At 44.5% G+C, this 48,191-nt stretch carries 39 protein-coding genes (2 of these 39 only partly in view); 17 read left to right on the top strand and 22 right to left on the bottom strand.

Features of this window, described 5'->3' with window-relative positions; genetic code table 11:
• Positions 1-288, top strand: the end of a protein-coding gene (locus tag ACE1CD_RS16300; protein ID WP_374801332.1) for an NF041680 family putative transposase. The gene continues 1,017 nt to the left of window position 1, outside the view; only the last 288 of its 1,305 coding nucleotides appear in the window; its start codon lies off the left edge, out of view; the stop codon is at positions 286-288.
• A 278-nt stretch (positions 289-566) separates the two neighbouring features.
• Here ACE1CD_RS16300 and ACE1CD_RS16295 read toward each other — a convergent pair whose 3' ends face one another.
• Both ACE1CD_RS16295 and ACE1CD_RS16290 read right to left on the bottom strand, forming a co-directional pair.
• The gene (locus ACE1CD_RS16295; RefSeq protein ID WP_374825515.1) at positions 567-761 is read right to left on the bottom strand and encodes a hypothetical protein; all 195 of its coding nucleotides are present in this window, start codon (positions 759-761) and stop codon (positions 567-569) included.
• Positions 752-973, bottom strand: coding sequence for a hypothetical protein (locus ACE1CD_RS16290; RefSeq protein WP_374825513.1), 222 nt, complete (start codon positions 971-973; stop codon positions 752-754). The genes ACE1CD_RS16295 and ACE1CD_RS16290 overlap by 10 nt, the downstream gene beginning before the upstream one ends.
• A gap of 752 nt (positions 974-1,725) precedes the next feature.
• On the opposite strand from ACE1CD_RS16290, the gene ACE1CD_RS16285 reads away from it, so the two are divergent.
• The 10 genes from ACE1CD_RS16285 (at position 1,726) to ACE1CD_RS16240 (ending at position 15,789) form a co-directional block, all read left to right on the top strand.
• The gene (locus ACE1CD_RS16285) at positions 1,726-3,060 is read left to right on the top strand and encodes a DUF3326 domain-containing protein (protein WP_374801328.1); all 1,335 of its coding nucleotides are present in this window, start codon (positions 1,726-1,728) and stop codon (positions 3,058-3,060) included.
• Positions 3,050-4,273 carry an aminotransferase class I/II-fold pyridoxal phosphate-dependent enzyme gene (locus ACE1CD_RS16280; RefSeq protein WP_374801326.1) on the top strand — a complete coding sequence of 408 codons (1,224 nt, stop codon included), beginning with the start codon at positions 3,050-3,052 and terminating at the stop codon, positions 4,271-4,273. The genes ACE1CD_RS16285 and ACE1CD_RS16280 overlap by 11 nt, the downstream gene beginning before the upstream one ends.
• Positions 4,252-4,377, top strand: a complete 126-nt coding sequence (locus tag ACE1CD_RS16275; RefSeq protein WP_374801324.1) for a hypothetical protein — start codon at positions 4,252-4,254, stop codon at positions 4,375-4,377. Before ACE1CD_RS16280 ends, ACE1CD_RS16275 begins: the two co-directional genes overlap by 22 nt.
• Positions 4,378-4,410: 33 nt before the next feature.
• Positions 4,411-5,940: a radical SAM protein gene (locus ACE1CD_RS16270; RefSeq protein ID WP_374801322.1), complete on the top strand. Its 1,530-nt coding sequence runs from the start codon at positions 4,411-4,413 to the stop codon at positions 5,938-5,940.
• Between the two features lie 76 nt (positions 5,941-6,016).
• A complete protein-coding gene (locus tag ACE1CD_RS16265; RefSeq protein WP_374801320.1) occupies positions 6,017-7,546 on the top strand; it encodes a radical SAM protein in 1,530 nt (509 codons plus the stop codon).
• Between the two features lie 70 nt (positions 7,547-7,616).
• Positions 7,617-9,167, top strand: coding sequence for a radical SAM protein (locus ACE1CD_RS16260; protein ID WP_374825511.1), 1,551 nt, complete (start codon positions 7,617-7,619; stop codon positions 9,165-9,167).
• A gap of 84 nt (positions 9,168-9,251) precedes the next feature.
• Positions 9,252-10,784 carry a radical SAM protein gene (locus ACE1CD_RS16255; protein WP_374801316.1) on the top strand — a complete coding sequence of 511 codons (1,533 nt, stop codon included), beginning with the start codon at positions 9,252-9,254 and terminating at the stop codon, positions 10,782-10,784.
• 77 nt (positions 10,785-10,861) lie between these two features.
• Positions 10,862-12,412 (top strand): radical SAM protein, encoded by a 1,551-nt coding sequence (locus tag ACE1CD_RS16250; RefSeq protein WP_374801314.1) that lies wholly within the window; start codon positions 10,862-10,864, stop codon positions 12,410-12,412.
• 143 nt (positions 12,413-12,555) lie between these two features.
• Positions 12,556-14,154 carry a radical SAM protein gene (locus tag ACE1CD_RS16245; protein ID WP_374801312.1) on the top strand — a complete coding sequence of 533 codons (1,599 nt, stop codon included), beginning with the start codon at positions 12,556-12,558 and terminating at the stop codon, positions 14,152-14,154.
• 81 nt (positions 14,155-14,235) lie between these two features.
• Positions 14,236-15,789: an FAD-dependent oxidoreductase gene (locus tag ACE1CD_RS16240; protein WP_374825509.1), complete on the top strand. Its 1,554-nt coding sequence runs from the start codon at positions 14,236-14,238 to the stop codon at positions 15,787-15,789.
• A gap of 14 nt (positions 15,790-15,803) precedes the next feature.
• Here ACE1CD_RS16240 and proX read toward each other — a convergent pair whose 3' ends face one another.
• Positions 15,804-16,874, bottom strand: a complete 1,071-nt coding sequence (gene proX, locus ACE1CD_RS16235) for a glycine betaine/L-proline ABC transporter substrate-binding protein ProX (RefSeq protein ID WP_374801308.1) — start codon at positions 16,872-16,874, stop codon at positions 15,804-15,806.
• A 570-nt stretch (positions 16,875-17,444) separates the two neighbouring features.
• On the opposite strand from proX, the gene ACE1CD_RS16230 reads away from it, so the two are divergent.
• Positions 17,445-18,644, top strand: coding sequence for an SGNH/GDSL hydrolase family protein (locus tag ACE1CD_RS16230; RefSeq protein WP_374825507.1), 1,200 nt, complete (start codon positions 17,445-17,447; stop codon positions 18,642-18,644).
• A 15-nt stretch (positions 18,645-18,659) separates the two neighbouring features.
• Here ACE1CD_RS16230 and ACE1CD_RS16225 read toward each other — a convergent pair whose 3' ends face one another.
• The 11 genes from ACE1CD_RS16225 to ACE1CD_RS16175 form a co-directional block, all read right to left on the bottom strand.
• Positions 18,660-19,691, bottom strand: coding sequence for a methyltransferase (locus ACE1CD_RS16225; RefSeq protein WP_374825505.1), 1,032 nt, complete (start codon positions 19,689-19,691; stop codon positions 18,660-18,662).
• Positions 19,692-19,816: 125 nt separating this feature from the next.
• Positions 19,817-20,593 (bottom strand): SDR family NAD(P)-dependent oxidoreductase, encoded by a 777-nt coding sequence (locus ACE1CD_RS16220; RefSeq protein ID WP_374825503.1) that lies wholly within the window; start codon positions 20,591-20,593, stop codon positions 19,817-19,819.
• A gap of 116 nt (positions 20,594-20,709) precedes the next feature.
• Positions 20,710-21,717, bottom strand: a complete 1,008-nt coding sequence (locus ACE1CD_RS16215) for a methyltransferase domain-containing protein (RefSeq protein ID WP_374825501.1) — start codon at positions 21,715-21,717, stop codon at positions 20,710-20,712.
• A gap of 136 nt (positions 21,718-21,853) precedes the next feature.
• Positions 21,854-23,272, bottom strand: coding sequence for a hypothetical protein (locus ACE1CD_RS16210; RefSeq protein ID WP_374825499.1), 1,419 nt, complete (start codon positions 23,270-23,272; stop codon positions 21,854-21,856).
• A gap of 71 nt (positions 23,273-23,343) precedes the next feature.
• Positions 23,344-24,864 (bottom strand): hypothetical protein, encoded by a 1,521-nt coding sequence (locus ACE1CD_RS16205; protein WP_374825497.1) that lies wholly within the window; start codon positions 24,862-24,864, stop codon positions 23,344-23,346.
• Positions 24,839-24,964 (bottom strand): hypothetical protein, encoded by a 126-nt coding sequence (locus ACE1CD_RS16200; RefSeq protein WP_374794357.1) that lies wholly within the window; start codon positions 24,962-24,964, stop codon positions 24,839-24,841. Before ACE1CD_RS16200 ends, ACE1CD_RS16205 begins: the two co-directional genes overlap by 26 nt.
• Before the next feature lie 397 nt (positions 24,965-25,361).
• Positions 25,362-26,735 carry a guanitoxin biosynthesis MATE family efflux transporter GntT gene (gntT, locus tag ACE1CD_RS16195; protein ID WP_374794356.1) on the bottom strand — a complete coding sequence of 458 codons (1,374 nt, stop codon included), beginning with the start codon at positions 26,733-26,735 and terminating at the stop codon, positions 25,362-25,364.
• Between the two features lie 250 nt (positions 26,736-26,985).
• Positions 26,986-28,353, bottom strand: a complete 1,368-nt coding sequence (locus ACE1CD_RS16190) for an SGNH/GDSL hydrolase family protein (protein ID WP_374794355.1) — start codon at positions 28,351-28,353, stop codon at positions 26,986-26,988.
• Between the two features lie 56 nt (positions 28,354-28,409).
• Positions 28,410-28,574, bottom strand: coding sequence for a DUF5989 family protein (locus ACE1CD_RS16185; protein WP_255512226.1), 165 nt, complete (start codon positions 28,572-28,574; stop codon positions 28,410-28,412).
• Positions 28,574-28,978: an SxtJ family membrane protein gene (locus ACE1CD_RS16180; protein WP_374794354.1), complete on the bottom strand. Its 405-nt coding sequence runs from the start codon at positions 28,976-28,978 to the stop codon at positions 28,574-28,576. The genes ACE1CD_RS16185 and ACE1CD_RS16180 overlap by 1 nt, the downstream gene beginning before the upstream one ends.
• Before the next feature lie 12 nt (positions 28,979-28,990).
• Positions 28,991-30,829 (bottom strand): carbamoyltransferase, encoded by a 1,839-nt coding sequence (locus ACE1CD_RS16175; RefSeq protein ID WP_374794353.1) that lies wholly within the window; start codon positions 30,827-30,829, stop codon positions 28,991-28,993.
• A gap of 331 nt (positions 30,830-31,160) precedes the next feature.
• Between ACE1CD_RS16175 and ACE1CD_RS16170 the strand changes: the two genes are divergently transcribed.
• The 3 genes from ACE1CD_RS16170 (at position 31,161) to ACE1CD_RS16160 (ending at position 34,713) form a co-directional block, all read left to right on the top strand.
• Positions 31,161-32,588: a hypothetical protein gene (locus tag ACE1CD_RS16170; protein WP_374825495.1), complete on the top strand. Its 1,428-nt coding sequence runs from the start codon at positions 31,161-31,163 to the stop codon at positions 32,586-32,588.
• Between the two features lie 265 nt (positions 32,589-32,853).
• Positions 32,854-33,318 carry a nuclear transport factor 2 family protein gene (locus tag ACE1CD_RS16165; RefSeq protein ID WP_374825493.1) on the top strand — a complete coding sequence of 155 codons (465 nt, stop codon included), beginning with the start codon at positions 32,854-32,856 and terminating at the stop codon, positions 33,316-33,318.
• Positions 33,319-33,696: 378 nt separating this feature from the next.
• On the top strand, positions 33,697-34,713 hold the full coding sequence (locus ACE1CD_RS16160; RefSeq protein WP_374825491.1) for an alpha/beta hydrolase: 1,017 nt from the start codon (positions 33,697-33,699) through the stop codon (positions 34,711-34,713).
• 92 nt (positions 34,714-34,805) lie between these two features.
• Here the strand turns inward: ACE1CD_RS16160 and ACE1CD_RS16155 are convergent, their stop codons facing one another.
• The 8 genes from ACE1CD_RS16155 to ACE1CD_RS16120 all read right to left on the bottom strand — a co-directional run bounded on the left by ACE1CD_RS16155 (position 34,806) and on the right by ACE1CD_RS16120 (position 44,698).
• The gene (locus ACE1CD_RS16155) at positions 34,806-35,810 is read right to left on the bottom strand and encodes an ABC transporter permease (protein ID WP_374794349.1); all 1,005 of its coding nucleotides are present in this window, start codon (positions 35,808-35,810) and stop codon (positions 34,806-34,808) included.
• A gap of 91 nt (positions 35,811-35,901) precedes the next feature.
• Positions 35,902-37,098 carry a glycine betaine/L-proline ABC transporter ATP-binding protein gene (locus tag ACE1CD_RS16150; RefSeq protein WP_374825489.1) on the bottom strand — a complete coding sequence of 399 codons (1,197 nt, stop codon included), beginning with the start codon at positions 37,096-37,098 and terminating at the stop codon, positions 35,902-35,904.
• 216 nt (positions 37,099-37,314) lie between these two features.
• On the bottom strand, positions 37,315-38,061 hold the full coding sequence (locus ACE1CD_RS16145; RefSeq protein ID WP_374825487.1) for a CmcI family methyltransferase: 747 nt from the start codon (positions 38,059-38,061) through the stop codon (positions 37,315-37,317).
• 27 nt (positions 38,062-38,088) lie between these two features.
• The gene (locus ACE1CD_RS16140) at positions 38,089-39,183 is read right to left on the bottom strand and encodes a TauD/TfdA family dioxygenase (RefSeq protein ID WP_374825485.1); all 1,095 of its coding nucleotides are present in this window, start codon (positions 39,181-39,183) and stop codon (positions 38,089-38,091) included.
• Positions 39,184-39,264: 81 nt separating this feature from the next.
• Positions 39,265-41,061, bottom strand: coding sequence for a thiamine pyrophosphate-binding protein (locus ACE1CD_RS16135; RefSeq protein WP_374825483.1), 1,797 nt, complete (start codon positions 41,059-41,061; stop codon positions 39,265-39,267).
• Between the two features lie 13 nt (positions 41,062-41,074).
• Complete coding sequence (locus tag ACE1CD_RS16130) at positions 41,075-42,076, bottom strand: Rieske 2Fe-2S domain-containing protein (RefSeq protein ID WP_374794344.1); 1,002 nt, start codon at positions 42,074-42,076, stop codon at positions 41,075-41,077.
• 69 nt (positions 42,077-42,145) lie between these two features.
• A complete protein-coding gene (locus ACE1CD_RS16125) occupies positions 42,146-43,144 on the bottom strand; it encodes a Rieske 2Fe-2S domain-containing protein (protein WP_374825481.1) in 999 nt (332 codons plus the stop codon).
• A 168-nt stretch (positions 43,145-43,312) separates the two neighbouring features.
• Positions 43,313-44,698: a methyltransferase domain-containing protein gene (locus ACE1CD_RS16120; RefSeq protein WP_374825479.1), complete on the bottom strand. Its 1,386-nt coding sequence runs from the start codon at positions 44,696-44,698 to the stop codon at positions 43,313-43,315.
• Between the two features lie 424 nt (positions 44,699-45,122).
• On the opposite strand from ACE1CD_RS16120, the gene ACE1CD_RS16115 reads away from it, so the two are divergent.
• Positions 45,123-46,862, top strand: coding sequence for a choline/carnitine O-acyltransferase (locus ACE1CD_RS16115; RefSeq protein WP_374794341.1), 1,740 nt, complete (start codon positions 45,123-45,125; stop codon positions 46,860-46,862).
• Between the two features lie 102 nt (positions 46,863-46,964).
• On the top strand, positions 46,965-48,191 hold the 5' portion of the coding sequence (locus tag ACE1CD_RS16110) for a class I adenylate-forming enzyme family protein (RefSeq protein WP_374825477.1). 306 nt of this gene lie beyond the right edge of the window; the window shows 1,227 of its 1,533 coding nt (coding positions 1-1,227); its start codon is at positions 46,965-46,967; its stop codon lies beyond the right edge, outside the window.

Below are 48,191 nucleotides of genomic sequence, written 5' to 3'. Positions count from 1 at the left end.
GAGCGGTGGAGTGATTTGATGCCGATGATTACTTGGGAACTTTGGTTAGCACGCGAAATAGTCAAAGATAGACCCTTACCTTGGCAAAAATGCCTGAGTAAATTAACTCCTGGTCGAGTTGCACAAGCTATGGCAGGAGTTTTAGCCGTGATTGGTACACCTGCTGATTCTCCTAAACCCCGTGGAAAGTCTCCCGGCTGGCCCACTGGACAACAAAGGTCACCTCGTACTCGTTATCCTCTGGTCAAAAAAGGTGCTTCTCGAACCAAAAAGAACTCAAAAATTTAACTTTTTTTACTTTTAAATCCTAATTTAATCACTCTTTTTTACTCAGCTTCTAGCTGAGCTATTTTTGATTGCTAGGAGTTTAGACTAACCGCGCCCTAAAGCGCGGTTAGTCTAAACTCCAGTCAGTAAAACTAACCCAAATAATCGCTGACCATCTACATAGTTTCTTCTAAATTATATCCACCACTTTTAAAATATCGAAACATTTCTTCAATGCCAAACCGTTTTTGATAAGCTGATAAGGCTATCTGCAAATCTGGAAGATTTGTCAAGATAAATCAAGCTTCGTCGGCTGACCATCCCCGATACTTCCGTTTCCACTTACACGCAATATTACCGCCGATAAATCCCTTGCTTTTGGTAACTTTTACCCCTTCTAGATATAAAGAAACTCCAGGAGATAGCCTCAAAGCCTTTAATTGAACGCAAATATCAGCAGCAATTTCAATATATTCATTACGTCTTAGACGCAAGCAGAAATACATCCGGTTCCGCCAACAAGCCATGTTGCTAAATCAACTGAGCAAAACTCTCTGTCTCCTAACACGACAATTGTGTAATTTTGTAATAAAGGTAAAGCCAGCGCCAGTACCTCTTTTTGTTGAGCTAGATTACAACAGCCTAACTTAGGTAAAAGTTCAAAGTAGAACGGAATAGCCCGTCGCTGATAAATCAAGCTAATCATCAACAAATTAACATTTCTCCATTGGGTTCTATCAATGGCTATTAGATAAAACTTCTGTAGAGTCAAATGTTTGGTTTAACCAATACGTGAAAATTGGCCACCAAATTTTAGCAATTGTCAGTTGAGGAATAGATAAAAATCTTTGCAGTTTTCGTCGCCTACTCTCAAATAGGATGTTTTGAGGAAATTTTGATGCCAACTCTTCGAGTCTTACCCATCTGTAGCTTTGTCACAAGTTGAGCAGAATAGATAAAATTAAATATTCGGAGCGTTTGAGTTGAAGAAAGCAAGTGAATTTGGTAAAATTGGGGTAAATTCATATTTTCATTAAACTAGGTCTTCTTGAGAATAGACGACCTATTTTTTTTGACAACTATCCGTCAACACTGCACGTAGTAAGGTGTTGACGGATAGTTGTCACCCCGTCAGATGGAGGCAAAGCGGTAATTAGAGGCTGAAAAGCACATAGCATCAGGATTTTAGCCCAGTTTACCTTTCGTTACATAGTTTCGTTTATTTATGTCTGCCTAATCACCACAAAACGAGACACTTAATAGGTATTAATACTTATTACATAAGATGTCACCTAATTGGATTACAACCATTTCTAAGGAAAGGGCGCTCAGTCTTAACTTGAGTAAATAAATTCTCAAAATAATTGTAAAAACGGGTATTTTGCGTATACAATGCCAGAAACCAAGCATTTTAACCCAAATTATGAAGATTAAAAGTTATACCACGGGAGGAAATTTGTGTCAATAGTCTTTACAAAAGATTTTCAAGTAAAATGTCCTTCGGATCGGCGTACATGGCGTCAAATTGCTTGTCAAATAGGAGATCTGTCATTACCGGGTATACCTATAAGAATTGTTTTAACTTCTGTTCAAGAGGAAGAATTAACGTTTGAATGTAGCTTTATTCAAACAAAAAAAACCCCCGTCTGGCCTTCTTTGTTGGATATAAACATTCGTCAAGCTGCTTCTGCAAAACCTTTTGTTGCTGTCAGTATTATTCCTACAGGAGTCCGGGCTGAAATAGGCGGATTTGCAGGAGATGCAACTCCTAGTACTAATCTGTTATCTACAGCCTGCGACTACTTAATTACCAACCCGAATGCAGTTACTGCCTCCGACCTTTACTATGCAAATGATAATGTTCTCTACCTGGAAGGTAACTTAATTTGTCACTTGTTGTTAGGACATATTGGGCTAGTGCCAGAAAAACGTAAAAATATTGGTGTAATTATTGAAAATCATGAAAATGAACTCATCATCAACAATGTACTAAATGCTTTGAATGCTTTGCGATCGGTAGGAGGAATTAATATCGATCCAGTAATTATAAGTGGCGGAAGAATAGAAACCGAATGTACTTATTCTTCCTACGGTCATGCCTCTGGCAAATTTAGCGGTATTGATGAACTGATGCGGGCGCTGGATATTATTGAGACAACCGAAACTAGCGCAGTGGGCGTTGTCACTACGCTGTTAGTTGATGATGCAATCAGACAGCAATATTATCGAGGAGATGCAATTCCCAATCCTTGGGGAGGCGCAGAAGCAATTCTGACTCATATGACCACCAATTTTTATCCTTTTACTGCCGCTCATGCCCCATTGTTAATCGAATGGAAGCATAGTATGTTTGGCACGCTCGGAGATGTTCGCGATGGAGCGGAATTGATTTCTAGCGCTTATGTTTGTTCGCCCTTAAAAGGATTAATCAATTCGCCGCGTCCGGTGAGAATAGATACTCCTTTGCCAGAAGGAAGCCAAAGGATTTCCGTGGAAAACATATCCGCAGTTGTAATGCCAGAAACAACAGTTGGTAACATTCCGTTTTTAGCTAGTTTAGATCAAAACATTCCCGTAATTCTAGTTCGCGGTAATCCTACTCAATGTAAAATCACTCCAGCCTTGCTCCAAATTAACGAGAAGGAAAGAAAAATCTATTACGCGAACACCTATACAGAAGCAGCAGGGTTGTTGCTTGCTTTGCGTCATGGAATCGTTCCCGAAACAACCACACGCCCTTTAGCTCCTATCAAACCACTCTTGTTAGATAACAGCAACTTCTATGAATACTAAACCCTCTGCCTATAACATTGTAGAATCTCATGCTTCCGACATTAAAGTGCGGTTGTATACACCAGCTCATCAGGGAGTATCTGGACAATTTAAATATCTCACGGATCGCATCTATGAGTATGATGTACCCTTTGTCACCCGCAGCAAACTTATTGAGGTCGAAAAGTATTTTTCTGAGTTGTACAATACCAAACACACTTTCTTTTTAACTGGGGGCGCGACCCAAGGAGTTTTGGCTGCGATTGCATTACTGGGGATGAAGCATCGGAAGATTGCCATTGGATTGAATAGCCACATCGCTGTGATTCACGGAATTGTGCTTACTGGCTTGGAGCTATTTTTTATTCCATCAAAGTTACTGATGCCAACTGCTGAAGAAGTAATTTCAGCACTGGAAACAGAGGGTCAGGAAGTTGATGCCGTTTTCTTAACTCATCCAAGTTATGAGGGTACGCTAGCAGACATACAATCTATCGCACGGTACTGCCGAGATAGAAACATAGACTTGATTATCGACGAAGCTCATGGCAGTCATTTCCCTTTTATGGAAGAAAATTTAAAATCAGCGATTGAAGAAGGTGGAGATATTGTCATTCACAGTCTCCATAAATATGTAGGAAGCTTAGTACAAACAGCTTTGCTACATATACCTAAAAATTCGAGGATTACCCAGGAACAAGTGATGACAGGTCTAGCATTGTTTGAAAATACTACGCGCAGTAATTTGCTGATATTAAGTATTGAAGATGCTATTCAATCAGCGTTTGATTTACAAGGAAAGTCTCTGTTTGTTAATGCGTCTGCCCAATGCAATCAATTGAGGAATTTACTCGATAGCTTTGGCAAAATTTTAACTTATGATGCCAATGTTTGCGATCCTTTGAAAATATTTCTATGCAGCGACTATGCCACAGGGGATGAAATAGCAGAACTGCTTGTCGAACGCGGTGTTGATAGTGAATACTCTAATGAACGGGGAGTTTTGTTAATTTTTTCTTTCCAGCATAGGGAAAAAGACTTTTTTTACGTAGCAAGGGTTTTAGAAGAAATATATTTAACAATTTTACAGCAACGAGAACAAAGAAACGTAAAAGATGAAAAATCTTTTACCCGTCAACCTATCATGCGCGTTCTCCCAAGGGAGGCTTTTTTTGCTGAAAAAAAAAAATTAAATTGGGACAAGCCAAAGGAATGGTTAGCTGTAGCAGCTTAAAGAAAATTCCGCCAGGAATTGCTATTCTTATACCCGGAGAAGAAATAACGGAATGGCATCTGGAAAGATTCGATCGCGAAACGCTCGTTGAGGTAATGGCATAAAACTGCAAAACCAAAACACAAGATTAACATAATATGCAAAGCGTAATCTCTTTAGCAACTCAAAAGAAAGCTCCTCGCATCGGATTGGTGGAATTACCAGTACTGAAGCTGGTAGACCCCAATGGCATAAACAGAAATCTCAGCGAACAATACGAACCTCTGCTTTCCAAGCAAGTTTTGCTGGCACACTTGCAAGCTGGTGGGTTCGATGCTCAACTGGTGAATCTTAGAGCAGGCGATTACGAAGAAGAATATGGCAGCGTAACTTGGAAAGGCATTAATCTGTCTAAAAGGTATCTGGGGACCAACATTACTTCCCTAGATCCGCAAGCCTACGACGCTTGGGGCATTACCAATAACTATATGCAGTACCGCGAACTGGCCTTCAAAACGATCCGCCATTTAGTTCGCGGTGGGAAGCCAGTAGTAGTGGGAGGTTCCGATCCGATCGCCGAACCTCAAGTGTATCTGGAAGCAGGTGCAACTGCCGTAGTAATAGACAAATCCGGTGCAGCGAACTGGCCAATTTTTGACTACGTACTGAAACAACCGATGCGGGAACCTCTGTCTGGGGTAATTTTATCAGACGGCACCCGCTATCCTCTGCGGTTGCCACCGATGAGCCCGGAAGATTGGCCGCTACCGTCATTGGAGGTAGTTAAGCAGTGCTTTGGGCTGGAATTCTGGTCGAAGGAAGATAATTGGTTATTGCCAATAGGTTCGGTATTTCCCGATTTGGGATGCGATCGCAAATGTGACTTTTGCCAAACCCCAACCTACGGCACAGGCTACAGAAGAATGTCGCCTTCCAGAGCGCTGAAATGGTTCGAGCTTCAGAAAGAAGCAGGTGCGAAATCCGTGATCTGTCACTCAGATCAATTCCTGGGGCGCGTGTTGTTTAAAGACGGAAGGCAAGAAGTACTCGACATCATGAAAGGAGTCCGAGAAATGGAACTCCCGATCATCTGGGGTAATGGTTTGGAATTGAAGAAAGCCACCCTTGGACGGGGTTACGAACGCACCAGCGAAGATTTGATTCCCGATTACGAACTGATAGAAGCGCTCTGGGGATGGGATGGCAAAGCAGGCTGCTATTATGCCTTCATTCCAGCAGAACGTCCAGTTTTTGGCCGGGAAGGTTATGCCAAACTGTTACCCTGGCAACAGCACCGCGAGATGATGCGAGCGATCGTGCGTGCAGGCGTACCGAAGATTGTTTACGGATTGGTGCTAGGACTGCCAGATGACAGTAATGAAAGTATGCTCCGCCTTGAGGAAGCCCTCACAGAACTTTGTCAGGAACTCAAAACAATTAATCCGGCACTGAGTTTTTGGATATTAACCAGTTCAATTGCGCCTATACCCGGAACTCCTCAAGGGCAAAACATTCGTAATTCAGGTCTTTTACGTTTTGAAGATCCGACCATATTCGGAACGATGGGAATGGCTTGTGCTGATACTCAGTATATGAGTTATGAGGAAGTTGCCGATTGGCAATTTCGCCTCAAACGAGCAGGAGACGGGTTTTGGGTCAAGAATTTGGTATCTCTTGAGAAGAGTTAAGAAAACCTCAACTGAAAAACAGACTCCCACCGCAAGTCCCTACTTTAACCATATATAGGTGTAGAGGATTGACAAAATGCAGAATTTGATGTCAATGGCAACTAAAAAGGCTCCCAGAATTGGACTGGTGGAACTACCATTGCTGAAGCTGATTGACCCAGAGGGAAAAAATTGGAATCCATCGGGCAAAAAGATAGTTCTGAGCAGTAAACAGATTTTACTGGCTAACCTGCGAGCGGGCGGCTTTGATGCCCAACTGGTTGACCTGAGAGCAGATGACTACGAAGAAGAATTCGGAGAGGTGACTTGGAGAGGGATACACCTCTCCAAAAGGTATTCAGGCACAAGAATATCCTCGCTTGACCCAGAATCATTTGACGCTTGGGGCGTAACGAATAACTTCACGCTAAATCGCACGATCGCGTTAATGGTGATTCGGCATCTAGCGAGTGGCACTAAGCCAGTGGTAGTCGGGGGTAGCGATGCGATCGCAGAACCACACCTGTATCTGCAAGCAGGGGCAGCAGCAGTAGTAACTGATAAATCGGGTGCTGCCAACTGGCCGATTTTTGACTACTTGCTGAAAAGACCGATGCGCGAGTCGCTTTCAGGCGCGATCTTGGCTGACGGCACTAAATATCCCCTGAGCCTTCATCCCATGACTCCAGAAGAGTGGCCTTTACCATCATTAGATATAGTCAAGCAATGTTTCGGTTACAGAAACCCAAACATATTTGACCCTCGGATGAATCCAATTGGCTCAGTGATTCCCGATATGGGATGCGATCGCAAATGCGACTTTTGTCAGACGCCAACTTACGGCACAGGCTATAAAAGAATGTCACCCCAAAGAGCCCTCGAATGGTACGCTCTTCAGAAAGAGGCTGGTGCTAGTCTAGTTAGCTCTTTATCAGACCAATTCCTGGGTCGGGTCCTGTTTAAAGGCGGCAAGCAAGAAATTCTGGATATTATGAAAGGAATCCGGGATTTGGGACTAGCGATTAGCTGGCTTAACGGTCTGGAATTGAGGAAGGCAACAAAAGGACGAGGATACGATCGCAACAGCGACGATCTGACTCCCGATCTGGAATTGGTAGAAGCAGTTTGGGGCTGGGACGGCAAAGTAGGCACTTATGAAGTTTACATTCCCGCAGAACGTCCAGTTTTTGGGCGGGAATCCTATGCCAAACTGCTGCCCTGGAAACAGCATCGGGAAATGGTGCGAGCGATCGTACTCTCAGGCGTACCGAGGATTTTGTACGGTGTCATCGTGGGGCTACCAGACGACAACCATGAAAGTATGCTCCGCCTAGAAGAAGCTTTATCGGAAATCTATCAAGAAGTGAAAACAATTAATCCGTCGGTGTCATTTGACATCGATATCTACGCTATTTCTCCCTTACCGGGAACGCCACAGGGATGTTCGATCGGTCAGTCAGGTCTATTACGCTTTGAAGATCCCGAAATTAGGGGAGGGTTTATGACAGCTTGCGCCGATACTCATCATATGTCATATGAAGAGGTTTCCGATTGGCAATTCCGTTTGGAATCGATCGGAAATTGGGAGATAACTCAACCGTTTGTAAACGTTAAATCTACAAAATAAACGCGCTGGCACCCACGACAAAGGTGGTTTTTTGTAAAGGTTACGAAAAATTAGCGATGGGAAAAGAGCAATGACATTAACAAACCACAAAACGAGCAGCATAGGTCTGGTGGAATTACCCGTACAGAGCCTAATTGACTCAGAAGGAGGAGATTGGGCTTTACCTAGTTGCTACCCCTTGAGCAGCAAGCAGGTTTTAATGGCTAGCCTGCAAGCAGGGGGGTTTGATGCCCAACTGGTTGACCTGAGAGTTGGTGACTATGTAGAAGAGTACGGCACGGTCACCTGGAGAGGCGAGAAGCTAACCAAAAGATACGAGGGCACCAAAATTTCCTCCCTCGATCCGCAAGTTTATGATGCTTGGGGCGTGACCAGCAACTATATGCAATACCGCCCACAGGCTTTGGAGGCAATTCGGCATCTATCCAGTGCTGGTAAACCAGTAGTGGTGGGAGGGTCAGATGCCTTCGCCTTACCGCAACTGTATCTGGAAGCAGGGGCAAGTGCAATTGTCACCGACAAAACGGGTGGTGCAAATTGGGCGATATTCGATTATGTACTCAATAGACCAATACGGGAAAAGCTGACGGGTGTCATATTGGCAGACGGCAGTCAATTTCCCCAACGGCTTCCTCCCATGACTCCCCAAGATTGGCCTTTACCTAGTGTAGATGTAGCCAGACAGTGCTTGGGTGTGGACTTGTTCAAGCACGCTCAATCGGAAACGGAAAAACGAGTAGGCTCGGTTATTTTTGATATTGGTTGCGATCGCAAATGCGACTTCTGTCAAACACCAACCTATAAAATGGGTTACGGTAGGATGACACCCGCAAGAGCGCGTCAATGGTTAGCTATTCAGAAAGAAGCGGGTGCCGAATCATTTCAGTGTTACTCAGACCAATTCCTAGCGCGGCTGCTATTTAAAGATGGTAGGCAAGAAGTCCTAGACATTATGCAAGCAGTCCGGGACGTAGGAGTAAACGTATCCTGGATCAACGGTTTGGAACTGAAGAAAGCAACAAAAGGACGCGGCTACGAACGCGAAAGCGAAGATTTGATTCCAGATGAGGAATTGGTACAAGCCCTCTGGGGTTGGGACGGCAAAGTTGGCTGTAACTGGGCTTATATTCCCGCAGAACGTCCGGTTTTCGGACGAGAATCCTATGCCAAACTGCTGCCCTGGCAACAACATCGCGAAATGATGCGGGCTATAGTTCGTACTGGCATTCCTCGCATTGAATACGGCTTTATCATTGGGCTGGCAGAAGATAGCCACGAAACAATGCTTCGTCTTGAAGAAGCATTCACAGAACTTTATCAAGACCTCAAGAGTATTAATCCATCATTGATTATGCTAACTTTGCCCCTGGCAATTTCTCCCATACCTGGAACGCCACAGGATGAACTCATTCGCAAATCAGGGTTGTTAAAATTTGACGATCCAGAGATTATCGGAGGATTCTGGACAGTTTGCGCCGATACTTACCATATGAGCTATGAGGAGGTTGCTGATTGGCAATTGCGTTTGATGCGGATTGGGGACATCATCCCCATCTTTGAACAATTACCGGCATTACGCTTATCTCGAAAAATAGCTAAGGCAGGAAATTTCAGATTTTAGAGTTCAGATTTCAGATTTAATTAAATTTGAAATTTGAACTCTAAAATTTGAAATAAATTTAAGTTTAGGGAGGATTTAATTAAGATGACGGAAACAGCAAAAAGTCCCCGGATTGGACTGGTGGAATTACCAGCCCTAAAGCTAATTGACCCAAATGGCATCCAGCGGAATCAATGCAACCAGTACGAACCTTTGCTTTCCAAACTGGTTTTGCTGGCAAGTATGCAAGGGGGAGGCTTCGATGCCCAACTGGTGAACCTGCGCGATGGCAACTACGAAGAAGAATACGGTACGGTGATGTGGAAAGGGATGCGCCTTTCCAAAAGATATGTGGGCAAGCAGATTTCTGCTCTCGACCCACAATCATACGACGCCTGGGGCGTGACGAATAACTATATGCAGTACCGCGACCTCGCGTTCATGGTAATTCGCCATCTAGTCAGTGGTGGAAAACCTGTAGTGGTGGGGGGAAGCGATGCCATTGCAGATCCGGAGCTGTATCTGCAAGCGGGAGCGACTGCCATAGTCACAGACAAATCCGGTGGGGCAAATTGGCCGATATTCGAGTACGTGCTGGGCTTGCCGATGCGAGAGGGTCTCTCAGGAGTCATCTTAGCAGACGGGACTCGCTACCAGTTGCGCTTGCCGCCAATGCACCCGCAAGATTGGCCGCTACCGTCATTGGATGTAGTCAAGCAATGTTTGGGGAAAGAATACTGGGCACCAGAGAGCGAAATACCTATTTTCCCAATGGGTTCGGTATTTGTGGATTTAGGATGCGATCGCAAATGCGACTTCTGTCAGACACCCACCTACGGCACAGGCTACAGAAGAATGTCCACGGAAAGAGCGCTCAAATGGTTTGAGCTTCAAAAAGAAGCAGGTGCCAAATCGGTAATGTCTTACTCAGACCAATTCCTGGGGCGGGTACTGTTTAATGAGGGAAGACAAGAAGTTCTAGACATCACCAAGGGAGTTCGCGAACTGGGACTGCCGATACTCTGGCCTAATGGTCTGGAAATCAGGAAGGCAACGCTAGGAAGGGGTTACGATCGCCACAGCGAGGATCTGACACCAGATTACGAACTGGTAGAAGCTCTCTGGGGATGGGATGGCAAAGTAGGCTGTTATGAAGCTTTTATTCCCGCAGAACGTCCGATTTTTGGCCGGGAATCCTACGCGAAGCTGCTCCCTTGGCAACAGCACTGCGAAATGCTGCGAGCGATTGTGCGTGCAGGTGTTCCTCGGATCTACTACGGTGTGATCCTGGGCTTACCAGAAGACAGCCAAGAAACTATGTTACGTCTGGAAGAAGTTTTCTGGGAACTCTCCGAAGAACTCAAGACAATTAATCCATCAGTGAGTTTCCATATTGCTCCGACGACAATAAGGCCCATACCAGGAACACCGCAGGGGCAAAACATCCGGAGTTCGGGTCTTTTACGCTTTGATGACCCGGCAATCGTGGGCGAGTTTATGACAGCTTGCGCCGATACTCACTATATGACCTATGAGGAAGTTTCCGATTGGCAATACCGTCTAGCTTGTATCGGCGATACCCGTATGACTGGGGTAGGTCGGATGGTAAACGCTGTTCGCGAAAAGGCAGCGGTTTAGGGTCAAGGGTCGTGGGTAAATGCTTACGGTCGGTGATTGCAGGGTAGTGGCATCGGATTTAACGAGGATTTACATAAATGATGCAGACGACGGTAAAATTACAAACCAAAAAGACTCCCCGGATTGGATTGGTAGAATTGCCAGCCCTGAAGCTAATTGACCCAAATGGCATCCAACGCAATGAATGCAGTCAGTACGGACCGCTGCTTTCTAAGCAGATTTTACTGGCGAGTCTGCAAGCAGGAGGGTTTGATGCCCAACTGGTGAATCTTCGCTCCGGCAACTACGAAGAAGAATACGGCACGGTGATGTGGAATGGGATGCTCATCTCAAAAAGGTATTTGGGCAAGCCGATTTCCTCTATTGACCCGCAATCGTTTGATGCCTGGGGCGTGACAAATAACTATATGCAGTACCGCGACCTCGCGTTCATGGTAATTCGCCATCTAGCCAGTGGTGGAAAACCAGTAGTGGTGGGGGGAAGCGATGCTATTGCAGATCCAAAGCTGTATCTGCAAGCGGGAGCAACTGCAATAGTAGTGGACAAATCCGGTGGGGCAAATTGGTCAATATTTGACTACGTGCTAGGGCTTCAGATGCGCGAGCCTATTTCAGGAGTTATCCTCGCAGACGGCACTCGCTACGAGTTGCGCTTGCCGCCGATGCACCCGCAAGATTGGCCGCTACCGTCATTGGATGTAGTCAAGCAATGTTTGGGGAGAGAATACTGGGCACCGGAGGGGGAAATTTCCATATTACCGATGGGTTCGGTGTTTGTGGATCTAGGATGCGATCGCAAGTGTGACTTCTGTCAAACGCCTACCTACGGCACAGGTTACAGAAGAATGTCCACGGAAAGAACCCTGGAATGGTTAGCCCTTCAAAAAGAAGCGGGTGCGAAGTCTGTCATATCTTACTCAGACCAATTCCTGGGGCGGGTGCTGTTTAACGGCGGAAGGCAAGAAATACTCGACATTATGAAGGGAGTTCGGGAAATGGAACTCCCCATCCTCTGGGCTAATGGTCTGGAAATCAGAAAGGCAACTCTGGGACGGGGTTACGATCGCCACAGCGAGGATCTGACACCAGATTACGAACTGGTAGAAGCTCTCTGGGGATGGGATGGCAAAGTAGGCTGTTATGAAGCTTACATTCCGGCAGAACGTCCGATTTTTGGCCGGGAATCCTACGCAAAGCTACTACCCTGGCAACAGCACTGCGAAATGCTGCGAGCGATCGTGCGTGCAGGCGTTCCGAATATTTACTATGGTGTCATCTTGGGGCTACCAGAAGACAGCCAGGAAACTATGTTGCGTCTGGAAGAGGCTTTCTGGGAACTTTCCGAAGAACTCAGGACAATTAATCCGGCAACGAATTTTTGTCTTTCTCCCTTTTCAATTCGCCCTATACCAGGAACGCCACAAGGACAAAATATCCGGAGTTCGGGTCTTTTACGCTTTGATGACCCGGCAATCGTGGGTGAATTTATGACAGCTTGCGCCGATACTCACTATATGACCTATGAGGAGGTTGCGGATTGGCAATTCCGTCTAGCTTGCATCGGTAACAAAAATCTGACTGGGGTAGGTCAGATGGCAAAAGGTGTTCGGGAAAAGGCAGCGGTTTAAAGGCATTGTTTGGAAAATGGTGACGACGGGAAAATTACACTCCGAAAAAGCTCCCAGGATTCGGACTGGTAGAATTACCAGCGCTGAAGCTCATTGACCCAAATGGCAATTCTACTTTTTCTTTATAAATGGAGGATTTAACAGTGGTGACCTTAGAAGGTAAAAAAGCTCCCAGCATTGGATTGGTAGAATTACCAGGGCGGAAGCTAATTGACCCTGAAGGAAAAAATTGGACTGATAACTTCAAATACACGCCTCTACCCAGCAAGCAGATTTTGCTGGCTCACTTGCAAGCGCTGGGGTTCGATGCCCAATTAGTTGACCTCAGAGATGGCGATTGCGAAGAAGAATACGGAGAAGTGATTTGGAGGGGAATGCGGCTCTCCAAACGGTACGATGGCAAACGGATTACCTCCCTCGACCCGCACTCCTTTGATGCTTGGGGCGTAACTAATAACTTCGTAGGCAACCGCCAACTGGCTTTGATGACAATTCAACATCTATCCCGTGGTGGCAGACCAGTGGTGGTGGGGGGTAGTGATGCCATTGCCGAACCGCACATTTATCTACAAGCAGGGGCAACAGCAATTGTCCTAGATAAAACAGGTGGGGCAAACAAGGCGATTTACGACTATGTGTTGGGCAGACCGATGGAGGAAAAGCTGTCGGGTGTGCTTTTGGCTGACGGCACTCAATATCCCTCACGTTTGCCCCCTATGAGTCCGGAAGATTGGCCTTTGCCCAGTGTGGAGGTGGCCAAGCAATGCTTGAGTCGGATGTATTACAAACCCGGAGTACTGGGTTTTCCCCCTAGCGGTTCGGTAATGCCGGATTTGGGATGCGATCGCAAATGCGATTTCTGCCAAACTCCCACCTACCAAATCGGTTACCGCAGAATGACGCCCGAAAGAGCGTTGCAATGGTTCAGCCGTCAGAAGGAAGCAGGTGCTAATTCGGTCATTTGTTTGTCGGATCAATTCCTGGGTCGGGTGCTGTTTAAGGAGGGCAAGCAAGAAGTTCTGGAAATCATGCAGGGAGTGCGAGATTTGGGACTTGCTCTCAACTGGTGTAATGGTTTGGAAATAAAGAAGGCAACCAAAGGACGCGGTTATGAACGGAGTCCGGAGGATTTGATTCCGGACGAGGAACTTATACAAGCTCTCTGGGGTTGGGATGGTAAAATTGGTTGTTACGAGGCTTTCATTCCGGCAGAACGTCCTGTAGTCGGGCGGGAATCTTATGCTAAGTTGCTGCCCTGGAAACAGCACTGCGATATGCTAAGAGCGATCGTCAATGCAGGTGTCGCTCGACTGCAATACGGGGTGGTGATCGGGTTGCCAGAAGATAGCCACGAAACTATGCTTCGTCTGGAAGAAGCAATCTCGGAACTCTATCAAGACCTCAAGAGTATTAATCCGGCTTTACAATTTTGGGTCGGTACTTATGCTATATCTCCTATTCCAGGAACTCCTCAAGGACATAGCATCCGTGGGTCGGGTCTTGTGCGATTTACAGACCCAGAAATTCTCGGAGGCTTTATGACAGCCTGCGCCGATACTCACCATATGAGCTATGAGGAAGTTTCTGATTGGGAGCTGCGCTTAGTTAGCACTGGAGATGGAGGGCTTGACTGGTTCTTTGGCAACTCAAACAAGCCTGCAAATCAAAAAGAAAATGGTTCGGCAACCAACAATCAGAATGCTTTGAATACAAATTTAAATCTCCCAGTTGCAGTCAGTTAGCGAAATTTCAGATGGCAGATTTCAGATGTCAAATTTGGATAAATCTGCCATCTAAAATCTCAAATTATCAAGTGTTTTTTGATGAACGATCGTTCAAAATTTAATCCGTTTCGTCATACACAGCAGTTCGATCGCCCTTTCTCTTTTGAAGCCCTATATAGCCACCCAGGTGACTTGAGTATTCGCGATCGCGGTGGCGATCGAAAGCGGATTGGCATTATCGGTGGTGGTATTGCTGGGCTAACAAGTGCCTACGAACTCAGTCAGTTGGGTCACGAAGTCACAATTTTGGAAGCTGGCGATCGTCTGGGCGGACGCATTCGCACTCATTACTTCAGTGATGGAACTTACGGAGAATTAGGGGCGATGCGTATTCCCAATAATCATCGCTGTGCGATGTATTATTTGGAAAAATTCAATTTGCCCACGCGACCTTTTGTTAGCTATAACCCGGCTGGGTTCTATTATCTTCGCGGCAAAAAGGCTCGAATTGAGGCGGTTAGCGAACTTTTTGCAGTTTTCAATCTGCTGCCACAAGAGCTTGTTGACCCAGCTATTTTGTACGATGACCTGTTGCGGGAGTTGACAGAAACTCTCTCTTGTGCTGAAAAGTGGGAGATGTTCTGCCCGTCGTTTTCAAGTACGCTGCTGAAGAAGTACGATTCGATATCTTTTGCACAGTACTTTCGCGATCGCCTTTCTCAGGAAGCTTTTGAAATGGTCGGTCACACTACGGGTATGAGTCATTATGAGAGAGTATCGCTCCTAGAAGGCTCGATCGACTTCTTTAGTTGGTATCGAGTTGAACAATATCAGCTAATTGGTGGGATGGAAACTCTGGTGAATGCCTTTGCTAAACGAGTGCAAGGGAAGATAGAGTTGAACGCAAAAGTGACAGCTATTGAAATTACCGATAGGGAAGCGATCGTCCGGGGGAAAAATTTGGATAGCAGCTTCGCCAAAGAGTTCGATTATATCATTTGCACGGTTCCTGCTACAGCTTTGGCAACGATCGAGTTCGATCCGGATATTCCAGCCAAGAAAAAGCAAGCCAATCGCAGCCTTACCTACGGCAGTGCGGCCAAAACTTTATTTCATTGTACCGCTCGTCCTTGGGAACTCCACGATCGAATCTATGGCGGTGCCAGCTTTACAGATTTACCGATCCAACAGATTTGGTATCCTTCAGATAATGCGAAACTAGCGACTTTGACGAAAGACGATCGAACTGACTATCGCTGGATTCCTCGCGACCCGGAAGTTTCGCATCACCCGTCTGTTTTCACCGCAGGTTACCGTTGGGAAGATAATTCACGGAAGTTCTTAACCCTTAACCAGAGAGATCGCACCGATACGACCTTGCATCAAGTCAAACAACTCCATCCGCAAATCGATCGATACGTTGACGAGATTGTACATTGGTCTTGGGATGAACAAATCAAACCCGGATCTGGAGCTTATGCTTATTTTACTCCTGGCGACCACGAAGAATATCAGGAAGTTTTGTGCCAGCCCTACCCTTTAGATAACCCTCGCGTCTTTTTTGCAGGCGAACACCTCGCGATCAACCATGCCTCAATTCAAGGAGCGATCCAGACAGCACTCTCTGCAACGATCGATGTTTTAGAAATGTGAAAAAATAGCAGAAATCAGCCTGAATTCTGACCAGCTTTTCTCGCTTCTTCCAACCAACTATCAAATAATTTTTGATTCTTTTTTACCCATTCTTCAGCACGCTGACGAATTTGTTCTGGACTGCGTTTACCTTCGTGAAATAGCCACATTTCAGCGTTGATATCTTCAAGGGGAATCTGCACTAATTCAAACCAGCGTTTGGCGGCTGGGTTAGCTGCCAAAAATTTTTTGGTAGCCACCACACGCAGCCCCTCTTTAGGAAAACCGATATTTTTACCATCTACTGAAGTGTCTTTTTCTGTATAGACTCCCAAGCTTTTTGGCATAGAGGTAAAAGGAACTTCTAACCAAATCACATCTTTATTTGGCTTTAAATCCTGCTGAGACTGCCATGAAGGTATGAAGTTATATAAGAGAACAGGTTTTCCTTGCCTGTAACGAGCAATCACATCTACAATTAAGCTGGCAATATCTCCCTGGTTGTGTTCAACTGTAGCCCGCAGCCCATAGACATCTAAGTGATGGTTGATAATCTCATCTGCACCCCAACCTGCCTGGGCACCTGATAAATCAGCTTTTCCATCGCCATCTGAGTCAAAAAGTTTAGCAATTTTGGGGTCTTTGAGTTGCCCCAGATTAGTGATTTTGTATTGGTCGGCGGTTTTTTTATCGATCTGATAACCTTGCAAGAAATTATCGCTTATTTTACCAACCTGCTCTAATTTTACGTCTCCACCACTATTTTGATAAAATTTGGCATAAGACTTCTCGGAGTGGGTAGGAGTGAAATCGATGTCGTCACTGGCGAGTGCAGCGTAGAGAAGGGCGGCGGAACTAATTTGTTTTAGTTCTGGAACGTCGTAACCTAGCTTTTCCAGCCCAATATCCACTACTTCCGCAATCAATCTGAACGGTGGTATATCGAAGCCAGGACGTACCCGCACACCTTTTCCTGGCATCGCTTTTTCCGACCCTGTAGATCCCGCCGATACTGTCGTCGCTTTAGGAGTTGGTTGGCAAGCGATTAAACCCACTACCAAGGCAGTCACTGTAGCTAAAGTAAGTGTCTTTGTTTCTCTTTTCATCCTCAAAGCCTGACCTAGTTTGATCTAAATTTAGATCAAAAGTATATTTTTTTAATAAGATATTTGTAAAGAATTTTTAAGTTAGAGGACTTATCTATAAATCGGGTTTTTCAGCGCTAATCTACCCAGCCAAAATCATCCTCCTCAAAGGTTGACTTGGGGCTGGTAACTGCGATTATCTCCTACTTAACGCACTGAAGAGCGGGATTTTATGTAACAAGCTACAAGCCTTATTGGACAAGGCTTTCAGTTTCATAAGATTAATTTTGCGATCGAGATCTCGATCGGATTCGCCTTTGACCGTAACTATATTTCAGGTTTGTTAGGGAAATAAGGCGGTGAAAGCAATAGACATCTCCAAAAATTCTGGTGGGGTAGGCAGGATGCCTGCCCTTTAAGATTCTTTTGGCGGAGATGTCTATTGTACTCGTACTATTTTTTCACAAAAATTGCTACAATACCTCAAGAATTGATTGAAATAAATGGGATAGAACTAGATACTGCTGTTGACCTGACAGTTCAAAAGCAGAGCGTTCGCAGAAACAACTCAGGTGAGAGGAAAATGAGAGTATGAAAGATAAAATTAGTTTAGTTTTTATTAATTTGTTGACAGTTGCTTTTTTTTTGGCAGTTATAAATTTTTTTAGCAATAAAATTGTCGATATATATTTTGTCAAAACTGCGGACACAGGAGGCGATCGCTCTTACTTAATTAATTACGCTGATGACAAAGATTTCGCAAAAATTCACTTTAAAGAATTGAGTGAAGGAAGTACACTTCAATACAGTCCGACTGTTGGTTGGAGTAGAATCCCCGTTGAATACAAAACATTTCATGTCGATACTAATGGATATCGTATAGATCCCACACCTGTTGATTATCAGCCTAATAGTAAGTCTTTTTACTTTTTTGGCGGCTCGACTATGTGGGGTTATGGTGTGCGGGACAATGAAACTATTCCGGCTCTGTTCAGTTCAATTTCAGGCATACATTCTTACAACAGAGGTGAAATTGGCTATACGAGCCGTCAATTAATCGATCAATTTATTAATGTTTTAGTTGCCGGAGATAAAATTGATGCGGCGGTATTTTATGATGGGGTAAATGATATATATGTCTCTTGCGATTCCCATTTTAAAATTGGTGACAATTTAAAGACAAATAGCATAAGATCGGCAGCAATACTTGCTAAAAGAACTGATGTTTTAGTATTAAATTTAATCAATCGAATTTTTTTTGATGGTAGCAGAAAATTGGCCGGAGAAATTCTCCGTCCTCTATCCGATCCTAAAATTGAGTCAGGCAAAACAAAATCCACTGATGGCTACTATGTGTGCGATAACTTACCAGAACGCGCTCAAAAAGTTGCAGAAAGACTTATAAAAGATTGGGAAATAGCACATGATATAGCCGAAGCAGAAGGCATAAAATTTCTGGCGGTATTGCAGCCAGTAGCTTCCATTGGCAACCCAAAGTTAGACCATCTAAATTTCCCGGAACTCGATCGAGAATTATTATTACAGTACAAATTCGTATATCCGCTCATTAAAGATATTATTCAAGAGCGCGGTTACGATTGGATACTAGATTATACAGACATTTTTTCACGTGACGAATACATCTATACTGATTTTGCTCATGTTTCTAAAAACGGCAATTTAATAGTTGCAAAACAACTATTCAATGATATTTTGAAACTCCCCGCCGGAGAGTGGGGGAGTGGGGTAGCGGGGGAGCGGGAAAACGAGATAGTGGAAAGAAATTCCTAATTTTGACTTTTGACTCTATTGTTTGACAGCAACTACCAGAGTTAAATCTGAACCAAGGTCAGACACTTCGATTCCAGTAAAGCCGACAGAGTGCAGCCAACGCGAGTAATCCGCAGCGGTATGCGCGTTGCCTTCCTCTTTGTGGAGCAAGGTTCCGAGCGCAAAGATGAGAGGTGTCATCGGACCAGTGCGATCGTGATTTGGCATCCAGTCAGTGACAGCAATTCGTCCTCCAAACTTGAGAGCAACCCAGATTCTGCGGAAGAGATTTTGTGCCTCCTGCTCACCCAAATCGTGGATATAGCGTGCGATAATCGCTAAATCGTAGACATTCTGCCCGAATTCCATCTCTCTCTGGTCACCCGGCAGAAAATCATACTGGTTCTCGACGCCATCCTGTTTGAGAAACTCGCGTGCAATCTCAAGAACAGGTGGCAAGTCCATTGCGGTGACACTTGTGTCCCGACCCGTTGCTTGGGCAACAGCGATCGACCAAACCGCAGAGCCACAGGCTACATCAATCACACGTAACTCAGGCTGTAAAACACCTTGGTTCAACAAAACCTGCGCGGCGCGACGCGCAGGCTCACGGTTAACAAAATGTAGTAAAGGAATATAAGCGCGGAAAAACTTCTGAGCTATCCCTGTGTGTACACCATCAGCTTGTCTGAGAGGCTTTCCGGTGCGAACGACTTCCCGCAGATGACTCCAACTTTCCCACATCCACTCTTCCTCGAGCAAAAGACCCATATAGTTAGCCTTGTCTCGAACCAGGAATTCCGAGGAAATTGGTGTAAGACCGTACTCTTCACCCGACTTTGTAAGATACTGGAGACCGACGAGTGCATCCAGCAACATCCGGACACCGCGATCGGAAGCTTCTGCGGCGCGTGCGATCTCTGTCACAGTCCTTTTGCCATCGGCAATATGAGTGAAAACTGCAAGTTGTACCCCAACACAGAGTGCCCGCGACGCAGCTATAAACAAACCCATCTTTTCGATAGGAGGGAACTTATTTTCATTTGAAATCAAATCCGGCTCAATCATCTCTTTTTTCGTGTTATCTCCAAGTCTGTTATGTATAGCTCATTAGACATCTCCAAAAATTCTTGTGGGGTAGGCATCCTGCCTGCCCTTTGAGATTCTTTTGGAGAAGATATGTAATATCCTGACTAAGATGCGCCTGCGGATAAAGTGATATCTTGCATGGTAATCCCAAACGCTTCCTCACGGCACAAAAACAGAGCTAGTGCTGCAATTTCTTCAGGCTGTATAATTCTCTTTTGGGGATTGTTTTGTTTGAATTCCTCAATGTATTCAGCTAAGCTTCGACCTTGGTTTTTTGCCACTTCTGCTAAAAAATTCTTGCTACCGGGAGTTTCTACAAAGCCAGGACTAATCGTATTGCAAGATACACCATGAGCCGCTCCCTCCAAAGCTACACAGCGGCTTAGCCCCACCACTGCGGCTTTAGAAGCACAATAAGCAACATAACTAGAATCGGCTACACTAGATATAGAAGCAATATTAATAATTCGACCCCATCGGCGCTCAATCATCCCCGGTAAACAAACTTTGATAGTACGATAGACACCGTTGAGGTTAACTTCCATAGTTTCTTGCCAAAGTTCGTCAGAATGGTTGCACATTGTCTGCGATACAACAGTTCCGGCAGCATTAACGAGAATATCTACTTTGCCAAAAGTTTTTACCACCGCACCATAAAAAGTTTGTACGGAGTCGGTGGAAGAGACATCCAAATTAACAACCAGAGCTTTAACTCCCTTGGCCTCAATTTCAGCTTTGGACTGAGTTGTAGCAGCAGAACGGGAACCTACAGCTACATCAGATCCTGCTTCAGCTAAAGCTATAGCTATAGCTTTGCCTATTCCAGAAGTTCCTCCCGTTACAATAGCTACACGCTCTTTCAAGAATTTTTCTGGTTTCATCACTCTTGTTCTAAGAAGTAATCGGTTTAATTATACATAGTCAGGATTGTGCGCGTCGCACTACGAGCTTAGCGACGCACACTAACCTAAATCTTCACCTCAGAATTTTTCAGTTTCTAACCCTCCTTTTTGCCAATCATAATAAAAAATCCTCCTTCCTTACTGTTTGTAAAAATCATTGATGATTCAACTAAAAAACGTTCCAAAGCATTTCCAGGCGACTGGGCAACAAATAGCTTCTCATCAGGAGTAAATTTTTTACCGACGCTAGATTTAGGAATACTATTCACAAATGAAAACCCATTTTCTGCAAACCAACCCATTACTTCACCGATCGTATGCTTGTACTCATTGGGATTTTTATACTGATCCATGAACCATGTATGTCGCTTACGTTCGTTGAGATTTACATCTACTATTCTTGGATCTAGGAACTTGAATTTATCTCCTGTTAAGTTGAAAATTAAGCGTCGCACATCTGTCCAGATTCTTCCATACTTGTGGTAAAGTCCTATAATAATGTATCCCCCTGGTTTTACCAGCCTAGCAATGGATGAGAATGCCAATTTAGGATTATGTGTGTGGTGCAACACACCATTAGAGATGACTACATGAAAACTCTCAGGCTTAAAGATAGGCTGAAAAATATTCATTTGGAGAAAATTCACTCTTTGTAATTCGTACTTTTCTTTGAAAGCCTGACCTAGTTTTAATGAATTAAGACACATATCAACGCCAAACACACTGCGATTAGCGATCGACAAGAAAATACTTAACTGTCCAGTACCGCATCCACATTCTAATACCTTAATTCCAAAAGGCAATTGCTCATCTAATACCTTAGCAAATATACCTTCTTTTGCTTTTTGCATTAAACTGCCAACACTGTCTAAATCATTATAGTTAGGAAAGGGATTTTCTTCATAAAATGCCTTCACAGCGTCAGTAATTTTTCCTGATGTGTCCTCAATATTTTCAGGCCAAAACAACAGAGGAATATTGTTGTTAATCTCGTATTGTTGTTGGCAATTTTGGCAGCATATTACATCATTATCAAAATCCAGCGACTCATTTTTGCATCTAGGACAAATCAGTTCGGTTAGTGTGCTTTGAATATATTTCATAGTTCGGCAACTGTTTATCTTTTTCTGAGGTAGATACTGTTGTTATCATCAAGCTAAAATTCTTTTTTCAAGAATCATCCAACTGCCAAGGAGTTTCCTGATTTTGTCAAAATTTAAGGAAACTCCATCCTCAAAGTTACATTGCTGATGGCAACTGAGGATGAGAGTTTTTTTCCGAATTTACAGCACCTTCATATCCTGAAATAAGTGTGCTGTAAAACTTATCTATTTGCTTTAGTTTCTCCTGGTCATCCTCTACCGCTATGGTAACCATGAGATCGAACATTTCATCTGTTGTGTTCATTCCCCAAGTCACCCTTTTGGGCGGATAGTTCGGGTTATGAGGATTATCGCTAGAATTATCAAAGTAGGCTATCATTTCCAGATTTGTACCTTTGGGCAAATTAAGCGGCTCTTTGTACTGGTATTCCATTTGCCAGTTAAAGTCCCAGTCTTTAATCCAGATCATCGGTTTGACCGTACCATCTGGAAGAGTTGCTGTCACTTTCATCTCCCGACCGAGAAAGTGCATATGGGGCATAACATCAATTATTTGCAAATCGACGGGAATTGTCGTGGTAAGAGTGATTTTATGGCGCTTTTCCCCAGCAGGGATATCCAGTTTGTATTGTGCGAATGGAAGTTCAACAGCCAGCTTCTGGGGTTTCCTTTTGGCTAGGTATATCGCCACACTGGATCGATCGGTCATCTCGTTTGCAGCTGCGGGGTAATGGTTTTCCAGAATCAGATCTGAGCCTTTCGGGATTACTCTAGCAACTCCATTAGGTAAGTATTCAGGAGACATTCCCGGTGTCCAAGTGTAAAGACCGTGCCCCCCTTGGTGACTTTTAGGTGCGTCAAAGCACTGATACCCTACATCCAGGTCTTGTGCATCCAATTTAACTGCCTCATCACTTGCAGTTTGAAACAATACAGCATGGTGAACAGCCTTGGAGTTGCCTGGCTTGACATCTATTGCCCTAACGTACAGGTCATTTGGTAGATTTAGCGGCAGTACAAAACATTGATATCGATCGCTCTCTATGGCTTCAACTTTGTAGGGTTGTGGCATTTTGAGGATCAGGTCAGGCTTCCCTAGTTGCCAGTCTCCATCCGGGAATTTTGGTGTGGGTGGCAAATCGGCGGGGTTCCCTTCCGGTGTCCCCTCACTCAACCATCGCTCAATCAGCGCAATCTGTTGCTCATTCAACTGTCGCGGATTTTTGAACTCTCCATAGCCCGGTGCGGCTTTCCACGGTGGCATATAGCGCGATGACGTCGCCCAGGCTATTTCCATTGCATGAGTTGCCGCATCTTGGTAAGTTAACAAAGAAAAGGGGGCAATCTGACCGGGGCGATGGCAGGTGGCGCAATTCTTATTCAGGATAGGCGCAATATCTTTGGTGTAAGTTACCTCACTTGGCTCGTTGCCAGCTTCACTTTTTGTGGTAATAGAGTCATTCGCTAAACTCACAGGTATGCCAATCAGGAACGCAGCTGCGAGCATAACTACCAAAATGAGAATAATCCGATAAATATTGTGCCCTGGTTTCATTTCTCTATAACATTAGCTGAAAAGCAGCATACACTTGTCAAATCAAGAATTTATTATAGGTGCAAAGCGACCTAAGAGGCTGTCCTAAACTGGAGAGAGTTACCCTCATACCGAGCTTCCGAACTGGACGTGAGAGTCTGCTGCGATCGTACTTTGGCAGCCCCAAAGGTAGGATCGCCGCTATGAGGTGCGTGCAACCTACGAGCTCGCGCACGCATAGCGGCCTCATATTCAGAAAGGACTTGGCTGTAAAATTCATTTACCTGCTTTAGTTCCTCCTGGTTATTTCCCACCATTAGGGTGATGATGAAATCACACATTTCATCCATTGCACTCATTCCCCAAGTCACTCTTTTGGGCGGATAGTTCGGGTTACGTGGATTATCGCTGGAATTATCAAAGTAGGCTATCATTTCCAGATTTGTACCTTTGGGCAAATTGAGCGGCTCTTTATACTGGTATTCCATTTGCCAGTTGCGATCCCAGTCTTTAATCCAGATCATCGGTTTGACCGTACCATCTGGAAGAGTTGCTGTCACTTTCATCTCCCGACCCAGAAGGTGCATATGGGGCATGATATCGAGTATTTGCAAATCCATCGGAATTGTCATCGCAGCAGTAACTTTATAGCGCGGCTCTCCAGGGGGAATATTCAAGTTGGGCTGTCCGAATGGTATTTCAATGGCCAGCTTCTGCGGTTCCGTCTTGGCCAAGTATATTGCCACAGTCGATCGATCTGTTATCTCGTTTGCAGTTGGCGGGTAATGGTTTTCCAGAATAATATCTGAGCCTTTTGGGATTAATCTCACAACTCCATCAGGTAAGTAATCGGGAGAGGTTCCCGGTGTCCAAGTGTAAAGACCGTATCCCCCCTCGTGACTTTTAGGCACCTCAAGACACGGATACCCCACATCAGGATATTGTGCATCCCATCTACGTGCCTCATCACTTGCCGCTTGATAAACAACAGCATGGTGAACAGCCTTGGAGTTGCCCGGTTTGATTTCTATTGCCCTAATGTACAGGTCATTTGGTAGATTTAGCGGCAGTACAAAACATTGATATTGGTCAGTCCCTGTAGCTTTAACCGTATAGGGTTCTGGTACTTTTAGGATCAGGTCAGGCTTCCCTAGTTGCCAGTCTCCATCCGGGAATTTTGGTGTTGGTGGTAAATCGGCGGGATTCCCTTCTGGTGTCCCCTCACTCAACCATCGCTGAATCAGAGCAATCTCTTGCTCATTCAACTGTCGCGGATTTTTGAATTCTCCATAGCCCGGTGCGGCTTTCCACGGTGGCATATAGCGCGATGACGTCGCCCAGGCTATTTCCATCGCGTGAGTTGCCGCATCTTGGTAAGTTAACAAAGAAAAGGGGGCAATCTGACCGGGACGATGGCAGGTGGCGCAATTCTTATTCAGGATAGGCGCAATATCTTTGGTGTAAGTTACCTCACTTGGCTCGTTACTTCCTGTTTGACGAAATGTTGAAATAGAGTCAGTCGCCCAGCTTACAGGTATACCAACTCCGAAGGTAGCTGTGACGATAATTACCAAAACTATAATAACTCTAATAATCTTCAGTGCTGGTTTCATCTGTGTGTCGTTCTTCAGCCATATAGATTTGCTTATCAAACAAGTACCAATCTTGAGAGCCTTGCAAAAAATTCACAACCAACTGAAAAATCCCTTGCATAATTTACTCATACCAAATCTTGATTCCCTCGTCTAGTTCAGGAGTCTGGAATTTCTCACTTTGTTCGTATTTTTATGGCAGTGCTTCACGAGGCCAAAAAAGGGTAAGAGGAAGTGGATTTATTATGACTTCTAAATTCTGGTTAGGAAAGCGTTTTAGGATAACGCTTCCCCAATAAAAAAATGGAGGAGAGGAAGCAGATTTGGTATAATCTTAAATTTTGGTAAAATTTTGGGGAACTGCTTCCGTTTAGAGCTTTTAGTTGACGGCAATATCAAGCCATAGTAAAAACTACAATTCGTCTATCCGCATCGAGAATCCGAACATCTCCTCAGATACTGCCAGATAACCGGCAGAACTCAAAAAACTTAGCTTATAGCTCCCCAAACTCGGTAAGTTAATTCAATCCTGTAACTTGAGATTCTGTTTTCAGAGTCACTTCCGCTGCATCACTCCTAAACGTCCTGGGTAGCTGTACTCCATACATTATTGCTTTTACGAGCATAAACATCGACAGACCGAACCATAACAGATGGTTACTGTGAAAATATACAGCGCCTAAAGCCACAGGCAGAAATCCCGCAGCCATAGCGACTAAGGTAACGTTGCGAACCGTATGCCCTTCTGTTAAAGCCAAGAAGTAGCCATCAAATATGTAAGCAATCGAGCAAATTCCCATAACGGGTAATAACCACCGCACATAGATATCAATATTTTCAGTTACTTCGGTATGGTCGGTTAACAGCCCAAATACATTTTCAGGGAAGAACACAGTCAGAAGAGATATGCTAACTCCCAACAGTAGACTGGTTGCTACAGAGACTCCCACCACAGGCATTAACTGCTCGTTGGCTTTTTTGCCTACAAATTGTCCGCTGAGGCTTTCTGTGGCCAATGACACTGCCTCTATCAAGTAGAAGTTTAAGTTAACCAACTGCATCATCAAGGTATTTTGAGCAAAGATAATCGTCCCCATATTGGAACTTAGGTCTTGGAAAATGTTGAAGCAGAAGATGGTAAGTATCATGGCGACAAATAAGTTTCCACTAAGAGTAAAGGCAGATTTAAAACCTGACTTTTGAAAAACTTTTACTGCCGCCGTTTTTAATTCTTGCCACTGGATTTGTAGGCATAAAAAAATCAATCCTACCAATAACACTAGATACTGGGTAATACCTTGGGAAAGTCCAGCCCCCGTACTTCCCCAGTCCCACCGGACAATAAACAAGTAGTTCAGTACCACATTGCTGGTGTTGCCAACAAAGGACATCAGCAACACCTTGCCACTCATCTCTTGAGCCAGCAACCAACCAAACAGGACGAAGTTGATCATCACAGCAGGGGCTGCCCAAATCCTGGCGTTGAAATAATCAAAAGCTGAAGCTTTGGCTTCTGGAGTACCACCTAGTAGCACAAACCCTAGTTCTCGTAACGGATACTGCAAAACCAAGATGAGTAAACCTATCCCTACAGCAATTAAAACATTACGCAGTCCTGTCAGCAGAACTTCCTCTCGATCGTTTCGGCCTACAGCTTGAGCGGTTATGCCAGTAGTACTCATCCGTACAAAAGACAAAATAGCGTAAATGCCGTTAAACAGGACTGTAGCCAGAGCCACCCCAACTAACTGATTAATATCTGATAAGTGACCTAAAAAAGCCACACTGATTAAACCAGCCAATGGCTCCATGATGTATGAAACTGTGTTAGCAAGAGCCAGTCGGAAGAAGCGACCGAGAAAATTGTATTGATTTGAAATGGTCAAATTCATCGATTAATTCGAGTAAGTTACAGGCCAAACAGAGCGACTCTAGGTACAGGCTAGTGCAAGAAGGCAGACGGCTGACGGCAGAAGGGATATTGCTTGTCAAGTCAGCTAGTCAACTTTTTTCAACTGGTGGTTTATTTCTGCCGTGCTGCACTAATCCAAATTTAATCTTAGTTTACATTACTTTTCGCCAACCATCTGGAATCGGCTCTAGCCTGCTTTGGCCGACAGGGTAATGTGAGGAAATCTCACGTTATAAAATTTGCACAACTTCCCCTATAGCCGTAGTTGCCCTCAAAGCTGCTGTTGAAATTAATTGGTGGCTATGGGTACTTAGATGTGCTAGATCCCAATACAAATATTGGTCTGGGTTAACCCCTGGTGGTAGTGTAAAATTGGCTACTTCCGGGCTACCACCAGCGCCCGGTACTACATTGCCGAGGTTAGTGATTCCGTAATTCTGGGGATTGGCCCGCACTTGCCTGAGAAACCCAGTAAAATCTACAGGAATAATGTTAATATTCAGGTTTTTTTCTAGATTTGGTATAGTTGCTGCCAAAATGCTGGCGTGCTGGTCAACTAATTGTGTGTATGATTGTTGAAACTCAGGACTTTGACTAACCGAGAAAGGAGAGCCTGATGGGTTTGGTAAGTTCGGCATCATAAAGTTTTTCCCACCAATAGCGGCCAGTTTTGTTACCGCTGTAGCGAGATTATTAATTGTCGGCCCCGCTTCTGTTGCTCCGCCAACAAGATAATCATTACCTCCGGCATATACTACATAAAGTGCTTTCGGGTCGGCTACCGGATGAGTGGCGACAAAATTATCAACTTGCTTCTGCAATGGTGGCGCGGGAGGTGCGCCCTCAAAGCTAATCACATCCTCATTTCCCGTTTGAGCGCCGCCAATGGCAAAGTTATTGGCAGGATCGACTGGTAATCCCAGTTCCGGTGCCAGATATTCCGTCCATACCGGGCCATTGCTGAAACGTCCGCCAAAATAAGGCGGGCTTGGTGGCAAAAAGCCTCCCAGTATAGCATATAAATTCCCATCGTCGGATTGACTGTCGCCAAAGACGTATATCTTATCGAACATCTGGCGGGGAATGCGACCTTCTTTGCTACCAAACGCGATGAAGTGTTCTGTCGCTCCAATTGTGCCTTGTTTTACTGCATTAGCTACGTCTGTATTCCGGCCCAGGTAAAAGTTGGTATCGACAAAGGAGCTAGGGGCGCGGCCTTCACGGTCACCGAACTCGATGAAATGTTGTATGCCTGTGAGTATATCTGTGTTAACAGCAGCAGCCACATCCTGGTACTGTTGCAGATAATATTTAGTATCGAACAGCTGGTTGGGGTTGCGCTCTTCACTTTGACCGAAGTTGATGAAGTGTGTAAACGCTGTGGTCTTTCTTGCGTTTACTTCACTAGCTACATCCTGATATTTTTGCAGATAATAGCTGGTATCGAAATAGGCGCTGGGGTTGCGTTGTTCAAATTGACCGAATTGGTTGTAGTGGGCAAAACCGGTGCTGAACTCGCCCTTCGATACGGCTACTGCTACATCTGAGTTGCTATTTAGATAATAGGCTTCGTCGAATAGTTCGTTGGCAGTCAACATAATTATTTAGCCTGTGCCTGGTGTTAATTTCTTGGTTTTACCCAAGTATTCGTTTCTTAAAATATGGTATAGATAAATGGTGCCACCGCAGAACTCTGAGCAAATGTAATCAAAATACCGAGAATCACTAAAGTCATTATCAGTGGAGCAAGCCAGTATTTTTTCTGCTCCTTCATGAATTTCCAGAGGTCTTTAAACAGGTCAAGTGTCGTCTCAAACATTAGAAAGGTTTCTCCATACTTGCTATTGTGATTTCCTGGCTCGGTCGGCAATAAGTTTTTCTACTAGCATCAAACTTTCGAGCCATTGGGTCTTGATTCAACAAGCGCATAGTCGCGCCCATCGGCATTATTAAGGCAAAGAAAATAGTTCCCAGGATGATGCGAGTGTTGACCCAACCAAGCACAAGTCCAATTCGCATCCAGACTTGATAAACTGGTTGGAGTACCATCGGCACCAGGACAGCCAAAACCCAAAGAACTCCAGCCATAATCCATGCCCAAAGCGGTATGGTATGACCCCGGAGCCAGGGTAATAATAGGCCAAACAAAACCGCTACTATTGTACCAGCGATTAGTCCAAAATCTCGCAGTTCTTTTTTGTTAAGTTGTGGAATTTCTTCCATGATGCTGTTCCTCTAATCCAACACAAATTCTTTTTTCCAAGCATCATCCTGTTCCAACTGCCCTTGTTGAGACTTAGCTAACAAGAAATTCTCCAGCACTAGATAGTCCATCTCAGTACGCATAAAGCACCGATAGGCGTCCTCTGGAGTACAGACAATTGGCTCACCGCGAACATTAAAGGAAGTATTCACCAACACTGCTGCGCCAGTTTTCTGTTCAAAGTGACGGATGAGTTCATAATATCGGGGATTGGTTTCTTGATGAACTGTCTGAATCCGGGCTGAATAATCCACATGGGTAACGGCAGGAATGGTAGAGCGAGGAACGTTCAGCTTATCTATCCCGAATAGTTGCTGTTGCTCGGAGTTCATCGTATGGCGCAAATTCTCTTTGATAGGAGCGACAAGCAGCATATAAGGACTGGAGCGATCGATTTCAAAGTAATCTGAAACTCGTTCGGCTAAAACTGATGGGGCAAAGGGTCGGAAAGATTCCCGATATTTAATTTTAAGATTCATTACAGACTGCATTTTGGGACTGCGCGGATCGCCAATTATCGATCGACTCCCCAAAGCGCGAGGGCCAAATTCCATCCGACCGGAAAACCAGCCCACGACATTTTCTTGAGCTAAAATTTCTGCCAGTTTTGGTAGGAGTTCGTTATCTTCTAGTTGCTCGTACTTAGCGCCAACTGTATCTAGATAAGCACGAATTTCTGATTGGCTAAATTTTGGCCCAAGATAGCAACCCTGCATGGTATCTCTACCTTTAAAGGAGCGAGGTCGATCTTTGTACTGGTGCCAAATCGCCAAGGCAGCTCCTATAGCACCCCCGGCATCCCCGGCAGCAGGTTGAATCCAGATATCTTTGAAAGGACCTTCTCGCAAAATTCTACCATTGGCGACGCAATTGAGAGCTACACCACCAGCCAGACACAAATAATCTTCACCCAACTGTTGGTGTACCGTTTTGCTCAGCCGCAACACCACTTCCTCAGTCACTTTCTGAACAGAGGCAGCTATGTCCATTTCACGTTGGGTCAGCTTGCTTTCTGGTTGACGGGGTGGGCCACCAAATAGAGTGTCGAACTTCTGGTTGGTCATAGTTAGACCGGTGGTGTAGTTGAAGTATTCCATGTTCAACCGGAAACTGCCATCTTCTTTGAGGTCTAACAGATGGTCAAGTATCAAGTCTGCATATTTGGGTTCCCCATAAGGTGCTAATCCCATCAGCTTATACTCACCAGAGTTAACTTTGAAGCCAGTGTAGTAAGTAAAAGCTGAATAAAGCATCCCCAAGGAGTGCGGAAAGTCAATTTGCCATTTGGGTGTTAGCTGATTGCCTTCCCCTAACCAGAGGGAAGTTGTTGCCCATTCACCGACAGCATCGAGGCAAAGAACCGCAGCACGCTCGAAAGGACTGGGGAAAAAGGCTGAGGCAGCGTGAGATTGGTGATGTTCGGTAAAGAGCAGGGGAGGTAGTTGAGAGGGCTGGCAATTTCCCAGTTTGGCAAGTTCTTTTTTTATGACTGATTTAAGGTAAAGCTTTTCTTTGAGCCAGACTGGCATAGAGGTGATAAAAGAGCGAAACCCCTTTGGGGCATAGGCTAGGTAGGTTTCTAGGAGGCGATCGAATTTAGTAAATGGCTTTTCATAAAAGACTATATAATCCAAGTCTTGAAGCTGGATTCCGGCTTCTCTCAAGCAGTAAGAGATCGCTTGGCTGGGAAAACTTGGGTCATGCTTTTTTCTTGTAAATCGTTCCTCTTGTGCAGCCGCTACAATCTCACCATTTCCGATCAGGGCGGCGGCGCTATCGTGATAGTAAGCTGAGATACCTATAATATTCATTGCTGCTTTCCAAAACCGATCAAAACCTTTTGTCCCCTTAAGTTACACCAAGTAGGCCACCCACGAGTGGGAAAAAATCTGAAGAAATGGGAACCAAAGGGCGTATCAAGGAGAATTGCGTTAATTATAAATCCATAAGGCTCGCTCCTTCCCAGTGCTAAAGAGACGGGGATTCTTGCTTACCTAAACAGTGGGACATTCAAGTATCTCAATCACCACAGGTACGGGAGAGCTTTTTTAGGGATACAAGCAACGTATTGAGTTGCTTTGCGCCTATAATAGCTTCTCGTTTAACGAGTATATATGGCTTTTGTGCCAAATTCATAGACAGATGAAACCAGCGTTCTCTATTTATCGAGTTATTCTAGTCTTGGCAGTTATGCTCACAGCCGCCTTCGCAGTTGGCGTACCTGTGAGTTTGGCGAATGAATCTATTGCTTCATTAAGTCAAGCTGGCAATCAGCCGACGATATCGGTAACTTACACCAAAGATATTGCACCTATCCTCAATCAGAATTGTGCTACCTGCCATCGCCCCGGTCAGGTTGCCCCTTTCTCGTTGTTAACTTACCGAGATGCAGCAAATCACGCCGAAGAAATAGCCTGGGCAACTTCTTCCCGCTATATGCCACCGTGGAAAGCCGTGCCTGGGTATGGAGAGTTCAAAAATTCGCGACGCTTGAGCGATCGAGAAATTGCCCTGATTCAGGAATGGTTGAATACAGGTGCAGTCGAGGGCGATGCAGCCGATTTGCCACCAACACCAGAATTCCCAGATGGAGACTGGCAACTAGGATTGCCTGACCTGATCTTGAAAGTACCACAACCCTACACAGTGGAAGCCACAGATGGGGACCGATATCAATGTTTTGTACTGCCGCTCAATCTGCCGGAAGACCTGTACGTTAGGGCAATAGAAATAAAACCAGGCAATTACAAAGCTGTTCACCATGCGAATCTACATCAAGCTGCAAGTGATGAGGCACGTAAATGGGATGCAGAATATCCAGGTTTAGGATATCCATGCCTGGGCGAGAATAAGAATCACTGGGCGGATATTATTTATATGTGGACACCGGGAATGTTGGCAAACTACTTACCTGATGGGGTTTCTAGCGTAATCCCTAAAGGCTCGGATCTGATTCTGGAAAACCATTACCCCGCAACTGCAAATGGGATGACAGATCGATCCAGTGTGGGAATATACCTGGCTTCGACCAAACCGCAGAAGCTGGCCACCAAACTTTTATTCGGACAGTATAACTTGGAAATACCCCCTGGGGAGCCGCACTATAAAGTCACCGCTACTAGAACAATTCCCATTGATGTGCAAGTCATTGATGTCAAGCCCCATATGCACTTTCTCGGTCGAGAGATGAAAGTTCGAGCAATTCTTCCAGATGGTACGATCGAGCCGATGATCTCGGTTAAAGACTGGAACTTCAACTGGCAATTGGATTACGAATATTCGCATCCGTTGAACTTGCCCAAAGGGACAAAGCTGGAGATGGAAGCCTACTTTGATAATTCCAGCGATAATCCATATAACCCAAACGATCCTCCGAAAACGGTAACTTGGGGAATGTACTCAACAGATGAAATGTGCGACCTCTATGCGACTGTAATGGTAAATAATAACCAGGAGGAACTCAGACGAATCAATGAATTCAACGCTACAGTTACGACTGAGCCTGAAATGTTGAACGCTTCTGCTTCAGATCCCGATCCGGCTATGCCGCTTAACAGGACACATAGTTAGTTGCGATCGCAAACGTAACTTTGCGGATGAAGTTTGATTAAATCTCGACTTGAGGGGGCTTGTCGTCCCCTTAAGGTTCAGACGAGCAAAGGGGAAAGGCACGCGAGTTTCGCGCAATCAATTTAGTAGCAAGAGTTTTAGAACTTTTGTGGTGTGGAATGTCGAGACAGTTATAGCGGTTTTCGATCGGATGAAGTATTTGCTTGAATGCCAAATGTGCTATTGTATCTGCGTATCTCTACTTCAAGTTCTGAATTCATCAACTATGACTGAAGACTTGCTAGCTAAATTAACCGACCGAGCGAAAATTATTGAAGTCGTTAATCAATATGGGTTAGCGATCGATCTGCGTAATTGGGAGCTTCTTCACAACGTTTTCGCCAATCCCGTTGAGGTTGACTATTCTTCTATTGGAATACCAGTGGCAAGTTTCCAGCCAGAAGAAATGGTTAATGCTGCTCGCCAAGATTTATCAGGATTGAAAGCTACTCAGCATCAAATCACTAACCATTCTGTGGAAATATCAGATGATACCGCGACCTGTGTAGCTCATGTGAGTGCAATGCACTTTCTGCCTAACGATCAAGGAGATAACACCTTTGAAATGGGCGGTTACTATATAGCCGGATTGATTCGGATCGGATCGGATTGGAAAATCAAGCAATGGAAGTTTGCAGTGCTTTGGAATCGCGGTAATAACGATATCTTTAGACTTGCCAAGAACGCATAGGAGCTTAATAACTCTGTGGCAATGGATAGACAAAATTCAGAGCGATCGCATCTAATTTTGAATTGACAAAATGTCCTAAATGTATATCTACATCAAGCTAGAGATTTGCACTAGCAAATGCTTTTTTGGCTTCTCTAGCTTTTTCTAACCAGCTATCAAACAACTTTTGATGTTTATTAATCGACTCTTCGGCACGCAGTCGAGTCGGTTCGGGACTATTTTTACTTTCCTGGAATATCCAAATTAAAGTTTTTTCAGATGAGGGATTTTAAGAAAAATTAAGCTCGTCGATGACTTAGGCAGAAATCGGTTTTATTTGACGTAAATTTGTTGGGGATCGTGATTCATAATATAGTTAAAAACGATCGAACTAAATTTATGGAAACAAAACCGAACACATCAAGGCAATTACATCCAGGATGGATTGCCATGATGAAGGAGCTTGAAGCCAGCAATGCTCCCGAACTCTGGGAACTTTCACCAACTGAGGGACGTATTCTTGAGAGGCAATACGCCGAGCAGGTATTTATAAATACAGAACCCCTTCCCTTGTACTCTGTGGAAAATCGCGAAATTCCCGGAGTAGCAGGAACAATACCAGTGCGGATCTACACACCACAGGCAGTAAACAAAGATACGCCTTTCCCCATTCTGGTTTTCTTCCACGGTGGTGGTTGGGTACTCTGTGACTTGGATACTCACGATCCAATCTGTCGCCACTTGTGTAAACAAGCAGATTGTATTGTGGTCTCAGTTGACTATCGTCTGGCACCGGAACACAAATTTCCAGCGGCGGTGGAGGATGCTTTTGCCGCTACCCAGTGGGTGGCCCAAAATGCTTCGATATTGGGAGGAGATCCGACACGAATAGCTGTAGGTGGCGATAGCGCTGGGGGCACCCTCTCGGCTGTAGTTACCCAACTGGCTAAAGCCAATGGCAGTCCGAGTCTGATTTTTCAACTGCTGCTGTACCCAAATATATATATTGCCCCCAAATTTCCCTCTCGTGAGGTGTACGGTCAGGGCTATCTTCTGACTGAGAAAATCATAGAATGGTGTAATAACCACTACCTCAACAGTGAAGCAGATGTGTTCGACCATCGGGCTTCGCCTGGATTAGCAGAGGATTTAAGCGGTTTACCACCTGCGTTGATTATCACCGCCGGATTCGATCCGTTTGTTGATGAAGGCGAAGACTACGCAAAGAAGTTACGCAATGCTGGAGTTGAAGTTGAATATACCTGTTATGAAGATATGATTCATGGCTTTATCTATATCCAGGGCGTAACTGAGGGACGTGAAAAGGCGCTAGTCCAGAGTGCAACAGCTCTGCGTCGCGCTTTCACAAAATCAGAATTAACCAAAAGCTTTCTCGGCTTCTCTAGCTGCTTGTAACCAGCGATCGAAGGTCATTTTTATGACTGATTTTGATTCTGTAGTTGCTCTAGTTGTTGCTAGCGCAACCAAAGTCACTACTTTTTTGGTGTTTACTTCAACAAACTGGGTTTCTTGAGAATTCTCTTTTTTTTTATTATGTTTAACTGGGAGAGGAGAAAACCGATCGGTCCTTGCTCGAACCAGGAAACTTGGCGATCGGCTTCACCTACTGCTTGGCTAATCCGATCGAGCATAATCGCAATCAAAACAATCCCCAATCCGCCTACGGCAGCCAGTCCTACGTTCAAGCTGCTGGTGCCCTGTAACACCATCATTCCCAGTCCTTGCACGGCAATCATCGAGGCAATCACCGACATTGATAAGGCGATCAAGATTGTTTGATTCAAACCGGTCAGGATGCTGGGCATCGCGAGGGGAAGAAGTACTTCCCACAGCACTTGTTTAGGGGTCGAACCAAAAGCGATCGCTGCTTCGACTACTTCTGTTGACACTTGCCGGATGCCCAAGTTGGTGAGGCGAATTAGAGGTGGTATAGCCACAACTAATGTAACTATTACTCCCGGCACTTTGCCAATGCCGAACAGCATTACTACAGGGACGAGATAGATAAACAATGGCAGGGTTTGCATAAAATCGAGTACAGGGCGGACAAATTGTTCTAGGCGATCGCTTCTGGCACAAGCAATGCCAATGGGAACGCCGATCGCCGCACAAAACAATACTGCTGTCCCCATGAGAGAAAGTGTCATCATTGTTTGTTCCCACACCCCCAAAAAGCCAAGGAATATGAGCCCAATGACGCTATAAATAGCAATTTTTCGCCCAGCCAGTTGCCAGATTGTCAAGCCAAGAATTAGCAACAAAATCAGGGGAGGAATAGCAAGGAACAGCCATTCTATGCTATCAAGTGCTAAGCTAAAAGGAATCCGAATGATTTGGAAGATGGGACGACAGCGCTCGACCAGTAAATTAACTCCGGTGTTAATCCAATCTTGAATGGGTAAGGTATAAAGTTTAAAGGGATTTAAGATAACATCAAGCCAGCCTTGACTTAAGGCAATGAAATGACTGGATAGAGCCAAAGAATTTAACATTTTAGATTTTAGATTTGGGATTTGGGATTGCCTTTCTACTCGTTTGCTCCTCCGCTCCTGACGCTCCTGAAGGCTGTCAATAAGCTGATGGTTAGTTGGGGAGCGTCAATATATTAACAAGAACATCCGATTTTTCAACAACTCCTTTGAAAAATCCTGACCCATCAACTACAGCTATAGGAAGTCCTTGTTGGCAGAGATGAAATGTATTTTCTAAACTCGTGGAAGCATTAACTTGGGGAAAGTTGGTCTGCATCACTTGGCTGATGTCTTCCCGGCCTTGTGAAATGGCGGTTTCCAGAGTTTTTCTATTGACGGTACCAACAGGTTTGCCGTCGCGATCGACAATATACATATCGTTGAAGTCGTGATGTAACATTTGCTTTAGTGCGGCGCTAGGATCGTTGTCTTCACCGAGAATTAAAGGAACTGTTTGACGAGCAATAGTACCAGTTTTGATGACTTGGGCGCGGTTGACATCTTGGATGAAAGCGCGGATATAATCATCGCTAGGGTTGGTAACGAGTTCTTCGGGAGTGGCGATTTGAATGATGCTGCCATCTTTCATCACGGCAATGCGATCTCCTACTTTCAGCGCTTCGTGAATATCATGGCTGATAAAGACGATTGTTTTGTGCAGTTGTTTTTGCAGGCGCAGCAATTCCTGCTGCATTTCACGTCGAATTAGGGGATCGAGAGCGCTAAATGGTTCGTCCATCAGTAAAATTTCAGCATCTGTAGCTAAGGCACGGGCTAGCCCTACCCGCTGCTGCATTCCCCCACTCAGGGAAGCGGGTAAATAAGAAGCCCATGCAGTTAAACCCACCGTTTCCAGGATTTCTAGGGCTTTTTGGTGGCGAGAAGTTTTGTCCATTCCCCGCACTTTTAAACCGTACTCAACATTTTCAGCCACAGTCTTGTGGGGGAACAACCCAAAATTTTGAAACACCATTGAGATTTTGAGCAGGCGAATTTCTCGCAGTCTTTGTTCCTCAACGTGAGCGATGTCTTCGTCATCTATATATATATGCCCGCTGGTAGGATCGTTCAAACGGTTAATGCAGCGTATTAGCGTCGATTTTCCCGAACCAGATAATCCCATTACGACGAATAATTCGCCTTGATTGATTGTCAAAGAAACATTTGCAATGCCTACAACATGACCTATGGCTTGCCTAATATCATCTTTACTTTTACCTTCGCGAAACATTTGGAGAGCTAAGCGCGGGTTTTTTCCATAAATTTTGATCAAATTTTCAATTCTGACTTTAGGTTGTAAATTTTTCATTATTACCTCTCAATTTAATTCCTAAATTTCCTCAATATTAATGTTTTTCGCTGATTAATCATTTCAGAATAAATAACCCTAATTCATTTGAAATCCTTAATTTAATCTACCTGCTTGCTAATTAGATTTTTAGCATTTATAATTAAAGTATGTGTTTCGAGCGGAACGATGGTGTTAAGCTTCTCCCCATCCATATCCTAATTATTGACTTCTTTTTCATACTTTTTTCAGGATAGAATTCCAGTTTTTCGAGCCGTTATAACCGTACATATCTTGATAGTATGTATCGATTAGATATTCGTTTTGATGATTCATTAACCAGCTTTTCAACTCCTCTAATTTACGTTTTCCTTTCTCTAATACTTCTTGGTCATCCCAATCATCCCATTCCAACTCCCACATAGCTTGATTGGTATCTTCGACAATCAAGTAGTCTCCACTTTGGATACCTAATTGGTGAAAATATTCAACAACTCCTACCGCATTAGCATGAGCATCTTCTATGATTAACCAAGGATGAGCGAGCGTTGCCAGCATTTCCGGTGGCATTATGGCAGCCATATTGTGACAATCCCCCTCTAAGAAATGAACTCGCGAGTCAGTTTTTGCTTTTTCATCAAGGAGAGAAAGATCGATATCTATACAATAGACACGACCTTCTACTTGGAACATTTCCAAGTGATCGGCTAGCCAAATGGCACTGCCACCGCTTAATGCTCCGATTTCAATAATTGTTTTCGGTTTGAGTTCGTACAAAAGCATGGGATAAAGAGCCATTTCGGTTGGCCCTTTATCGAAAAGTATTCCTTTCCAAGTTTGGAAATAAGCGTTTTCCAAGAGCGATCGCCAAGCAGGTGCTGGAATATCGCATCGATCTTTTCTTTCAGAAATTTTGGCAAACCGATTTGGGTTGAAAGGTGCCTGTTTGTGGATTGCTGCTTTGACAACGCTTTGGTAGCTCATCCAGTTTTCTTCCTTGCTACTTTCAGGTCAATTTCCATTGATAGCGAAATGGGTTACTTCCAACTCGCGTTGATAAAAGTATCTTGCCAAAAAGTAGTCCCATTCCATATAAGCTACCCTAAAATCTCTCGCTCCGACAGTAGCATCGTAATCTGTCCGTCCGTGCAGCGCCCGGAAGTTCTGGATGAGCAGACAATCTCCGGCAGTCAGACGAAAACGGTATTGGTAATCTGGATTATTAAGATAGCGAGAGAAGGCAGTATAAGCTTCATAAAAACGCTCTAATTGGTCGAACGGTAATTGCGGTACGCAGTTCTTATGACTGAAGCGAATTGCGGTAGTATTACCTGCTTTATCTACTTCGATGATAGAAGCTACCGGACGAAAGAAATATTGATGCTCGTGCTGAACGCGCCAAAATTGTATGGGAGTTTCTGCCAAAATTTGAAAATAGTCAGGATGATTTTCACGAAAGTCTTTGGCGACGCGAAAACCATCGATCGTAAATGTTTGTCCGCCAGCCGCTTCGTTTTTTGCACAATGGATGAATTGTGTTGTCCGATGTCCGTACCAGAAAGTCAGATCGTTGTGGGGTGGGATGCCGTGACTGGTTGCAGCTAAGTCTTTGCCGACTTTTTGTGTCATAATGCCACCGTATTCGGTGTTGCGGACTGGGCCGAAGGATGAGATAAAGGTATCAAGTTCTTCTAGGGGAATATTTCGCAGGATGATAAATCCTAGAGATAACAATTGCTCGATCCACATTTTAAAATCTGACTTACGAACATCGGGCCATTCGATCGGGTTGGCTTCCAACCAAGCTTTGTCCCACAGAATCACATTTTCACCGATCGGAGATTGAGGTTGTGGATCGCAAGTGTGAGCGAGTAGCCAAGAAATGGGAAAAACGCTGCGGAGAGGGGGATTTTCATTCCAATCAACGATCAAGTTTCCATCGCGTTCTTCGATAAACTTCGGTTGTGGGTGTGAGGGGCGATCGCAAATATCATTCAGTTTTTCGAGGGAATCTGGATGGCGATTTTGAGAATTCAGACAATTGTCGCGCAACCAAGTATAGTGAAAGCGTTTACCGCCAATGGTGACAAATTGTTCTTTTTGCATAAGCAGAAACTCCTAAATTAAATTTCAGATTGTAGATTTGAGATTTCAAATTTCGATCGATCTGAAACCTCAAATCTGAAATTAAAACCAAGGTGGTATTTCTTCTGTATTTATATAAACAACGATCGCTTGAGGCTTGTTATTAATATCTGCTTTCGAGATCGCTTCTGCAAATACCAGCCGCATTTCCTCCAGAGTGCGAACCTCATAAGCATCTGCTCCCAGTCCTTCGGCAAACTTAGCTAGATTTGGTTTTCCCAGCTGATAGTAATTTTTCCAGACTGACGGCTCTGGAAAATACTGATTCATGGCTTGACCGATCATATTCAAGTCATTGTCATAAAGGATTACCCAAACGACACCAACATTGTACTGGGCAGCGGTCGATATTTCATTTCCCTGCATCATAAAGCCGCCGTCGCCAGTAATGGCTACGCAAACCTGATTTGGCGAGCCTATTTTACCACCGATCGCACCAGCAGTGCCAAATCCCATTGGCCCGATCGTAGAGGAAACGTGAAATTCGACTGGCGGATCGAGTTCCAAGTAGTGCCACGCCCAGTGGGTAGAGTTACCGCTATCGATAAAGATATGACCTCCTTGACGCAGCTTTTCGTTATCGTTGATACACTTCATCAAAGCTTGCGGTAAAATAGGCGCAGCTTCAGAATTGCGCTTTTGCGGTTCGAGGAACGGCGAGTGAGTTTCCCGGATCTGTTTAATCAATGCTCGCCGCTCTGCTACAGTTGATTCGTCTGCTTGGGTACGATCGCTTAGCTCAAACAGATTGTCAATTACGGTGCCAACTTCTGCGACAATTCCTAGTTGGACGGGGAAGAAGCGGGCGATCGCGCTTTGATCCAGATCCACCTGAATCAAAGCACCCTTGGGAATCAACGGTTCTTTGCCTGCTTGAGGAGGAATTGTACTGTATCTACCCAGACTCGATCCCATTACCATCAGGGCGTCGTAGTTGGAACTCTCCAGATAGTATTTAGGCCAATTGCAGCCAGCAATGCCGTAATTTCGGAATGACAACCAATGGCTTTCTGGAAAAATGGCCTTAGCATCGGGAGTTGTCATCACTGGAATGGCAAACTTTTCCACAAATGACTTGAATTTTTCCAGTCTCTGGCGATCGCGAAGTGCTGGGCGACATCCGTTCCCCAATAAAATTAGTGGCTGTTTGGCATGAGTGAGATAATCAAATGCCTGTTGCACCTGATGAGGACTTGAGAATTGGGGAATGGCCCGATAATGTTCTGGCTTAGTGGGAAATGCCATCTCCTCAGATAGGTAACTCCCCGCGAGTTTGTCCGGCAAACCGATACAAGTAGTACGAGATGGAATAGCCAGTGCATTTCGCAATGCTTGAGTCAAAATAGGTTGGAAAGTTTGGGGACTGCGGATGCGATCGCTGTACTGACAGATATTGCGGTAGACAGCATTAATATTCTCGCTAATCTCAACTTCATCTAAGATGTGGCTGTTGCTATAATTTTCTGCTGACGGCTCTACACTAATGACCAATAAAGCGGATTTGTCGTGTTGAGCGGTTAAGATTCCAGTTAAAGCATTGGGCAATCCAGCATCACAAGCAACCAATACCACCCCTAGTTTACCTGTCACCCGAAAATAGCCATCGGCTATGAAAGCTGCCCCTGTTTCCTGACGGCAAATAACGTAGTCGAATTTGTCGTTTTGGTTCTTTAATTCGTTCAACAAGTGCTTCATAGCGGTACTGGGTATGCCAAACAATTTAGTGACACCCTCCAGTTCAAGGTATTTTAAGAGGACCTGAGCCAGGGTAATATTGCGATCTTTTTCACCCAGACCAGATGGCAGAGTTATGTAATAGGAAGTTTGCTCTTGTTCCACAAATATTTACCTATTAACAAACGCCATAAGTAACACCTATTTGTTTAAGCCATTTGCGGTAAGTAAGCGAAGATCGATCGCTCGGAACGTGCAAATCGGCTGGCCATCTGTTGTCTGTGGGAGGGATGAGCGGCATCCGTTTTGGTTGTAGGCGTTCTGCCATCCAAACATCTTCTTGTTGCACTTGCTGGTTAAACACCAACCATTGTGGGAGCATCGCCTTATCCATGTTCGTGGCTGTAAAACTCCACTGCACGCTCTTCTCCTCTTCAACTGGTGTTATTGCTGTCAAGAATGCGAACCGCCCTTTGTACGGCCCTTGAGTAATTTCTATGTAACTGTATAACCTCAACGGATGAGGAATCTTCATCGATGAACTGGATGTATAGGTGACTCGCTTGCCTTGGCTATCCGCATCCGGAAAGTGTCTTTCGCAGACAGTAATTCCATCGGTCGTCATTTCCACTTGAAAATCTTGGTGGACTTGCGGATTGCATTCAGTTTGGTTGTGGAGATAACGGAAATGAGTAAAATCTATACCAATCTCCACCAAGCGAAAACCACTAGCGTTACCGTGTATAGGTTCGCTCAGGATCTGAAGGCAATTGGGTTCGTCCCACTCTGGGAACGGAGGCACATCGGCAGAAGGAGTGCCCAAGCATACCCACACGGCACCATAGCGTTCCCGACAATGATAGGTTTTAATCCGCGCTCCCGCAGGAGGCTCTAAGGCTGGATGAGGGGGAATCAGGACGCATTTACCTGTGGGATCGTATTCCCAGCCGTGATACACACAAGCCAGAGTGCGATCGCCAACTTTTCCCAAGGATAAAGGGGCACCTCGGTGGGGGCAACGGTCTTGCCATGCTTGTACTGGCGCTTGCGGGTCTAATGGACGCCATAGCACCAGGTCTTCTCCTAATAGGCGTGTAGTGAGAATTTTACCTGGTGGACAATCTTCTACCTTGGCGACTGGGTGCCAGTCATTGAGTAAAATCGGATCGGCTGCGATCATAATTGAGTTGAAGAATTTTTCAATAAGATACAGACTTGGTTGAAAATTTTGAGAGATCGCTTATGGAAATTAACATACGCCAAAAGTGACGCCTTTATCCTTGAGCCATTTGCGGTAAATCACGGTACAGCGATCGCTCGGAACGTGCAAATTCGCTGGCCATTGGGAGTCTGTGGCAGGTCCGAGCGGCAGACGTGCGGGTCGTTGAGAATTGACAATCCGAATATCTTCCCATAGCAGCCGTTCGTGCATCTTTCCCCACTGGGGCACTAAGCTACTGTCTAGATCGATCGCCGCACAAGTCCACAGCAGACACTTTTCCTCCTCAACAGGTGTGATTGCTGCCAGCCAAGCAGTTCGACCGGGCGACGGCCCTTGTTTAGTTTCCGTAAAAACGGATACAGTCAACAGAGAAGAAACCTTCGTCAAGCTAGTTGCTACTTCGATCGTCTGCTTACCGTCGCTGTCCATCTGAAACATTCTTTCGGGGATACTAATTTCCTCGGTCGTGACTACCACCTCATAGTCTTCTATTTGGGGGTTAGATGGACCGAGACTGTGCCTATGGACGAAAGGGACATGGGCTATATCTACAAAACTCTCCATCAACCGAAATCCACTCGCATTGCAGTTTAACGGACCGCACCAGAGCTTAGCGCAATTGGGATCGTCCCAAATTGGGAAGGTAGGCACATCACCAGATGGACTGCCCAGGCATACCCACACCCAACCGTAGCGTTCCTGACACTGGTATGTTTTGATTTGGGCTTTCTCTAGCGGCTCTTGGTTTGGGTGCGCCGGAATATACTTGCATTTACCTGCTGTATCGTATTCCCAGCCATGATAGGCACAAACTAAAGTGCGATCGCACACTTCTCCCAAGGACAGACGCGCACCTCGGTGAGGGCAGTAATCTTGCCACACTTGGATTGGAGAATTAGAATCTTTCGGACGCCATAGCACCAAGTCTTCTCCTAACAAGCGTGCAGTGAAAATTTTACCGGGTGGGCAATCTTCTACCTTGGCTACTACGTGCCAGTCGTTTAATAAGATTGGGTCTTCGATCATAAATTACAGAGAGCGCCTAATTTGGCTAACAAAGGTGCTTTGGGAATCTCTATGCAAAAGTTAATACATGAACGTCTTTGACGCCGCTGTCCTACTCCCCGCTGCCAAAGATCGGCATCCTCAAAACTAAAGAACCGTTTTAATCTTTGATTCAGACGGAATAGTTCGCTACTTGCGAAAAACCAAAATATACATTACTTCATTCTCATATATCTTGAACTCTGACTGAGCAATTACGCTCCACGGTAACTCAAAAAGCGATCGTTCCATCTCCTTGTAGTAATCCGATCGCATTGTCGCCACAAATAACCCTCCAGGCTTCAAAAAACGGAACAGATTTTGTAAGACCCCAACACCGGCGTGGGCATAGGCAAACATACCCGCCGCGATAATGGCATCGAAAGTCTCCAAGGAGTCAAAAGCCTGGGGATCTTCTAAATTACATTGGTGCAGAACCTTGTAAACCTGTTTGTTTCTAGCAGAAGCCAGCATCTCCTCGGAAAGATCCGCAGCTACTATATTGGTATATCCCCGTTTGGCTAGAGCCTCGCCCACGAGCCCCGTTCCCGCGCCAGCATCTAGGATGAGAGCCTCCTTGAGGGGCAGCGCTTTTTCGAGAGTAAGTGCGGCATTCTCAGTCATAAATCGCCAATGCTTTTCCACATCAGCTTCGTAGGCGCTAGCCCAGATGTCGTATTTAAGCCGGAGTTCTTCTGTATTGGAAGTCTCGCAGATCCAAGACAGCCAGTTGGTTACTTTTTGGCATTTGTAAAACCACCATTCTACTTTACCAGAGTCGATCGCTTCCCAGATCCTCCGATCCAAATAGCTCTGTTCCGATCGATCGAGTTGTTGCAGTTCGGACAAGACTTTGCAGTTTTGTTTGACTATTTCGCTCAAGTCTTCTGCTTCTAAGACCAAAAAGCTTAGCTGCGCCAGTTTTTCCCTCCAGTCATCGGGACTCCAAGTTGATGTAAGTCCCTCTTGCCGATCGACTTGTTTGGCAACTACTTTACTGAGAGCCGATCCTGGGGTTACCATTTCATCAAACATAAAAGTACCGCGTTCCTGAAGAACGCGGTGAATTTCGCCTAAAGCTAGTTCGGGTTCCGGAATTTTGGCGAGAGTTCCTTGGCAAAGAACGTGGGTGAACCATCCGTCTGGGAAAGGCAGGCTGGTTGCTTCTGCCTGGTGGAAAGAGAGACGCAGTGAAGGGTGGTTCTGAGCTTGTGCGATCGCGTTGGCGATGCAGACTTCGCTCATATCTACCCCTACAACTTCACATCCTGTTTGCTGGGCTAACCAGATCGCAGTTTTGCCCTTACCGCAGCGGACATTGAGAAGCCGAGAGGAGGCTGTAATCTCGCTGCTGGAAATTGTATCATTTTTCGTTCTCCCCCAGATTTTCTGAAAGTCCTGATTGCTGACATCAGACAAGTTGCCGAAATAGCCCCAAGCAAGACTTTGATATACCTCTTCCAATTCCTCTTTTTGATAAGCCGTGAAAACTGTAACGTTGGGCAGATTTGATAAAGCATCTAGATGAAAGTCCATTTTTACACTCTGCGTAAAATGTAGGCGATCGCTAGATCTTACCCCATTATGCTAAAGCCTTTCTCACTACCAAATTGTTAAGTATATTTACACTTTATTAAGAAATTGCTTGATGATTAGATTAATCGATCTGGAAAGATAGTGTGTTACGTGACAGAATTACAGTTTTGGGCATCATAACTTTTTTAAGTAACTCATAGTTAGTGGAGGTAAGAAAGAAGTTGACACTGTGGTAATTTTCTGATAAATTGACGTAAACGCAGAAATATAGGCTAAAAATTGTGTAGTTTGTCAACTACATTCGATTTAAAGCTGACCGATCTGTAAAAAAAGTAAATAACTTGACGAAACTTCGTTAAATGGGTTGAAATATAAAGCCTAAACAATTTTCTCTAGCAATATGTAATTAAAGGGAAAAATAGCGGTGTACCAATTCCAGGATTCACTTCCCAAACAGCCTCTACCGCAACTAGAAGATACTTGCTCCCACTATCTAGATGCAGTCACACCGCTGTTAAGCGAGACAGAACTAGCTTGCACAAAGGCGGCAGTGAAAAAATTTCAACAAGAAGAAGGACAAAAGCTCCAAAAACAGTTGGAGATGATCGCCAGTTCAACTAGCACCAGCTATATAGATGAATTTTTAGATGAACGCTTTTTAGAAGCGAGATTGCCATTGGTGAGGAAGACAAACATCGCACAAGTGTTGTCTTCCTTCATAGGAAGCGAGGAACTATCTCCTACTCGCGTTGCAGCCATCCTAATTTTTAACCTACTAAAGTTCTACCTGAAAATTAAAACTCGTTCTCTCGAACCAGATCGGGATATATTCCACATAGGGCGTCCTGCGCTATGTATGGTTCAGTATGACAACTTATTCGGTACATCGCGGATTCCAGGCATCAAGCGAGATAGTCTGGTACGCACTCAAAACTCAGAACATATAATAGTAATCCGACGCGATCGCTTTTACTGCTTAAATCTAATTAAAGGAGAGCAACTACCAACGATCGAACAGATCGAACAACAACTCAACTGGATAATTGACAACACTACCTCCTATGATTGTGCGGTGGGGACATTGACAACCTTACCTCGCACTCAATGGGCTGTTCTCCGTTCCTATATTACATCTATTAGTCCGGAAAACGCTCGCTCTCTAGCCTTATTGGACAGCGCTTTATTTGTTGTATGTTTGGACGAAACAACACCCACCAATTTAAAAACAAGCCTTGAAAATGCCTTTTACGGTGATGGGCAAAATCGCTGGTTTGACAAACCCGTACAAATAATTGTCACTGCTAACTCCCAGGCAGCAATCAACATCGAACACAGCGGATTTGACGGTTATACAGTAATGCGTATGACTGACGAAATCAGCCAGAAACCTCACCAAGAAGCACCCACACTGACTGCTTTTGAAGAAGGGGAATCTCCCACTCAATTAGAGTGGAAGTTAAGCCCAGAAATTATGGAGGAAATCGAACTAGCAAAAGAAAATATTGGGTATTTCAAGACACAACACCATTTGCAAGTACTGGAATTCCAAGAATTCGGTGCTGACTTCCTGCGGCAGCATACCCTGAATGTTGATGCTGTAGTTCAACTATCCATGCAGTTAGCTTATGCTCGGTTGTATGGTAAGATTAGGTGTGTGACTGAATCGGTACACATCAGGAATTTCCAATACGGAAGATTCGAGGAGATCCGTACAGTAACTAGCGAATCGATTGAGCTAATCCGGGTTTTGTCCCAGGCTAGTTCAAAAGAGGCACAATACTCAGCTCTAAATGCAGCAATAGTTGCCCATATGCGACGATTATTTAACTGTAAAAAGGGACTGAATGTTGATTCGCACCTGCTCGCGCTTTACAGTCTCAGTCGTTATCAGGATATGGTTCCGGAAATATTCCTGGATAAAGCCTACAGTCAAGTCTTTACTCAACCAGTTATATGGACTAGCAGCTTACCTGGTAATATGGGTATTGCTGGCTTTGTTTTCGTATCACCACCAGTGAATTACGGTTACGGAGTTAGCTACATAATCAACCCTGAGAAAATTACCTTGTGTGTTACCAGTCAATTTAGCCAACCGTCAGAATATACCAAACTTCTGAATCAATCACTTTCAGAACTGGGAGATTTACTCAAGACTTTTAAGTAGTAAATTAAACTTGAAAGTATCGAATATATTGGGTATTTTCAGAGCGGCAAGTCAGCGTAAGAATATTAGATGTAAATTCGAGCAAATTTAGTAAAAAAAAGTATGTTAGAAGAACTCCTACTAAAAAATGCCCAACAATATCCTTCAAAAACTGCTATTGTCTATGACAAATTGAGGATTAGTTACGAAGAGTTATACATTAAAGTTAGGGGTTTAAGTAAGGGCCTGGGAACAATTGGTATCAGACCGGGTGACTGTATAGCATTGATTTTGCCTAATTGTCCGGAATTTGCGATCGCTTTTTATGCAACTGCTAAAATAAATGCGATCGCACTGCCGTTAAACCACCTTTTTAAAGAAGAAGAAATCAGTTACTACATCAGTGATAGCAAGCCTAAAGCCATTATTACCGATTTAAAACGGGTCGATCTTTGTCGTAATATTATTGCCAAAATCAACCAAAATATACAATTAATTATTGTAGATGGAATCGAGCCATCAACCACATACTTTTATGATTTGATTGTCACAGAAGAAACTAAAAATTATGAAAACGCGACTTCTGAAAGTGGGAGCGTACTTTATCAATATTCCTCTGGTTCAACAGGCAAACCTAAAAGAATTGGTAAAACCCAACATAACTTATATCACGAAGTAAAAAACTTCGGCGCAACTACTAACCTAAACTCAACAGATAATATTTTATGTATAGTACCATTGTATCACGCTCACGGTTTAGGAAATTGCCTGTTGGCTGCCATCTGCAATGGAGCAACTTTGGTAATATTAGAGCAAGTTTTGCAGCAGGGAAATCCTGTTGAAGTACCATTTATTTTTAGGCGTCAAAGGGTATTAGAACTGCTCCAAAGCGAGAAAGTGACAATTTTCCCTGCCATTCCTTACATTTTTAATATTTTGGCAGATATCCCATCCGATCTCGAAGTCGATTTATCGGCTTTAAGATTATGCTTTTCCGCTGGTAATTTTTTAACTAAAGAGATTTTTGACAAATTCCTGACTCGGTTTAAAATTCCCATCAGACAACTCTATGGCTGTACAGAAGCTGGGTCGATTTCGATTAATTTAGATACAAACATGGAAAATACTTACGATTCAGTCGGTATTCCCATGAAAAATGTCCAGGTAAAGATACTTAGCGATGAAGAAGAAGAACTTCCTGTTGGTAAAATTGGAGAAGTAGCCATCAAAAGTGAAGCACTTACCAGCGGCTACTATAATATGCCAGAACTAAATCAACAAGCATTTAAGGATGGGTGGTTTTTAACTGGCGACTTAGGGAAAAAAGATGAAAACAGTTATCTTTATATT

This window comes from Aerosakkonema sp. BLCC-F183 (assembly GCF_041929145.1).
Classification (GTDB): Bacteria; Cyanobacteriota; Cyanobacteriia; order Cyanobacteriales; family Aerosakkonemataceae; genus Aerosakkonema.
The sequence above is the reverse complement of the archived record's forward strand: the minus strand, read 5'-3'. Positions and strand labels throughout refer to the sequence as shown.

Coding starts and splice junctions, on each gene's coding strand:
- ACE1CD_RS16270 (WP_374801322.1), top strand. CDS start 4,411: ATGCAAAGCGTAATCTCTTTAGCAACTCAAAAGAAAGCTCCTCGCATC.
- ACE1CD_RS16175 (WP_374794353.1), bottom strand. CDS start 30,829: ATGAATATTATAGGTATCTCAGCTTACTATCACGATAGCGCCGCCGCC.
- ACE1CD_RS16160 (WP_374825491.1), top strand. CDS start 33,697: ATGGAAACAAAACCGAACACATCAAGGCAATTACATCCAGGATGGATT.
- ACE1CD_RS16215 (WP_374825501.1), bottom strand. CDS start 21,717: ATGAAATATATTCAAAGCACACTAACCGAACTGATTTGTCCTAGATGC.
- proX (WP_374801308.1), bottom strand. CDS start 16,874: ATGAAAAGAGAAACAAAGACACTTACTTTAGCTACAGTGACTGCCTTG.
- ACE1CD_RS16180 (WP_374794354.1), bottom strand. CDS start 28,978: ATGGAAGAAATTCCACAACTTAACAAAAAAGAACTGCGAGATTTTGGA.
- ACE1CD_RS16240 (WP_374825509.1), top strand. CDS start 14,236: ATGAACGATCGTTCAAAATTTAATCCGTTTCGTCATACACAGCAGTTC.
- ACE1CD_RS16150 (WP_374825489.1), bottom strand. CDS start 37,098: ATGAAAAATTTACAACCTAAAGTCAGAATTGAAAATTTGATCAAAATT.
- ACE1CD_RS16255 (WP_374801316.1), top strand. CDS start 9,252: ATGACGGAAACAGCAAAAAGTCCCCGGATTGGACTGGTGGAATTACCA.
- ACE1CD_RS16275 (WP_374801324.1), top strand. CDS start 4,252: ATGGTTAGCTGTAGCAGCTTAAAGAAAATTCCGCCAGGAATTGCTATT.
- ACE1CD_RS16220 (WP_374825503.1), bottom strand. CDS start 20,593: ATGAAACCAGAAAAATTCTTGAAAGAGCGTGTAGCTATTGTAACGGGA.
- ACE1CD_RS16280 (WP_374801326.1), top strand. CDS start 3,050: ATGAATACTAAACCCTCTGCCTATAACATTGTAGAATCTCATGCTTCC.
- ACE1CD_RS16125 (WP_374825481.1), bottom strand. CDS start 43,144: ATGATCGAAGACCCAATCTTATTAAACGACTGGCACGTAGTAGCCAAG.
- ACE1CD_RS16290 (WP_374825513.1), bottom strand. CDS start 973: ATGATTAGCTTGATTTATCAGCGACGGGCTATTCCGTTCTACTTTGAA.
- ACE1CD_RS16120 (WP_374825479.1), bottom strand. CDS start 44,698: ATGGACTTTCATCTAGATGCTTTATCAAATCTGCCCAACGTTACAGTT.
- ACE1CD_RS16225 (WP_374825505.1), bottom strand. CDS start 19,691: ATGATTGAGCCGGATTTGATTTCAAATGAAAATAAGTTCCCTCCTATC.
- ACE1CD_RS16265 (WP_374801320.1), top strand. CDS start 6,017: ATGCAGAATTTGATGTCAATGGCAACTAAAAAGGCTCCCAGAATTGGA.
- ACE1CD_RS16165 (WP_374825493.1), top strand. CDS start 32,854: ATGACTGAAGACTTGCTAGCTAAATTAACCGACCGAGCGAAAATTATT.
- gntT (WP_374794356.1), bottom strand. CDS start 26,735: ATGAATTTGACCATTTCAAATCAATACAATTTTCTCGGTCGCTTCTTC.
- ACE1CD_RS16190 (WP_374794355.1), bottom strand. CDS start 28,353: ATGTTGACTGCCAACGAACTATTCGACGAAGCCTATTATCTAAATAGC.
- ACE1CD_RS16155 (WP_374794349.1), bottom strand. CDS start 35,810: ATGTTAAATTCTTTGGCTCTATCCAGTCATTTCATTGCCTTAAGTCAA.
- ACE1CD_RS16250 (WP_374801314.1), top strand. CDS start 10,862: ATGATGCAGACGACGGTAAAATTACAAACCAAAAAGACTCCCCGGATT.
- ACE1CD_RS16130 (WP_374794344.1), bottom strand. CDS start 42,076: ATGATCGCAGCCGATCCGATTTTACTCAATGACTGGCACCCAGTCGCC.
- ACE1CD_RS16260 (WP_374825511.1), top strand. CDS start 7,617: ATGACATTAACAAACCACAAAACGAGCAGCATAGGTCTGGTGGAATTA.
- ACE1CD_RS16200 (WP_374794357.1), bottom strand. CDS start 24,964: ATGCAAGGGATTTTTCAGTTGGTTGTGAATTTTTTGCAAGGCTCTCAA.
- ACE1CD_RS16145 (WP_374825487.1), bottom strand. CDS start 38,061: ATGAGCTACCAAAGCGTTGTCAAAGCAGCAATCCACAAACAGGCACCT.
- ACE1CD_RS16230 (WP_374825507.1), top strand. CDS start 17,445: ATGAAAGATAAAATTAGTTTAGTTTTTATTAATTTGTTGACAGTTGCT.
- ACE1CD_RS16185 (WP_255512226.1), bottom strand. CDS start 28,574: ATGTTTGAGACGACACTTGACCTGTTTAAAGACCTCTGGAAATTCATG.
- ACE1CD_RS16170 (WP_374825495.1), top strand. CDS start 31,161: ATGAAACCAGCGTTCTCTATTTATCGAGTTATTCTAGTCTTGGCAGTT.
- ACE1CD_RS16205 (WP_374825497.1), bottom strand. CDS start 24,864: ATGAAACCAGCACTGAAGATTATTAGAGTTATTATAGTTTTGGTAATT.
- ACE1CD_RS16140 (WP_374825485.1), bottom strand. CDS start 39,183: ATGCAAAAAGAACAATTTGTCACCATTGGCGGTAAACGCTTTCACTAT.
- ACE1CD_RS16210 (WP_374825499.1), bottom strand. CDS start 23,272: ATGAAACCAGGGCACAATATTTATCGGATTATTCTCATTTTGGTAGTT.